General features: G+C 60.0%; 52 protein-coding genes, 1 tRNA gene and 1 pseudogene (2 of these 54 only partly in view). 24 read left to right on the forward strand and 30 right to left on the reverse strand.

The window, feature by feature from the left end; translation table 11 throughout:
• Positions 1-665: the 5' end (the start) of a DarT ssDNA thymidine ADP-ribosyltransferase family protein gene (locus LRS11_RS14665; protein ID WP_260493664.1), read on the reverse strand. The gene continues 679 nt to the left of window position 1, outside the view; the window shows 665 of its 1,344 coding nt (coding positions 1-665); the start codon lies at positions 663-665; the stop codon falls past the left edge of the window.
• 786 nt (positions 666-1,451) lie between these two features.
• On the opposite strand from LRS11_RS14665, the gene radC reads away from it, so the two are divergent.
• The gene (gene radC, locus LRS11_RS14670; protein ID WP_260493665.1) at positions 1,452-1,961 is read left to right on the forward strand and encodes a RadC family protein; all 510 of its coding nucleotides are present in this window, start codon (positions 1,452-1,454) and stop codon (positions 1,959-1,961) included.
• Between the two features lie 53 nt (positions 1,962-2,014).
• On the opposite strand, the gene LRS11_RS14675 is transcribed toward radC, so the two are convergent.
• Positions 2,015-2,824 carry a hypothetical protein gene (locus tag LRS11_RS14675; RefSeq protein WP_260493666.1) on the reverse strand — a complete coding sequence of 270 codons (810 nt, stop codon included), beginning with the start codon at positions 2,822-2,824 and terminating at the stop codon, positions 2,015-2,017.
• 427 nt (positions 2,825-3,251) lie between these two features.
• Between LRS11_RS14675 and LRS11_RS14680 the strand changes: the two genes are divergently transcribed.
• Entirely contained in the window at positions 3,252-3,542 is a 291-nt protein-coding gene (locus LRS11_RS14680) for a DUF736 domain-containing protein (RefSeq protein ID WP_192210364.1), read from the forward strand.
• 64 nt (positions 3,543-3,606) lie between these two features.
• Here the strand turns inward: LRS11_RS14680 and LRS11_RS14685 are convergent, their stop codons facing one another.
• The 9 genes and pseudogenes from LRS11_RS14685 to LRS11_RS14725 form a co-directional block, all read right to left on the reverse strand.
• On the reverse strand, positions 3,607-4,086 hold the full coding sequence (locus tag LRS11_RS14685; RefSeq protein WP_260493667.1) for a hypothetical protein: 480 nt from the start codon (positions 4,084-4,086) through the stop codon (positions 3,607-3,609).
• Positions 4,079-5,229, reverse strand: a protein-coding gene (locus tag LRS11_RS14690) for an IS3 family transposase (RefSeq protein ID WP_260493668.1) whose coding sequence is annotated in 2 segments (ribosomal slippage) — positions 4,079-4,986 and positions 4,986-5,229 — 1,152 coding nt in all. Because the reading frame shifts where the segments join, the coding sequence is not laid out codon by codon here. The genes LRS11_RS14685 and LRS11_RS14690 overlap by 8 nt, the downstream gene beginning before the upstream one ends.
• 48 nt (positions 5,230-5,277) lie before the next feature.
• Positions 5,278-5,703, reverse strand: a complete 426-nt coding sequence (locus LRS11_RS14695; RefSeq protein WP_260493669.1) for a helix-turn-helix domain-containing protein — start codon at positions 5,701-5,703, stop codon at positions 5,278-5,280.
• Complete coding sequence (locus LRS11_RS14700; protein ID WP_260493670.1) at positions 5,700-7,829, reverse strand: site-specific integrase; 2,130 nt, start codon at positions 7,827-7,829, stop codon at positions 5,700-5,702. The genes LRS11_RS14695 and LRS11_RS14700 overlap by 4 nt, the downstream gene beginning before the upstream one ends.
• Complete coding sequence (locus LRS11_RS14705; RefSeq protein WP_260493671.1) at positions 7,826-10,258, reverse strand: tyrosine-type recombinase/integrase; 2,433 nt, start codon at positions 10,256-10,258, stop codon at positions 7,826-7,828. Before LRS11_RS14705 ends, LRS11_RS14700 begins: the two co-directional genes overlap by 4 nt.
• Before the next feature lie 431 nt (positions 10,259-10,689).
• Positions 10,690-11,952, reverse strand: a complete 1,263-nt coding sequence (locus tag LRS11_RS14710; protein ID WP_260493672.1) for a tyrosine-type recombinase/integrase — start codon at positions 11,950-11,952, stop codon at positions 10,690-10,692.
• A 121-nt stretch (positions 11,953-12,073) separates the two neighbouring features.
• Positions 12,074-12,598: pseudogene (gene nadE, locus LRS11_RS14715) on the reverse strand (NAD(+) synthase); the annotation flags it as partial.
• A gap of 10 nt (positions 12,599-12,608) precedes the next feature.
• Positions 12,609-13,814, reverse strand: coding sequence for a nicotinate phosphoribosyltransferase (pncB, locus tag LRS11_RS14720; RefSeq protein WP_260493673.1), 1,206 nt, complete (start codon positions 13,812-13,814; stop codon positions 12,609-12,611).
• Between the two features lie 2 nt (positions 13,815-13,816).
• Positions 13,817-14,461, reverse strand: a complete 645-nt coding sequence (locus tag LRS11_RS14725; protein WP_260493674.1) for a nicotinamidase — start codon at positions 14,459-14,461, stop codon at positions 13,817-13,819.
• Between the two features lie 140 nt (positions 14,462-14,601).
• Between LRS11_RS14725 and LRS11_RS14730 the strand changes: the two genes are divergently transcribed.
• From LRS11_RS14730 to LRS11_RS14775, 10 genes are all read left to right on the forward strand, one after another.
• Positions 14,602-15,294, forward strand: a complete 693-nt coding sequence (locus LRS11_RS14730; protein ID WP_260493675.1) for an NUDIX hydrolase — start codon at positions 14,602-14,604, stop codon at positions 15,292-15,294.
• Between the two features lie 282 nt (positions 15,295-15,576).
• Positions 15,577-16,248 (forward strand): methylamine utilization protein, encoded by a 672-nt coding sequence (locus LRS11_RS14735; RefSeq protein ID WP_260493676.1) that lies wholly within the window; start codon positions 15,577-15,579, stop codon positions 16,246-16,248.
• Entirely contained in the window at positions 16,232-18,580 is a 2,349-nt protein-coding gene (locus LRS11_RS14740) for a putative bifunctional diguanylate cyclase/phosphodiesterase (protein ID WP_260493677.1), read from the forward strand. The genes LRS11_RS14735 and LRS11_RS14740 overlap by 17 nt, the downstream gene beginning before the upstream one ends.
• A 2-nt stretch (positions 18,581-18,582) precedes the next feature.
• On the forward strand, positions 18,583-19,440 hold the full coding sequence (locus LRS11_RS14745; protein ID WP_260493678.1) for a DUF3034 family protein: 858 nt from the start codon (positions 18,583-18,585) through the stop codon (positions 19,438-19,440).
• Positions 19,441-19,442: 2 nt separating this feature from the next.
• A complete protein-coding gene (locus tag LRS11_RS14750; protein ID WP_260493679.1) occupies positions 19,443-19,862 on the forward strand; it encodes a group 1 truncated hemoglobin in 420 nt (139 codons plus the stop codon).
• Between the two features lie 131 nt (positions 19,863-19,993).
• Positions 19,994-20,446: a hypothetical protein gene (locus LRS11_RS14755; RefSeq protein ID WP_260493680.1), complete on the forward strand. Its 453-nt coding sequence runs from the start codon at positions 19,994-19,996 to the stop codon at positions 20,444-20,446.
• A 585-nt stretch (positions 20,447-21,031) separates the two neighbouring features.
• Positions 21,032-22,522: a sodium/proline symporter PutP gene (gene putP / locus LRS11_RS14760; RefSeq protein WP_260493681.1), complete on the forward strand. Its 1,491-nt coding sequence runs from the start codon at positions 21,032-21,034 to the stop codon at positions 22,520-22,522.
• A gap of 606 nt (positions 22,523-23,128) precedes the next feature.
• On the forward strand, positions 23,129-24,538 hold the full coding sequence (locus LRS11_RS14765) for a circularly permuted type 2 ATP-grasp protein (protein ID WP_260493682.1): 1,410 nt from the start codon (positions 23,129-23,131) through the stop codon (positions 24,536-24,538).
• Between the two features lie 2 nt (positions 24,539-24,540).
• On the forward strand, positions 24,541-25,491 hold the full coding sequence (locus tag LRS11_RS14770) for an alpha-E domain-containing protein (protein WP_260493683.1): 951 nt from the start codon (positions 24,541-24,543) through the stop codon (positions 25,489-25,491).
• The gene (locus LRS11_RS14775; RefSeq protein WP_260493684.1) at positions 25,488-26,285 is read left to right on the forward strand and encodes a transglutaminase family protein; all 798 of its coding nucleotides are present in this window, start codon (positions 25,488-25,490) and stop codon (positions 26,283-26,285) included. Before LRS11_RS14770 ends, LRS11_RS14775 begins: the two co-directional genes overlap by 4 nt.
• Positions 26,286-26,475: 190 nt before the next feature.
• Here LRS11_RS14775 and LRS11_RS14780 read toward each other — a convergent pair whose 3' ends face one another.
• From LRS11_RS14780 to LRS11_RS14820, 9 genes are all read right to left on the reverse strand, one after another.
• The gene (locus tag LRS11_RS14780; protein ID WP_260493685.1) at positions 26,476-27,210 is read right to left on the reverse strand and encodes a substrate-binding periplasmic protein; all 735 of its coding nucleotides are present in this window, start codon (positions 27,208-27,210) and stop codon (positions 26,476-26,478) included.
• Positions 27,211-27,460: 250 nt separating this feature from the next.
• Positions 27,461-27,829, reverse strand: coding sequence for a hypothetical protein (locus LRS11_RS14785; RefSeq protein ID WP_260493686.1), 369 nt, complete (start codon positions 27,827-27,829; stop codon positions 27,461-27,463).
• A gap of 55 nt (positions 27,830-27,884) precedes the next feature.
• A complete protein-coding gene (locus LRS11_RS14790; protein ID WP_260493687.1) occupies positions 27,885-28,199 on the reverse strand; it encodes a DUF2834 domain-containing protein in 315 nt (104 codons plus the stop codon).
• A gap of 431 nt (positions 28,200-28,630) precedes the next feature.
• Positions 28,631-29,392, reverse strand: a complete 762-nt coding sequence (locus tag LRS11_RS14795; RefSeq protein ID WP_260493688.1) for a hypothetical protein — start codon at positions 29,390-29,392, stop codon at positions 28,631-28,633.
• Between the two features lie 897 nt (positions 29,393-30,289).
• Positions 30,290-30,805 carry a hypothetical protein gene (locus LRS11_RS14800; RefSeq protein WP_260493689.1) on the reverse strand — a complete coding sequence of 172 codons (516 nt, stop codon included), beginning with the start codon at positions 30,803-30,805 and terminating at the stop codon, positions 30,290-30,292.
• 77 nt (positions 30,806-30,882) lie between these two features.
• Positions 30,883-31,323: a hypothetical protein gene (locus LRS11_RS14805; protein ID WP_260493690.1), complete on the reverse strand. Its 441-nt coding sequence runs from the start codon at positions 31,321-31,323 to the stop codon at positions 30,883-30,885.
• A gap of 82 nt (positions 31,324-31,405) precedes the next feature.
• The gene (locus LRS11_RS14810) at positions 31,406-31,783 is read right to left on the reverse strand and encodes a hypothetical protein (protein WP_260493691.1); all 378 of its coding nucleotides are present in this window, start codon (positions 31,781-31,783) and stop codon (positions 31,406-31,408) included.
• A 327-nt stretch (positions 31,784-32,110) separates the two neighbouring features.
• A complete protein-coding gene (locus LRS11_RS14815) occupies positions 32,111-32,929 on the reverse strand; it encodes a cytochrome c (RefSeq protein ID WP_260493692.1) in 819 nt (272 codons plus the stop codon).
• Positions 32,914-33,294: a rhodanese-like domain-containing protein gene (locus LRS11_RS14820; RefSeq protein ID WP_260493693.1), complete on the reverse strand. Its 381-nt coding sequence runs from the start codon at positions 33,292-33,294 to the stop codon at positions 32,914-32,916. The genes LRS11_RS14815 and LRS11_RS14820 overlap by 16 nt, the downstream gene beginning before the upstream one ends.
• A 626-nt stretch (positions 33,295-33,920) precedes the next feature.
• On the opposite strand from LRS11_RS14820, the gene LRS11_RS14825 reads away from it, so the two are divergent.
• From LRS11_RS14825 to LRS11_RS14835, 3 genes are all read left to right on the forward strand, one after another.
• Positions 33,921-35,126 carry an acetyl-CoA C-acetyltransferase gene (locus tag LRS11_RS14825; protein ID WP_260493694.1) on the forward strand — a complete coding sequence of 402 codons (1,206 nt, stop codon included), beginning with the start codon at positions 33,921-33,923 and terminating at the stop codon, positions 35,124-35,126.
• Positions 35,127-35,217: 91 nt separating this feature from the next.
• Positions 35,218-37,362 carry a 3-hydroxyacyl-CoA dehydrogenase NAD-binding domain-containing protein gene (locus tag LRS11_RS14830; RefSeq protein WP_260493695.1) on the forward strand — a complete coding sequence of 715 codons (2,145 nt, stop codon included), beginning with the start codon at positions 35,218-35,220 and terminating at the stop codon, positions 37,360-37,362.
• A 366-nt stretch (positions 37,363-37,728) separates the two neighbouring features.
• The gene (locus LRS11_RS14835; RefSeq protein WP_260493696.1) at positions 37,729-38,226 is read left to right on the forward strand and encodes a hypothetical protein; all 498 of its coding nucleotides are present in this window, start codon (positions 37,729-37,731) and stop codon (positions 38,224-38,226) included.
• Positions 38,227-38,393: 167 nt separating this feature from the next.
• On the opposite strand, the gene ptrC is transcribed toward LRS11_RS14835, so the two are convergent.
• Positions 38,394-38,603: a type III secretion system co-regulatory protein PtrC gene (ptrC, locus tag LRS11_RS14840; protein WP_260493697.1), complete on the reverse strand. Its 210-nt coding sequence runs from the start codon at positions 38,601-38,603 to the stop codon at positions 38,394-38,396.
• A gap of 517 nt (positions 38,604-39,120) precedes the next feature.
• On the opposite strand from ptrC, the gene LRS11_RS14845 reads away from it, so the two are divergent.
• Positions 39,121-39,852 carry an amidotransferase gene (locus tag LRS11_RS14845; protein WP_260493698.1) on the forward strand — a complete coding sequence of 244 codons (732 nt, stop codon included), beginning with the start codon at positions 39,121-39,123 and terminating at the stop codon, positions 39,850-39,852.
• 213 nt (positions 39,853-40,065) lie between these two features.
• Here the strand turns inward: LRS11_RS14845 and LRS11_RS14850 are convergent, their stop codons facing one another.
• The 5 genes from LRS11_RS14850 to LRS11_RS14870 all read right to left on the reverse strand — a co-directional run bounded on the left by LRS11_RS14850 (position 40,066) and on the right by LRS11_RS14870 (position 45,290).
• Entirely contained in the window at positions 40,066-41,037 is a 972-nt protein-coding gene (locus LRS11_RS14850; protein WP_260493699.1) for a magnesium and cobalt transport protein CorA, read from the reverse strand.
• A 126-nt stretch (positions 41,038-41,163) separates the two neighbouring features.
• Positions 41,164-41,886 carry a 1-acylglycerol-3-phosphate O-acyltransferase gene (locus LRS11_RS14855; protein ID WP_260493700.1) on the reverse strand — a complete coding sequence of 241 codons (723 nt, stop codon included), beginning with the start codon at positions 41,884-41,886 and terminating at the stop codon, positions 41,164-41,166.
• Between the two features lie 108 nt (positions 41,887-41,994).
• Positions 41,995-43,335, reverse strand: a complete 1,341-nt coding sequence (locus LRS11_RS14860) for an SLC13 family permease (RefSeq protein WP_260493701.1) — start codon at positions 43,333-43,335, stop codon at positions 41,995-41,997.
• A 14-nt stretch (positions 43,336-43,349) separates the two neighbouring features.
• Positions 43,350-44,348 (reverse strand): amino acid ABC transporter substrate-binding protein, encoded by a 999-nt coding sequence (locus tag LRS11_RS14865; RefSeq protein ID WP_260493702.1) that lies wholly within the window; start codon positions 44,346-44,348, stop codon positions 43,350-43,352.
• 252 nt (positions 44,349-44,600) lie between these two features.
• Complete coding sequence (locus LRS11_RS14870; protein ID WP_260493703.1) at positions 44,601-45,290, reverse strand: crotonase/enoyl-CoA hydratase family protein; 690 nt, start codon at positions 45,288-45,290, stop codon at positions 44,601-44,603.
• A 196-nt stretch (positions 45,291-45,486) separates the two neighbouring features.
• Between LRS11_RS14870 and LRS11_RS14875 the strand changes: the two genes are divergently transcribed.
• Positions 45,487-45,705: a hypothetical protein gene (locus LRS11_RS14875; protein WP_260493704.1), complete on the forward strand. Its 219-nt coding sequence runs from the start codon at positions 45,487-45,489 to the stop codon at positions 45,703-45,705.
• Between the two features lie 92 nt (positions 45,706-45,797).
• A tRNA-Ser gene (locus tag LRS11_RS14880) sits at positions 45,798-45,887 on the forward strand.
• A gap of 76 nt (positions 45,888-45,963) precedes the next feature.
• Here the strand turns inward: LRS11_RS14880 and LRS11_RS14885 are convergent.
• From LRS11_RS14885 to trpD, 3 genes are all read right to left on the reverse strand, one after another.
• Complete coding sequence (locus LRS11_RS14885) at positions 45,964-46,227, reverse strand: Txe/YoeB family addiction module toxin (protein WP_260493705.1); 264 nt, start codon at positions 46,225-46,227, stop codon at positions 45,964-45,966.
• Positions 46,224-46,466, reverse strand: coding sequence for a type II toxin-antitoxin system Phd/YefM family antitoxin (locus tag LRS11_RS14890; protein ID WP_260493706.1), 243 nt, complete (start codon positions 46,464-46,466; stop codon positions 46,224-46,226). Before LRS11_RS14890 ends, LRS11_RS14885 begins: the two co-directional genes overlap by 4 nt.
• Positions 46,467-46,550: 84 nt before the next feature.
• Positions 46,551-49,640: an anthranilate phosphoribosyltransferase gene (gene trpD / locus LRS11_RS14895; protein ID WP_260493707.1), complete on the reverse strand. Its 3,090-nt coding sequence runs from the start codon at positions 49,638-49,640 to the stop codon at positions 46,551-46,553.
• Between the two features lie 713 nt (positions 49,641-50,353).
• Here trpD and LRS11_RS14900 point away from each other — a divergent pair.
• The 4 genes from LRS11_RS14900 to LRS11_RS14915 all read left to right on the forward strand — a co-directional run bounded on the left by LRS11_RS14900 (position 50,354) and on the right by LRS11_RS14915 (position 55,367).
• Positions 50,354-52,738, forward strand: a complete 2,385-nt coding sequence (locus LRS11_RS14900) for a PAS domain S-box protein (RefSeq protein ID WP_260493708.1) — start codon at positions 50,354-50,356, stop codon at positions 52,736-52,738.
• Positions 52,739-52,965: 227 nt separating this feature from the next.
• Positions 52,966-54,111, forward strand: coding sequence for an elongation factor P maturation arginine rhamnosyltransferase EarP (earP, locus tag LRS11_RS14905; RefSeq protein ID WP_260493709.1), 1,146 nt, complete (start codon positions 52,966-52,968; stop codon positions 54,109-54,111).
• Between the two features lie 34 nt (positions 54,112-54,145).
• Positions 54,146-54,721 carry an elongation factor P gene (locus LRS11_RS14910; protein WP_182833582.1) on the forward strand — a complete coding sequence of 192 codons (576 nt, stop codon included), beginning with the start codon at positions 54,146-54,148 and terminating at the stop codon, positions 54,719-54,721.
• A 130-nt stretch (positions 54,722-54,851) separates the two neighbouring features.
• The gene (locus LRS11_RS14915) at positions 54,852-55,367 is read left to right on the forward strand and encodes an RDD family protein (protein WP_260493710.1); all 516 of its coding nucleotides are present in this window, start codon (positions 54,852-54,854) and stop codon (positions 55,365-55,367) included.
• A 47-nt stretch (positions 55,368-55,414) separates the two neighbouring features.
• Here LRS11_RS14915 and LRS11_RS14920 read toward each other — a convergent pair whose 3' ends face one another.
• Positions 55,415-56,269, reverse strand: a complete 855-nt coding sequence (locus tag LRS11_RS14920; RefSeq protein ID WP_260493711.1) for a LysR substrate-binding domain-containing protein — start codon at positions 56,267-56,269, stop codon at positions 55,415-55,417.
• A gap of 96 nt (positions 56,270-56,365) precedes the next feature.
• Between LRS11_RS14920 and LRS11_RS14925 the strand changes: the two genes are divergently transcribed.
• Together LRS11_RS14925 and LRS11_RS14930 are read left to right on the forward strand one after the other, a co-directional pair.
• Complete coding sequence (locus tag LRS11_RS14925; protein WP_260493712.1) at positions 56,366-56,599, forward strand: DUF1127 domain-containing protein; 234 nt, start codon at positions 56,366-56,368, stop codon at positions 56,597-56,599.
• Between the two features lie 134 nt (positions 56,600-56,733).
• Positions 56,734-56,984, forward strand: the 5' portion of a protein-coding gene (locus LRS11_RS14930) for a DUF3291 domain-containing protein (protein ID WP_260493713.1). Its footprint extends 211 nt past the window's final position; 251 of the gene's 462 nt are visible here — the first part of the coding sequence; it begins with the start codon at positions 56,734-56,736; its stop codon lies off the right edge, out of view.

Raw genomic sequence — 56,984 nt, forward strand, 5'->3', positions numbered from 1 at the left:
GAAGCACTCCAATTTCCAGGCTCTAGATAATAATGCTCCCATCCCGCCTCAACCACGCTCGGCGGAGTAACCCCTTTGCTCTGAAAAATTTGCCTGACACAGTCAGACACGCTGCGATTAAACGTAACTATTTGATTAATTTCGCACAATGGAACATGATCGGGTAACAAAAGTTCCGCCATTTTACGGTGCTTCTGATCATCGTCGTCATATCCCCATCGGCCGTTATCAATAGTTGGCCAATCTAGTTGATCGAGCTGATCAGACTGATAATTTCCAGCAAAGAAAGTTGGGGGGATTTCCGTATTTGCGGACGCGCTTGTGTAATAGGCCCCAGGTCTTGTCTCCATCAGCAAAACCGAAACGGAAAGGTAGATAATAAATTGCTGATCTACGTTTTTTTTATGCAACACCGCCAGTTGCATAGGCGTTTTCTTTGCGAAATAGAATGGAACAAAATCATGAACACACCGACCGTTGGCTCCAGGCACTTGCATCAGCGCCCGACGCCTCTGTATGCCTTCCTCAGCAACGTTAACATGCAGGATACCGCGAGCAATTTTCTGATTGGTCGAAAAAATACCGTGATCAATTATTGACTCTAGATTCTCTATCGATGTGAAATGATATGCACTGCGACCCCTGTGGTGTGCAGGAACTGCCATGTTTCCTCCTTGGGTAAGCTATTGATAGAGCGACACTAAAATCATTGTTCTTTATATTTCTCTGACATCATTGCAATTTGTCGAGGCAGAGTTTAAGTCCCTCTTTGTTCGCCATCGCGAAAAATTTTCTCAGCAAGTTTTATTCCGCATTCTGGAATAGAGCCAAACACCTCCGCCATAACTTAATCGCCCCCGATCTTTACTGTTTTTTATTTGAGCCTTGGCAAGGCACGCCGAATCGCATTTTGGATTGTGTATCCCAAGCCTATACCAAATCAAATGATTTACTTCGACCTCCAGCACCAGGCAGTACAAAAGTGAACAGATTTATTTGCTGGCCTACTGACCGCAATTGGCTGTTTCTGCCAATCAACAGCGAACTGCAGTGTAGAGCTAGCAGGCTAATACTCATCCATCACCGATGAGTCTTGCTCATTTACTCTGCTTGGCCTAAGGCTGCGAGCTCGTATTTTGCCATTAGCTAGAGTACCCGGCGTTCCGCGTCGGGCTCGCAGGCTACGCCCCGTGCCTCGTGCCGAGTCATGACCTTGATCCCTGACGCCTCCGGCCCATGAGGGCCTGCGCGCTCCGCTTGCCAATCCGTGGCATGGGTGGAGTGGGGCGGTCTTGCTGTTCCCTTCACCGTATCACGGCGTTCTCGCCGTCAAGGGCTGCGCGTGCCTTGCACGCTGGCGTCCTGGCGTCCGTCGGTGACCCCTGACAGCTGTGCTGCGCCGTGCTGGCGCCGGTTCCGGGCAATTCCGCCCGAGCAACCGGAGCACGACCATGTCGCAACTTTCCTTTTCCTCGTTCGATGCCATGCTGCTGATGCGTGATGCACAGGGGCGCTACCTGCCTGCGTCTGCAGATCAGATCCTAAACATGGCGCGTCAGGTGATCGACCAGAAATACCAACGTGGAGCGTTGTTCACGTCGCCGGAGCTGGTCAAGGACTACCTGCGCACCAAACTGGCTGGTTTCGAGCACGAGGTGTTCGCGGCGCTATTCCTCGACAGCCAGCATCGGCTGCTTGAGTATGTGGAGTTGTTTCGCGGCACTATCGATGCGGCGGCGGTGTATCCACGGGAAGTGGTGAAGGAGGCATTGCGCGTCAACGCAGCGGCGGTGATTTTCTCGCACAACCATCCGAGCGGAAATCCAGAGCCAAGCCAGGCAGACAAGGTGCTGACCCAGCGCCTCAAGGAGGCTCTGGCACTGGTGGATGTGCGCACGCTGGATCACGTCATCGTGGGTGGCGAGGCGACTGCATCATTTGCCGAACAGGGGTTACTCTGACAGCAGGGGGCTTCGGCCCCCTTTTTTGCTGCGCCCTGCCTGCTGGCCGTGCATCACTTGTCGCTATTGCGTTCGCGTTGTCGCAGTCGCTTCACGTAGGCGCTGTCTTTCAGTTCGTCAGGGCTCAGATCCAATGCACAGTTCACCAGCGAGGCCAGCGTGGCATCGCTGAGCTTGATGCCTTCGGGTAGCGGCCCACCGTTCGGCTCGCTGTTCTCCTCGATGGCGGCGAAGAGTGCCTTGAAGAAGTCCGCAGGCGAGTGACGTGTGGCTGCGGTTGCGACTCGAGTCAGCGGGTCTGTGGCCTCCAGTTTGGCGCCGTTGGCATCTCTGCCCAGCGCTCGAACGAACTGTTCCACGGTGGGCCAGTACTTCCATTCGAACTGGTTGCGAACGGTGTTCAGGCGCTCTCTCACATAGGCGTTAAAAAGGTAGTGATCCTTCGCTGCATCCTCAATTACGTCGCAAATATGGTAGTGAGTGTCACTGCTGAAACCCGATGTGTTGTGCAGGTTGGAGCGGTGCTCCAGCAGTTGGGCCAGCTCCTCGGCTTTCTGTGCAATCTGCTGGTTGGTGTCGACAAGTTCGTCCCGTTGAGCACGAGCCCTGGCGATCTTCTCTGGGGCCCAGAATGCTGCGGTACTGAGCAAGAGGCTCAGGAATACCGAGAGTGCCCGAGGATGCAGGTGCAGTTTGTCGTACAGCTCACCGTAGGCTTCATTCAGTTCGAGGCGTCGCGCGAGCAGGCGATCGATGATGGCGTTTTCGCTGGACAGGATGTTGTGCTCGACGTTGTAGGTTTTATCGTCGATCAGGATGTTCTCGCAGGTTTGCTGCGGGGATAGGGTTGGTGCGGTACGCATGGGTCGTCTCTGAGTGGTGAGGATGCTTGGCAGCGTAATGAGCCGAGTTGCGCTTGTCGGTACCCCAGGGCCTGTTGTTCGGCCTGCCCTCAGGTACCTGTGTTTTTGGGCATCCCGGTCAATGGCCCGTCGCGCTGTCGTGCTGTGCATCGAGCCACGCTGCGCGAGTCTCGCCCCATTCGGGCTTCCATCGTTCCCTTACTGCGTTCGGCTGATGCCTTCGGCCCGGCTACGCAGGGCCTGCGCGCTGCGCTTGCGTGGCGTCTGCGCCAACGCTGCGGCCGTGGCCTGTCGATCCGCCTTTCCCTGACTTCATCACCTTGTCGCGACTGTAGCCCGCGGCCTTGAGCCGTCAAGGCGCGCCGGGCCGTGTCCTCGGCTGCGCCCACCCAGCGCTTGCCTCCTTGACGGCCCCGTCCGCGCGCTCCTGACCGTCGCGGGCGATGAACTCAGGGCTCAGAACGACGGCTTCACCGGCACAATCCGCACCCTGACGCTCAACGTCAAGGTCAAGTTCGTCCCGAACGACAGGAACAGCGAGAACGCCCCCGACTACCGCATCCAGGCGGCCGGCGGCTACGACATTGGCGCGGCCTGGAAGAAAGTCAGCCATGCCGAACGGCCCTACCTGTCCGTGACCCTAGACGCCCCTTCGTTCCCGGCGACCATCTACGCCCGGCTGATCGAGGAGGAGGACGGTACGCACAATCTGATCTGATCGCGCAGCAAGCCGGCTGCCTGACGGCCACCTCGGCGCCCCGCCCGTTGCGGCGGGGAGACTGCTACCAGGACATCTTGTTCATGTAGCGCTTGAAACTCTCGATGGAGAGCTCCAAGAAACGGCGGCTGTTCCGCGCAAAGCCTGCGTCCAGCAAAGCTGTGATAGTCGCTTCCGATTGAAGCTCCAGAATCAGTGCATTGGCTGAGGAGTCATGCCATCCAACACGCCCTACGGGCATACGGGCGAATAGTCCGTGAGGCGTATCGGCAAAGGCTTGTTCCAAACTCGCTTCGCTGTTTTCCTCCAGATAGGCAAGAGCAGCGAGCAGTTCAAATCGTTCAAACATCAGTTCAAACTCAGCCGATACACCGGCAAAGCTGGATCGCCAGTTCGTCATCACTTCGAGCAGATGATCGCTCAGGGGAGTCTTGCGGCGATCAAGTCCTTCCAACTCTTTCCAGAGCTCATTCTTCGCTCCCTTCCACTCATCCAAGAACAGCGTGGAAACCACTCGTTGAATCGCCCCTGGTTTTCTAGACACTCTCCAGTCTCTGGAAATAGCGCTTTTCAAACTCTACCGGCGACAGCTGGTTGTTGAAACCGTGCCGGCGTTTTGGGTTGTAGAACATCTCGATGTAATCGAACACATCGGCTCTGGCATCCTGCCTGGTGCTATAGATCTTTCGCCTGATCCGCTCCCGCTTCAGCAGCTGGAAAAAGCTTTCCGCTACCGCATTGTCATGGCAGTTGCCACGCCGACTCATGCTGCCAAGCAAGTTGTTGGCTTTCAGAAAGCTCTGCCAGTCGCCGCTGCTGAACTGGCTACCTTGGTCGGAATGAATCATCACTTCCTGCTTTGGCTTACGCCGCCAAACCGCCATCAGCAATGCATCAATAGCCAGATCGCTAGTCATCTGCGGCTTCATTGACCAACCGATTACCTGCCGCGAAAACAGATCGAGCACCACCGCCAAAAATAACCAACCCTCATAGGTGCGGATGTAGGTTATGTCCGTAACCCAGACCTTGTTCGGTTCAGTGACATTGAATCGACGCTCAAGATGATTCGGTGAGGCCACTGGAGGCTTGCCACCATAACGTCCTGGACGTCGCCGATACCCCGTCTGCGAACGCAGGCCTTCCTGGCGCATTAATCGAGCAACGCGATGCCTGCCGCACTGTTCTCCCAGCTCACGCAGGTCGTCATGGATTTTGCGGTAACCATAGACGCCACCGCTCTCTAACCAGGAGTGCTTGATCAAACCCAGCAGCCGCTGATCATCCTTTGCTCGTGCCGACTTCGGCTCAGCCAGCCAGGCGTAGTAGCCACTGGCATGAACTTTCAGGGTCAGGCACAGGCGGCGAACCGAATAGTCTGCGGATAGCTGACTAATGAAGGCGTACTTCAGCCGCACTCCTTGGCAAAGTACGCGGCGGCCTTTTTTAGGATGTCTCGCTCTTCGGTCACGCGCTTGAGTTCCGCACGCAGACGACGTAGCTCAGCGTGTTGATCGTCCTCTTGCGCCCGCTGTTCTTGGGGCTTGCTGTAGCGCTTCACCCAGGCATACAGGCTGTGTGTCGACATGCCCAAACGAGCAGCTACCTCAGCCACCGGCAGACCTCGCTCGGTCACCTGTTTGACTGCTTCGATTTTGAATTCTTCGGGATAACGCGGGTTGCTCATGGCACCTCCTAATGGGCCGTATTATGAGGCTCGGAGGTGTCTACGAAACTAGGGGCGATTCACTCCCAGGGCTTTCTGGTGATCCTCCATGTACATGTCGCGAGCCTCTTCCGTCTTTCTAAGATTGGCGAGCAGTACGGTGTTGGTCGCTCGCGCGTCTTGGATCTGGGTGAACCAGTAGACAATTTCGAGCCTACTCAGCTCAAGCAGCTCCTCGGGAGAGCGAATCTCTGCATTCGCCGCTGCTAGGTCTTTCTTCTGCTTGGCACGCTGCGCCTTGATCTCCTTCAGTCGCTCCAAGGGCCACTCGCGGTGGTAGATGGTGTTCCTATGCACACCTGCTAACTTGGCCAGCTGGGAGACGTTGGCCGAAATGGACGGATTCTTTTGTATTTTGTTCAACGCCTCATCGAGCGCCCGAGTGCCAGCTTCAAAACTCTCCTCATTTTTGGAGTCGTAGGCTGCCCGGCTCACACTTGCACCTCAATGCCAAGTTGCTTGAGCACACCCTCTGCCTCGATGATCGCAAGCTTCATTTGCTCGATAGACAATGCAACGTCACTCTGGCCCCGTAGCTCTTCGAAGGCCGCAGCGGGATCTGCTTCGTATCTCCTGAGCGCCAGAGTGTTTTGGACGTAGATCTCTTGCCACTTAGGCGAATTTGCCTCCGTTACCACAGCGTTCTTGCACCGGTTAGGGTTACAGCGCAGCGAGCCGATGCAAGGTATTGTGGGGTCAGTTAGATCATTCGCGTTGCCGTAGCAGTATCCGTGACCAACGTTGATGACTGCGAAATTGAGCTCAACCATTCGTTCGAAAATTTCATCGCTCGAATAGCCCGCTTCGAGATAGCCCTTGAAGTATTCCTTGAGTCGAGCACGGTGCGCGTGGGCGTTGTCGCCGGCATAGCTCCCGTTAGGGTTCATGGAGTTCATGATGAACTCCTTCTCTGCGAACCTTCGAGCGGGAGCATCGGGCCCGCCACCTGTGCTTAGGGCCTCACCGATACCGCCGTAGTCAATCGTAACGATGCCGACCCGGTTGTGACGCTTATCTTGACCGATGGTGCTGGCATGGTGCCCAAAGTGCTTAAGCTGGTAGGAAATGAAGGGCAGCCCCACGGCAGCTCTGAGCATTTGGTTGGCCAGTGAGTGCCTGAGCGTGTAGGGCGATACATCCAGCTCTTCAAGCTCCTCGAGGGTCAAGGTTTTGGCCAAAAACATACAGAGCTGATGGGTTAACCCAGAGCCGCTCAGCGAGTTGGCCTCATGCCGCATGCCAGGCTTCACGGTATTCATGTTGGCGAATAGGTATGGGTTCTGCTTGAACCGGTTCAGGATCCGCAGCACCTTAACTGCATCTTTGACGATTGGAATTGCAACCCAATGGTCGTCGAAGAGTTTTCTGATGACTTCTTGATGTTTGATGACGCTACTGATGATGAGGTCGTGTCCAAATTCATCGACTGTTAGGCAGTCATCAACTAAGCAACCTGAAAGCTCAGATGGCCTCATGCCGGTATACTGAGCAATGATGTAGCAGGCACTGTTACTGATGTGGGTCAGGTACTCATACAAGCTGTTGTCCATTTGGGTCTGTGTCAACTTGCACAGTGCCTCTTTGTCCTTCAGCATCCCCGGAGTTCGGGGAGACCAGTATTCAGGCTCCAGCTTGTAGAGGAATGGTTCGATTTCGCGCCCTGTATATCCCCTTGATGTCAAACGGTACGCGACGTAGATATCGTAGTTTCTCCTCGTCACTTCGGCATGCCAGGCTTTCTGGTAGTCAATCAGATCGAGTCGACTTAATGTGTCCTGATCCGAGATCTCTTCATTCAGTGCTCTGAGAAAATCAACAACTGCAAATGAGCCCTCACGGGAGCACTTTTCGAAAATATGGTTGCTGAACCATTTCTTTTTGGAACGGAATTTTTTGTTGGTGATGCTGTTTTGCTTCCAACTCAAGGCTTCCAGATCGACATAAGCCAAAGGTTTAGCGAAGAGATTCTCGACTAGGAAGTGCGACTTCAAGACCCGAAATCCTTGAAGAGTTGGCTCCCTGAAGGCTCGGTCAAAGCTTTCAGCCACAACCCGATAGTCTTCCTCTGTAAAGTCAGCCAAGCTGAAGTGCGACCTCTCAAAAAAGTGATCCCCATGCTCCGCTCGCTTACGGGTACACATCTGATTGATAAAGGGGATTACAGATTTGAAGATATCCAAGACCGTGTGAGGTTTGTAACTCAGAGGTGTTCTTCTGACGCGAAGAGCCCCAGGAATTTCGAGCATGCACAAAATGACCATCTTCAGCTCGAAAAGAATCGTCCAGTTGAGGCTCTCATAAGTCGCAAAGTCGATTCGGGATTTGGCTCCTTGGATGTTTCTCGCCAGAGCGTGAGGCTCTCCGTTGAAGTCCCAGAGCATATCCTTCACGAGACTCATTTTGCTTGCCGGGAGGTTCATTAGTGCTGCGAGCAACTCGAGTGCGTTCGCCCCATCGCAAGAGTGGGAGGTGACTGCAATGAGATCGTTGTCCAGGTAGCCCAAGAACCTCTCGCGCACTGCTTTGATCTTGTAAATGAGGCTATCAAACCCGAGGTTCATAGGGACACTGCCTCAATCAGAGGGCTAGGGCTGATGTGCTCTGCCAAGCGACAAGCCTCATCAAGTTGCTCCGCCGTGAAGCCATGGTCAGAAGGAGTGAGGATGCTGTTCAGTACCTCAAGGTTCTCTCGAATTACAGCGCCGTAGGGCGTTTCGGCCACGTTACTCGTGGACATTGTCGAGATGTAGTCCCACTGCATAACAAAAAGATCGGGAAGGTTCGATACGGTAATGATGGAGTTGCTACAGGAAATGCACTTGTTCAGTAACGAGCACTTAGTGCCTTTTTTGTAGCTAGACAACCTTTTTATTTCATCTGGAGGATTAAGCGCGTCCTTACAACTGACTAGGCCTGTCCTAATAATTATTGGCGACGAGTTAGTGACTGGGGGAGTTGGCTTGACTGGTTGGCTATCGTGAACAATCGTGCCTTTGTGGATTTGGGTGAGCGCCTTACTGTTGACCTCTCGAGCCGTCTTGGTGAACTCGAGTTTGTCGAGATAAATCACAGTGCTATGCAGGGACTTATGGCCTAGAATCGCCTGGATCTCCCTAATTGAAACGCCTTGCGAAACGAGGTCAGCCACGAGGCTAGGGCGAAGTCGAGAAGCTGAGAGGTTCAGGGTTTTGCCGTCTTCAGCTTCGAGGTCGTGATCCCTGGAAAATTGGTTCATTACGTTATTGATGACGGTAGAGTTCTCGAACGACTTTACCTTCCGGTATTCAGTTTTCTTTTGCGATTCGTAGATGAAAAGTCTTTCTTTGATAGGCCCCTCTGCACGCTCGCGAATGTGGCGAGTTAGGTAGATGACTTCGTCGAAGATCTTCTTGATCTCGATGCCTTGTGCCCGCGAGCACCATGTCAAATCCGCATGCATGAGGTCGAGATGAAGAACCTTTCCTCCTCCTGAACGCACTTTCCAGTACCGTAGGCAAGGGCGGTGGGTCAGCTCGTGGCGCTCTACGAAGTCATCAACATCTAGTCTTTTGAGAGAGTCGGCATTCAGCCCCGTTATTTGTGCTAGGCGAGTGATGTAAGGGGCCAGCATTCTAGAACTCACATGGTAGATCATTCCCCAACTGGTATATGTCTCAGCGACTCCTAGCCCGCCGATTTTTATCAACCGACCAAAGGCTCGCTCATAATTGTCATCGGCATCAGCCGACGACAGGCTAAGCATCCTGCCGTAGAGTTTGTTCTCAAAAATCCACCGAGCGTTTTCCAGGGTGGCCATACCTTTAACAAGGTATCCATCCTCACCTACCGGGTCGCTGCCGCCATGGAAGGGGATATAGTCCTTGGCCAAATCGTTGGTCTGTTGCCGCTCAATGTCACAAGCTTCCTGGATGGCACTTCGTACAATCTTAGGGTAGGGACGATACTGATCCGTCTCCCGAGCTGTATCGAACCCCTCTACATCAATAAACGTTGTGAGGCCCAAACCCCGAATCTTCACCGCTCGCTTGAGCATTGAACGGACTGCTGACAAGACCCCTTGTGAGTAATGTGACGTCAGGAGGTCGGCCTCCATTTGATCGGTGAGGTGCTTCCTGAATCGCGTCAGGTAATGGGCTGTGACGTACTCACGAGGATCCTCACTTCCCCTAAAGCCAACCTCGGTCAAATGCAGGGTCATCTGCCGGAAACCGTCGCTGTAATTCTGCTGGCCTGATGTGGATTTAGACTTCATCGACGCAGCGGCAAACATATGCAGGAGCTTGTTGAAGGGCCTATCGGGGTTATGTACCAGGTCTTCATACTTCGAGAGCCCGACCAGCCTGAGTTCTGAGAGCGCCTTAGTCAGGGAGTCCTCTGGCGAGGCCGCTTCCTTTTTTAGCTCGGCTTCGACTTCCCGTTCCTTGCAGTTTTTGTAATCAGCACCGATGACGCCACGTCGCGTGAGGTCAGAGAGGATGTCTTGGAAGGTCTGTTCGACGATGGCGAAGTTCGCGCGGGCCCACTTTAGATTTTTCATCCTGTCGACTTGGAACAAGCTGGCCTTTGAGCAGATGGTATTGCCGAACACTGGGATGCTTTGCTTCTCTGCCTCCGTCAGACCTTCGTACCAGCATAGAAGCTTCCGGCGCCACTCATTCGCGATTGAGGGTTGGTCGGGGATTACGATCTCCTCTTCAATCATCCGCTGGATGATCGAGTCGAGGATGTATTTCCTCGTGTTAAACGTGTTGCCGCTAGTACCCAGCTCCTTCAGGAGGTACGTGTAGGCCGGGCTCAGCTTCCCCCTTTGCGAAAGCTGCACGCTCAGCAGAGATTGGCGACTGCTCTTGGTCTTGGTGGCCCAATCCTGGATTGCTTCAGTGACTTCAAATTCCAACCGCTTGGGGCGCCTAGCCTGGCTGGGTGTCTGGGCTTCGCTGCGAAGCTGAGCGCTTGTTTGATCCTCGGGCGGCTGATGAGTAGCGCTCATTTTTGGCCTACTCGCGGATGCAGTTGGGCGCAGAAAGACATGGTGATTCCTCACGGTTAGTAACCAGGAATGAACACCATTGCGATGCGTCGGTCAAGTCGTTAAGTTAAGAAAAAACCTTATTAATCAATTAGATAAGAGTATGCTTGCGGTTTACTCTTGACGCTAAGCGTTTGTCCAATCAGTAATTTTCTCTGACTGGCATGGCGAAATGTGTCAGGTGCCGCTGTGAAAAAATTTATGAATTTAATGCTGGGTACGAGGGGCGGCGCCCTCCTTTTTGAAGCCGATGACGGCTTGCTCATCGATGTCGTGCTGTCGCGTCGCGTTGGCTGTGATGTATGAGTGGGGCTGAGCTTCTGCTTCGTCATTGACTTGAATTTCAGGTGGCAGCCTGGGCTGAAGCTATTGAGGCGTATCCCCGAGGCGCATTATTTCTTATCCCCTGACCTGATTCGTTTGGTCGTCCTCTCGCGTAGAACTTGCATTTCCCCGCATTTGGTCTTGAGGAGCGAGTCCGGCTTACAGAGCTTTTGGTAGATGTCATGGGGGATCTGAGCGTACCCCTCAGTCGTGGTGGTATGCGAATGGCCATGCCCTATCGAAAGCATCCCAAGGCGCTCGAAATAATCCTTCCCAAGATCAGGGCTTGTGAGCAGGAGGTACGCAGAGCCATGCCGGAACTTGTGTGCTGAGATTTTCCGCTTGATCTTGCCTGACGTTCGCGCCCGCTTGGAAACGCGTTCAAACAGCTTTTCAACGCTCTTGGTGGTAAAGGCCTTCCCGTGTGAATTGAAGAACGCAGGCGTCTTCTCCGGGTCTCTGATGCGCTGGCTATATCGACGGTACAGCGGTGTCCTGTGATAGTTCTCGATACGCTCCAGGGTTGTCCTGCTGACAAGGGTTACCCTGGGGACGATCTGATTCCTTCTGCCCTTACTGCCCTGGATATGCAAGGGGCTGTAATCCGCATTCACCGGGATGTTGCAATCAGCGGATACGTATTGGAGCTTTTGGTACTCAAGTGCATCTCGGATGTGCCGAAGCGTTATGCGGGGAAGCTCAGATTCCCGAATTCCGGAGTCATAGATCAGCTGCAGCATGCACCTCTCGCGCTCTGAGTCTGTGTGCAGGATCAGCTGTTCAAGTTCGAGCATGCTGCATGGCTGGACGATTGCTCTCGTGTTTGCCTTGCCTGGTCGTATCGGCCCGTGTTCATAGGGATTGTCAGACCGAAGTGGAGGTTTTCCACTGAGGCTGACGCAGAGGTGGGAACTGAAGAAATGGTGGTAGGCGGCATCGCGACCCTGCACGGTCTTGGGAGCGAGGCCCGCACCATCCAGTCGACCCAAATACACCTCAAGATTACCTAACCCGATGCTCAGCAGAAGATCGTCTCTACGGGAGTGCTCGTACTCTGGTTTGGTCTTCTGGTCTTGAAGCAGGTACGAGATACGCCTGGCATAGGACAGAACGGTTTTGTCCGCCTTTGAGACGTTTCTGTAGTTCCGGCAGAGGTAGGAGGACACTAGGGGGAGAAGCTGTTCATCGCCATCAATCAACCCGCACCCAGTCACCTTCACGAGTGGCTCGCTGCTTTCTGGCTGAGCTAGGAACTGCTCACGGTATTTGCCGTTGGCGAGGATGGAACGGCTTAGATCGAGTTCTCTGTCTCGCTCTGCAATCACTTTCATGCTCTGACGCCCTACGCATCGACTCAGGAAGGTCGGTGTGGAGTATGACTCATGGCTCAGATTCTGGAGGGGGGTGAAGCTAAGGGCTATCGGATTGTGCACTTCAGTGTAGGGGGGTAGAAATCACCGCTTCGGCGGCATGGTCGGTGCCGATCACCAGGCCGTTGTTGGCGTTGGCAATGGCGAACTGCGCGACCATGCGGATGCGTGCCTTGATATTGCCGGTGACGAAGTCACGGCGGGCGTCGCTGAGCTTCTGCAGGTGAGTGACCTGTTCGCCGAGGCCGCTGACGCTGTCGGCAATATTCACCGTGTCTTCCTCGTCGGCGCGGATGAATTTCAGCGAATCCTGGGCGTCCTGTTCGTCGTGCTGGGTGCCGTGGGGCAGGCGCACGGCGATAAAGCGATAGCTCTGGTCACCGGTTTCGGCACGCAGCTCCTCGACTGTCAGTTGCGCCAGGCGCCCGGCGGTCAGCGAGTCGACGCCGCCGCTGATGCCCAGTACCAGCACCTTGAGACCGGAGTTGCGCAGGCACTGTTTGATAAAGGCCTTGCGCTTGTCGATCTGCGCCACCAGCGCGGCGCTATCGGCGAAAGACGGCACAACATCGAGGGCGGCGGCGATTTCGGCTTGGCGATTGCTCATTTCAAAGTCCTCACTGGGCGTCGCGGACGCGAAAAACATGTTTCAGGTAGCTGACGAAGTTGTCGTCGCGGCATTGGGTCTTGCCCGGCGCATCGGAGATCTTGGCGACCGGCTGGCCATTGCAGGCGGTCATCTTGATCACGATGTTCATCGGTTCGACCCCGGGAATGTCGCAGGTCAGGTTGGTACCGATGCCGAAGCTTACGTTGATCCGCCCGCAAAGTGCACGGTAGAGCCGCAGCGACTTCTCCAGGGTGAGCCCGTCGGAGAACACCAGGGTCTTGCTCAGCGGGTCGATGCCGAGCTTCTCGTAGTGGGCGATGGCCTTCTCCGCCCACTGCAGCGGGTCGCCGGAGTCGTGGCGCAGGCCGTCGAACAGCTTGGCGAAGTACAGGTCGAAGTCGGCCAGGAAGGCATCCATGCTGATGCAGTCGGTCAGTGCAATGCCCAGCAGGCCGCGGTACTCGCGCACCCAGCAGTCCAGCGCGGCGCTCTGACTGTCGATCAGCCGTGGGCCGAGCTGCTGGTGGGCCATCAGCCATTCGTGGGCCATGGTGCCGATCGGCTTGAGGTCGAACTCGCGGGCCAGGTGCACGTTGCTGGTGCCGACGAAGCGCCCGGGGAAGTCGCGCTTGAGGATGTGCACCATCTGTTCCTGCACCCGGTAGGAGAAGCGCCGGCGGGTGCCGAAATCGGCGATCTGGAAACCTTCCAGCTCGGTGGCCGAGGCCTCGCCCTTGAGCCAGTCGAGTTTCTGGTACAGGCGCTCGCTGGCCTGCTCCAGCACCACCTCGCGGTAGCGATAGCGGTTGCGCACCTCGCTGACGATGGCCAGCAGCGGGATCTCGTAGAGGATCACATGCAACCAGGGCCCGCGCAGGCGGATACACAGCTGGCCGTCTTCGATGCTGGTGTGCACGTAGCGCAGGTTGAAGCGGAACAGGCTGAGGAAGCGGATGAAGTCGGCCTTGATGAACGGAATGCGTTCGAGGAAGGCCAACTGGTCGGCGCTCATGCTCAGCTCGGCCAGGCGCTCGATCTGATAGCGGATCTCCGCCAGGTAGGGCGTCAGGTCTTCGGCATTGCGGCAGCGGAACTCCCACTCCACCTCGGCATTGGGGTAGTTGTGCAGCACCGCCTGCATCATGGTCAGCTTGTAGAAGTCGGTATCCAGCAGGTTCTGCACGATACGCTCGGCAAATACGCTTTCACCCATGATCAGATCCTCTTGTCCGTGTTGAGGGCCGCGTCCAGCTCATCCAGGCTGGCGTACAGCTCGATGCCCGCTGCACGCATCTCGCTGCAGGCGGTTTGCGCGGTTGTTTCGGCAATGGCGCGGCAGGCCGGCAGGTAAACACCGACCTCGAAACCGGCACGGCGCAGTTGCAGGGCGGTGGTCTTCACGCAGTAGTCGAGGGCCAGGCCGCCGACCAGCACGCGCTGCACGCCATTGTGCCGGAGAAACTCGATGGCGCCCGTGCTGCGCTTCTCGGCCAGGTCGTGGTAGCAGGCGCCGTAGGGGTGCAGATCCGGCTCCACGCCTTTCCACACGAAGTAGTCGTAGTCCAGCGGCTGTGGCAGTTCATCCAGCAGTTCGAAACCGGGCGTGCCCGGCACGCAGTGGCTGACCCAGCTGAGATCGGCGTTGGCCAGCGGCAGCGGCTTGAGCATTTCCGCATGGCTCGGTGCGATCCAGGCGGCTTGCGGGCTGTGCGCGTCCTTGCTGCCCAGGCGCAGGTGGGCGCGGCTGGCCAGCTCATTCAGGGCTGGCGCGATCTGCTCGCCACCGGCCACCGGCAGCTCATTCGGACACAGCGGGGTAAAGCCCTTTTGTGCATCGACGTCGAAGCTGGCGATTTTCATGGGTAGCGCTCCTTGTTGCGCGTTTGCATGACTACATATTTCATCTGATGTAATATGTAGTCAAGCGCTTTTCATCGAAACAAGTGAAATTCACCGGGTTATTGGTCAAGATGAAATAAGTCGAAGGGATTGGAGGGGTGATGGGTGCTGCAGAAGTGCTGGCCAGCGTGGATATCGTCGCGCTGCGCCTGAGCGAGGCGGGCGAGCTGGAGCTGCTGCTGATTCGTCGTGCGCAGGCGCCATTCGCCGGGCAGTGGGCGTTGCCCGGCGTGCTGGTCAACGGCCGCTGCGCCGACCTCAGCCTGGATGCCGCGGCGACCCGTGCATTGCAGGAAAAAGCACGGGTGCAGCCGCAGCACCTGGAGCAGGTGGCGACGGTGGGCAATGCGGTGCGTGACCCGCGCGGCTGGTCGTTGAGCACCTTCTACCTGGCCCTGTTGCCCGCCGATACCGAGTTGCCGGGCGAGGACCTGTGCTTCGCCAGCCTGGCGCAGGTGCTCGATGAGCGCTTTCCGCTGCCATTCGACCATGTGCAGTTGGTGGCGCAAGCGCTGGAACGGCTGGCCGGCAAGTCGGTGTACACCTCGCTGCCGCTCTATCTGCTGGCGCCGCGCTTTACCGTGACCGAGGCGCTGGCCGCGTTTCAGGCCTGCCTGGGCCAGGCGGTACAGCACACCACCCTGCGCGGACGCCTGGAAAAGATGAAGCAGCAGGGCTGGATCAGTGATACCGGCGAGAAGAACTACCCGAAGATGGGCCGGCCGCAAAGCCTGCTGGCGCATCGGCCGCAGGGCAGTGGGGCTTTTATCTTCGATCGCAGCGTGCTGTCCTGAGAACCTGTTTACGATCTCCTGGCCGTCGGCCATACGGCGTTAAAAACAGCCTCGGAATGCTCATTTACAGCTCGTAAACTCCGCTTCCTCGGCTGTTTTTGCCTTGTCTGGCTCTAGTCCAAAAGATCGTAAACAGGTTCTGAGGCTGCACATATGTCGAAGCACTGCATTGCGTGCTCTTCATAGCGGCCTCAGCTAATCTGCAGACGAGCCTAATAAGAGTTGCCAGGACGGCCTGTATTCACACGTGCTCCCGAGTCTGCTTGGGTACTGGAACGCCGCATGATCAAGTCTTGCTGTCTTGCCCTCGGGGTTGCCCTGGGCACTGTGTTCCCGGCCAACGCCGCGAGTCTGCTGGCCGACCTGGTGGATGGCCAGGGCCAGCCGCTGGCTAATGCCGTGCTCACGCTGCGCGGTGTGCCGGGTGCCGCGCCGGGCGAGGGCATCATGGATCAGCGCGACAAGCAGTTTGCCCCCAGCGTGTTGGCCGTGCGCAGCGGCACCTCGGTGAAATTCCCCAACAGCGACAACATCCGCCACCAGGTCTATTCCTTCTCGCCGGCCAAGCGTTTCGAGTTGCGCCTGTACCAGGGCACGCCCAGCGAGCCGGTGCTGTTCGACAAGCCGGGGGTGGTGGTGCTCGGCTGCAACATCCATGACTGGATGCTCGGCTACGTGTATGTCACCGACGACCCCTGGTTCGCCGTCAGTGACGAGCAGGGGCGGTTGAAGATCGACGGTCTGCCGCCCGGTAGCTACCAGGCCAGCCTGTGGCATCCGCAGAGCCCGAACATGCTGCCGGTTGCTGCGGGTGAGCTGAAGGTTGTCGAACCCAGCCTGCAACAGCGTTTTGCCCTGCAGCTCTCGGGGCCGGTGCAGGCAGTGCCTGCGGCGCCGGCGCCGAGCTCCTTTGGTGATGCATTCAAGAAGGCCACGCGTGAAGTTCAGCCATAGCTTCCAGGCGCGCATCGCCAGCGTCTTGATCCTGCTGTTGCTGGTGGTGATCGGCGCTCTGTATTTCTCGGTCAAGGCAGCCACCGGCGTGGCCGTGCAGAACCAGCTGCGCGAGGAACTGGGCGTCGGTGGCCGGGTGTTCGAGCAATTGCTCGAAGTGCGCGGCCGCCAGTTGCACGATGCGGTGCGCGTGCTGGCGGCGGATTTCGGCTTCAAGGATGCGGTGGCCAGTGGCGACGCCGCCACCATCCGCTCGGCGCTGGCCAACCATGGCGCACGGATCAATGCCGGGGTGGTGATGCTGCTCGGGCTGGATGGCAGCCTGCAGGTCAGCACCGCCGAGCAGATCGGCAGCGACTCGATGAGCCGCCTGGCCGGGCAGATGCAGGACCCGGCCGGCAGCGGCCCGCAGGTATTCCTGCTGCCCATCGATGGTGAAGTATTCCTGCTGGTCGAGGCCATGGTCAGTGCGCCATTGCCCATCGCCCGGGTGGTGATGGGCTTTCATGTCGACGAGGCCTTCGCCAACGAATTGCGCGAGCTGACTCACCTGGAACTGACCCTGGTGTCGATCGAACAGGGCAAGCCGGCGGGCTGGGTCAGCACCTTGCCGGCCGCCCTGCACGGTGGTCTGCGCGCGGAGATCATGCAGCAGAACCTCGACAGCGGCAGCCGTTTGCTGGAACAGGATGGCCAGCGCTATCTCGGTGAGTGGCGGACCCTGGCCAGCGGCTCGAACTACAAGGTCCTGGCGCTGTTGCACAAGTCGCTGGACCAGGCCGAGGCGGCCTTTGCGCCACTCGATCAGGACATTCTGCTGATCGCCCTGGCGGCCCTGTTCGCCTCGCTGCTGGGCGCTCTGCTGCTGGCGCGCAACCTGTCGCAACCGGTACGCCAGCTGGCCCGGGTGGCCGAGCGCATCGGCCAGGGCGACTACCAGACGCCCATCACCCTGCAGCGCCGTGATGAACTGGGCAGCCTGGCGCAGACCTTCAAGAGCATGCAGGAGGGCATCGCCGAGCGTGAGCGGCAACTGGCGCACAACGCCCTGCACGATGCCCTGACCGGGCTGCCCAACCGCACCCTGGCCATTGAACGCCTGGGCAGCGCGATTACCGCGGGGCGACCGACCGCCTTGCTCTACCTGAGCGTGAGCAACTTCCGCAGCATTCTGGAAAGCAGCGGTGCGGACGGCGTCGATCTGGCCTTGCAGCAGCTCGCTCGGCGCCTGCAGGCAACCCTGCGTCCCGGCGACAGCCTGGCACGCCTGGTGGCAGATGAAATGCTGCTGTTGCTGGAGCACTGCGACAGCGACAGTGCCATCGCCGCCGCCGACAAACTGCAGCAGTTGCTGGCCAAGCCCATGACTATCGGTAGCCTGGTCATCAGCCTGGATTGCTGCATTGGCATCGCCGTCTACCCAGTCGATGGCGCGACGCCGGATGAACTGCTGCGCCGCGCCGCCATTGCCATGCAGGATGCCGCGCACCTGCCGGGCCATCTGCAGGTTTACCAGCAGGGCCGCGATGATGCCCACCAACGGCAGATCAGCCTGATCCGTGACCTGCGCCATGCCGCAAGCAATGCGGAATTGCTGCTCTATTACCAGCCCAAGCTGGATATCCGTGCCGGCCGGGTGCACGAGGCCGAGGCCCTGCTGCGCTGGAACCATCCGCAGTACGGCATGGTTTCACCGGGCGAATTCATCCCGCTGGCCGAGCGCACCGGCAGCATCCAGATCCTCACCGCCTGGGTGATCGAAGAAGTGGTGCGCCAGCTGCATGAGTGGAACAGCCGCGGCCTGCACATGCAGGTGTCGCTGAATATCTCCGCCGAAGACCTGGGCAGTCTGGAACTGGCCGAGCGCGTCGCGGCGCTGCTGGCCCGCCAGGCGGTGGCGGCCGAGCAACTGGTGTTCGAGATTACCGAGAGTGCGGTGATGCAGGACCCGGAGCGCGCCCTGGAGGTGCTGCACAGCTTGCGCAACTGCGGCATTCACCTGTCGGTGGATGACTTCGGCACCGGCTATTCCTCGCTGGCCCAGCTCAAGCGCATGCCGGTGCACGAGCTGAAGATCGACCAGTCGTTCATCCGCGAGCTGGATGAGCAGAGTGATGACGCGGTGATCGTCCGTTCGACCATCGACATGAGCCACAGCCTCGGCCTCAAGGTGGTGGCCGAGGGGGTCGAGTTCCAGCGCAACCTCGATCTGCTGCGCCTGTGGAACTGCGACACCGCCCAGGGCTACCTGATCAGCCGGCCGTTGCCGGCCCAGGCGTTCGAGCAGTGGATGCAGCAGTGGCAACCATCCGTTCTGGCCGGAGCACATTGACCATGGGCAAGACCCTCGCGCTGATTTTTCTCGGGCTGCTATGCCCGGGCCTGGTGCTGGCCGAGCAGGGCCGGCTGTTGGCCACCGGCGGCGCGAGCAGCATCGAAGGCGCGGCCGGTGGCGGTATCACGCCCTGGGCGGTGCTGTCCGGTTATGGCGAGCAGGGCGAGTGGGGCGCCAGCGCCTTCGCCACCCGCGTCGAGACCGGTGACTACCGCCTGGATGTGGCGGGTATGGCCGCGTCCTACGGCAACCGCGTGGAGCTGTCCTACGCGCGCCAGCGTTTCGACCTCGGCACCCTGGCCCGTGACCTCAGCCTGCCGGACAACAGCCTCAGCCAGGACATCCTCGGCCTCAAGGTGCGCCTATTCGGCGACCTGATCTACGACCAGCTGCCGCAGGTCTCCCTGGGCATCCAGCACAAGCGGCAGAAGGACTTTCTGGTGCCGAGCCTGATCGGCGCCCAGCGTGACGAAGACACCGAAGGCTACATCGCCGCCAGTCGCCTGCTGCTCGGTGGCGCGTTCGGCTACAACCTGCTGCTCAATGGCAACCTGCGCTACAGCCGGGCCAACGAGCTGGGCCTGCTGGGCTTCGGTGGCGACCGCCGCGACGAGCATTCTGTACTCAAGGAAGGCTCCGTGGCGGTGCTGTTCAACCCGCGCTGGGCACTGGGCGTGGAGTACCGCGAGAAGCCGGACAACCTGTCCTTCGCCGGCGAAAACGACTGGTCCGATGTGTTCATCGGCTACTTCCCCAACAAGCACCTGGCCGTGGTGCTGGCCTATGCGCGCCTGGGTGAAATTGCCGGGCTGGATAATCAGGACGGCGCCTACCTGTCCATCCAGGGGAGCTTCTGAGCATGCGCGTTCTTCTCGCTGGGCTGTGCCTGACCCTGGTCGCCTGCACCAGCCAGCCACCCAGGGATGACAGTCTCTACCGCAGCCTCGGCGAGCAAGCCGGGATCACCCGTATCGTCGAAGGCATGCTGCTCAACTCGGCACGCAACCCGCGTATCGCCCATTACTTCCGCGACATCGACATCGAGCGCCTGCGCGACAAGCTGGTCGAACAGGTCTGCGTCGAGGCCGGCGGCCCCTGCGAATACACCGGCGACAGCATGGAAGAGAGCCACAAGGGCTTGAATATCGACCGGGGTGACTTCAATGCCCTGGTCGAAGACCTGATCGACGCGATGGACGCCGAGGGCATCCCGGTCGCCGCGCAAAACCGCTTGCTGGCGCGCCTGGCACCGCTGCGCGGGCAGATCATCGAGCGTTAGCTCGCCAACTCCTTCACATCCACGCATTGCACGAGCGCGACCGGGGCTGGCTTTGGCGTATTCTGCGCAGCTGCGAGCGGCACGCTGCGGCTGCTCGCCTTTGCAGAATCCATTGATTCAGGGAGTGAAAAATGAAGTGTAAAAGCCTGCTGGTAGGTCTTTTCAGTGCTGTGGTTCTCGTCGGCTGCGGCGATAGCGAGCAGAGCCTCTCGGAGAAAGCCGGCAAAGCGGTGGGCGAGGGCGTCACCGGTTTTCTCTCCGGTGTAGGCAGTGGTGTCGATCAGAGCATGGTGGTCGAGACCGAGCTGGGCGCAGGCGCAAGCAAGGCCGGCCTGGTCAAGACCACCGCCAAGTCCAACGGTATGGCCGACGCGGAAAAGAGCTTCAGCGTCTATCTGGTGGCCAACGAGCCGTTCAAGGGCACTCTGCTGGCCAAGGCGTATAACAAGGACGGTCAGGAAATAGGCCGCGCGAAGAGCGAAGTCGATCTGCAGAAGGACGACGCCGACTACATCATCTTTGCCTTCAACGAGCGCATGGATAGCCAATTGGTACACAAGTACCTGGTTGACACCGTGCAGTAAGCCTTGCTCCACCCTCCACGCGCCGGCACCTTTGCCGGCGCGCTGGTTTCAAACGGCTGTATGGATAAAGTTCCCTGCCTCGGAGTTTTCCGCAAAAACTCCAGAGTTTCCTGCAAGAAGCTGTCACCCCCCTGTCACTAGAGTCCTGCATCCCAGCAAACCGCTGGCGCAACCCGGTTGTTCGCGGCGTGTTTTGCTCTCCCGGCCAGGTTGCACTCTGTTTTCGCCGGCGCGAGCTAAAGTTGAGTAGAGACGTAGGTTGATTGGCTCTCACCCGGATGACCGAGAGCAGCATGGCAGCGCGGATGGCGCCACCCCATTCATGACCCGTTCCTGCAGCAGGAGCGGGTTCTAAGAGCCTGTTCAAAGTCTCGCGGGCTAGAGCCAGGCAAGGAGAAATCGGGCGAAGAAGCGGAGTTTACGAGCTGTAAATGAGCATTCTGAGCCCGATTTCAACGCAGCATGGCCGACGCGCAGCAGACATTGAACAGGTTCTAAGCGGCCCGCCACAAGCGGGCGTAATGCCAACCAGGCTGCGGATCACCCACCGCAGCGCCATAACAACAAACGAGAGGGCATCCTCCCATGACCGCTAGCACCCCCATGCTGATCACTTTCGTGGTGTACATCGCCGCGATGGTACTGATCGGGCTATTCGCCTACATGCGTACCAAGAACCTGTCCGACTACATTCTTGGCGGTCGCAGCCTCGGTAGTTTTGTTACCGCGCTGTCCGCTGGTGCCTCCGACATGAGCGGCTGGCTGCTGATGGGCCTGCCGGGCGCCGTGTACATGTCCGGCCTGTCCGAAGGCTGGATCGCCATCGGCCTGATCGTCGGTGCCTACCTCAACTGGCTGCTCGTCGCCGGCCGTCTGCGTGTGCAGACCGAGCACAACGGCAACGCGCTGACCCTGCCGGACTACTTCACCAATCGCTTCGAAGACAACAGCCGCATCCTGCGCATCTTCTCCGCCCTGGTGATCCTGGTGTTCTTCACCATCTACTGCGCCTCGGGCGTGGTGGCCGGTGCCCGCCTATTCGAAAGCACCTTCGGCATGAGCTACGAAACCGCCCTGTGGGCCGGTGCTGCAGCGACCATCGCCTACACCTTCATCGGCGGCTTCCTGGCGGTGAGCTGGACGGACACCGTGCAGGCCACCCTGATGATCTTCGCCCTGATCCTCGCTCCGGTCATGGTGCTGGTGGCCACCGGTGGTATGGACAGCACCTTCGCTGCCATCGAGCTGAAGGACGCCACCAACTTCGACATGCTCAAAGGCACGACCTTTGTCGGCGTGATCTCGCTGATGGCCTGGGGCCTGGGCTACTTCGGTCAGCCGCACATCCTGGCGCGCTTCATGGCGGCCGACTCGGTCAAATCGATCCCGGCTGCCCGTCGCATCTCCATGACCTGGATGATCCTCTGCCTCGGTGGTGCCGTGGCGGTAGGCTTCTTCGGTATCGCCTACTTCTCGGCTAACCCGGACCTGGCTGGCCCGGTTACCGAGAACCCGGAGCGCGTGTTCATCGAGCTGTCCAAGCTGCTGTTCAACCCGTGGATCGCTGGTGTGCTGCTGTCGGCCATCCTCGCCGCCGTGATGTCCACCCTGAGCTGCCAGCTGCTGGTGTGCTCCAGCGCCCTGACCGAGGACTTCTACAAGGCCTTCCTGCGCAAAGGCGCCAGCCAGAACGAACTGGTCTGGGTCGGCCGTGCCATGGTGCTGCTGGTTGCGGTGATCGCCATTGCCCTGGCCTCCAACCCGGACAACCGTGTGCTGGGCCTGGTCTCCTACGCCTGGGCTGGCTTCGGTGCCGCCTTCGGTCCGGTGGTGATCCTCTCCGTGATGTGGAAAGGCATGACCCGCAACGGCGCGCTGGCCGGCATGATCGTCGGTGCGGTGACCGTGGTGGTGTGGAAGAACTGGATCGGTCTGGGCCTGTACGAAATCATTCCGGGCTTCATCCTCGCCACCCTGGCCATTCTGGTCTTCAGCCGCATCGGCAACGGCGCTTCGAAAACCATGCAACAGCGCTTCGACATGGCCGAGAAGGAATACCAGGACGCCCATATCTGATACCCCCAGGCGCGGCTGGCCGGTCGTCCAGTCGCGTCTTCGCTTCGCCCCAGGTCCAGTACCTGACGGCGGGGCACCACGCACGACCCGATAGTGCTTTGCGGCCCACGTCTCCCGGCGTTGGGCCGTTTTTTTGCCTGCGATAAAGCCCCCAGCCCTGCTGTTCGCTCAAGAAAAACACTGCAACGTCCCAACGGGGTCGCGGCGTTTTTTCTGCTGTGGGCAACCTGTAGGAGCGAGCTCTGCTCGCGAACTGGGCATCCCATAGAGCTTCGCGAGCAGAGCTCGCTCCTACGGTCTGGGCGTTTTACCTGCCTACCTCAGCCCCGCCTTTCTGTAGGAGCGGGCTTAGCCTCGATGCCTCGCCGCAACGTCGATCCCCCATTCCAGCCAAAGTCGCTCACGGAGAAGGGCGCCAACGCTTGGGCAATCTGCGTTGCCGCGCCTGCCTCCGATTGGGGCGTGACCTGTTTTGGGGCTTGGATTAACGCGCCGACATGGTGCGTGACTGTTTGGTCGTATATTTAACTAATTGAAATTAAACAATAAATTCCTATGGCACGGCCCTTGCGATGCTTGTTACGACCAGGTGGCAAGGAGTACGGCATGGTCCGCACCTTTTTTGATGAGATGTATGAAGCGAGCAGCATCGTTCGCCCGCACTACCGGGAGTTCGCTCGCTGGTTGGCCGCTACGCCGGAAGAACTGCTGGCCCAGCGCCGCCGCGAAGCCGACCTGTTGTTCCACCGCGCCGGTATCACTTTCACCCTCTACGGCGATGAGCAGGGCACCGAGCGCCTGATCCCCTTCGACATCATCCCGCGCAGCATCCCCGCCAGTGAATGGCGCATTGTCGAGGCCGGCTGCATCCAGCGCGTGCAGGCGCTGAACATGTTCCTCGCCGACCTCTACCACGACCAGCGCATCATCAAGGCCGGCATCATCCCCGCCGAACAGGTGCTGGCCAACGAGGGCTATCAACTGGCCATGCAGGGCCTCGACCTGCACCGCGACATCTACGCGCATATCGCCGGGGTCGACCTGGTACGCGATGGCGACGGCACCTACTACGTGCTGGAAGACAACCTGCGCACCCCCAGCGGCGTGAGCTACATGCTCGAAGACCGCAAGATGATGATGCGCCTGTTCCCCGAACTGTTCGCCATGCAGCGCGTGGCGCCCATCGACCACTACCCGAGCCTGCTGCTGGAAACCCTGAAAAGCTCCAGTCCGCTGGACAACCCCAATGTGGTGGTGCTGACCCCGGGCCGTTTCAACAGCGCCTATTTCGAGCACGCCTTCCTCGCCCGCGAGATGGGCGTGGAGCTGGTGGAAGGTGCCGACCTGTTCGTCCGTGACGACAAGGTGTTCATGCGTACCACCTCCGGCCCGCAGGCGGTGGATGTGATCTACCGTCGCCTGGACGACGCCTTCCTCGACCCGCTGGCCTTCAACCCGGATTCCATGCTCGGCGTGCCCGGCCTGCTCTCGTCTTATCGCAGCGGCAATGTGGTACTGGCCAACGCGGTGGGTACCGGGGTGGCGGATGACAAATCGATCTACCCCTATGTCACCGACATGATCCGCTTCTACCTGGACGAAGAACCGATCCTGAAGAACGTGCCGACCTGGCAGTGCCGCAAGCCCGAGGACCTGTCCCACGTGCTGGCCCATCTGCCCGAGCTGGTGGTCAAGGAAACCCAGGGCTCCGGTGGCTACGGCATGCTGGTCGGCCCGGCCGCGAGCAAGGCCGAGATCGAGGCCTTCCGCGCCCGGCTCAAGGCCAACCCGGCGGCCTATATCGCCCAGCCCACGCTGTGCCTGTCGACCTGCCCGACTTTCGTCGAAAGCGGCATCGCGCCGCGCCATATCGATCTGCGCCCGTTCGTCCTGTCCGGCCGCGAAACCCGCCTGGTGCCGGGCGGCCTGACCCGCGTGGCACTGCGCGAAGGCTCGCTGGTGGTCAACTCGTCGCAAGGCGGCGGAACCAAGGACACCTGGGTGGTCGAGGACTAATCATGCTGAGCAGAACTGCCTCCGATCTGTACTGGATGTCGCGCTACCTGGAGCGCGCCGAGAACCTCGCGCGCATGCTCGACGTCAGCTATTCGCTATCGCTGATGCCGCAGGACGGCCGTGGCGACGGCCTCGACGAACTGGCCATGCCGTTGTTGATCACCGGCACCCTGGACGATTACCTGGAACGCCACGGCGAAATGCACGCCGAGCGCATGCTGCACTTCTTCGCCCTCGATGCGGACAACCCGGCGAGCATCTACTGCTGCCTGCAGGCGGCGCGCAGCAACGCCCATGCCGTGCGCGGGCGGATCACCGCCGATATGTGGGAGAACATCAACGCCACCTGGCTGGAGATGCGCGGCATCGCCGCCCAGGGCCTGGGGCGCTACGGCATCAGCCGTTTCTGCGAGTGGGTCAAGGAGCGCTCGCACCTGTTCCGCGGCGCCACCTTCGGCACCATCATGCGCGGCGAGGCGTACCGCTTCATCCGCCTGGGTACCTTCCTCGAGCGCGCCGACAACACCTTGCGTCTGCTCGATGCACGTTACGAAATGCTCGGCGAGGAGGCCGATGCGGTCAGCGACACCTCGGCGCGCGGTTACTACCAGTGGAGTGCGCTGCTGCGTGCGCTGTCCTCTTTCGAGGCCTTCACCGAGATATACCGCGGCTCACCGCGCACCCGCAAGATCGCCGAACTGCTGCTGCTGCGCCCGGACGTACCGCGCTCGCTGCGCTCGTGCATGGAAGAACTTAACCTGATGCTCTCCGGCCTGCCCGGCGAGAACGGCCGCCCGGCCCAGCGCATGGCCGCCGAACTCGACGCCCGGCTGCGCTACACCAGCATCGACGAGGTCCTCGACGAGGGCCTGCATGTCTGGCTCACCGATTTCATCCTGCTCGTCCGGCAGTTGGGCAGCTCCATCCACACGTCCTATCTGGAGGTCGTATGAGACTCTCGATCCGTCACGACACCACCTACAACTACGATGACCAGGTGCGTTCCAGCATCCAGTACCTGCGCCTGACCCCGCAGGAGAGCGTGCGCCAGCATGTGCTCAGCTGGCAGCTCGACCTGCCGCGCGCGGTGCGTGCCCAGCGCGACCCGCACGGCAACATCCTGCATGTACTGACCCTCGATGAACCCCACGAAGCACTGGTGATCGGTGCCCGCGGCCAGGTCGAAATCGACGAACACTGCGAGTCTGAAGGCGACAGCCACTCGGCCCTGCCGTACCTGCGCTTCACCAGCCTGACCCAGCCGGACGACGCCCTGTACGACTTCGCCCAGGCCAGCAGCGCCGGTCGCCGGGATCGCGATAGCCTGATCAGCCTGATGCATGGCCTGCACGAGCAGATGCCCTATACCCCCGGCGCCACCAAGGTCGAGAGCACTGCCGCCGAGGCTTTCGCCGGCCGTGCCGGAGTCTGCCAGGACCACACCCACGCGTTCCTCGCTTGCGCCCGCAGCCTGGGCGTGCCGGCGCGTTACGTGTCGGGTTACCTGTTCACCGAAGACAGCGGCCACCTGGCCAGCCACGCCTGGGCCGAAGCCTGGCTGGACGATGGCTGGTACAGCTTCGACGTGACCAACCAGCTAGCCCGCCCGGAGCGCCACCTCAAACTGGCCGTCGGCCTGGACTACCTCGACGCCTGCCCGGTACGCGGCATGCGCCGTGGCGGTGGCGGCGAGCAGATGCATGCGCGGGTCAAGGTTTCGCCGTTGCTGCAGGTGCAGCAGCAGTAGCCACTCAGCTAGCGCCAAGCGCCGAGGTCGATACCCCGGCGCAGCGGACAAGCCTCGTCGTAGGAGCAGCTTCAGCCGCGAAGGGGCACTGCTGCGCAGCAGCCGCCAGGCCAAAGGCCGACGAAAAGCACATGCCTCCCGCAGCATCGGCGGCAGCTGGAAACAGCCAGGAAAGCAGGGCTATTGCGGGCTAAAGATGGACACCGTATTTGGCATATATCTTTTCTATAACACCCTGCTGCTTGAGTTCTAAAATCGCCGCATCCAGTTTTTCCAGCCAGGCCTCATGCTTGGGATGAACGCGCATGCTGACATCGAAAGAACTCATGACATCGCCGATTTCAAGATGTCGATATTTGGCCATCTTGACCATGCTGTATTGGACGATGGCCTTATTGGCCACGACTTGATCGAAGCGCGATTTCGTCAGCATCTCCAACAACTGCTCTTCATTCAAACCATTGCGGCGGTCGATCAGCCCTGCGTTGATCAGTGCCGCTAAATCAGGATAAGCATATCCACGCACCAGGCCCACCGACTTGCCGCGCAAGTCTTCAGGTTGTTTCACCGGGAAAGACTTGCCCGGAGCAAACACCATGACATCGACAACCTTGCCAAATGGCACGGTGAATACCCCGGGAACCGACTGATTGTGCACCCAGCCGGGGTAAACACCGGGTTCTATATCGAGTTGTCCCGCATTAAACAGCAAGCTAATGCGTGGGTAGGGGTAATACTGCACATCGAAAGTATCCCCCGTCAGTTTGCCCAGTTCATCGAATATATCCTGATAGATGCCCGTCTTGCCGTCTTCAATCATCATCGGCGGATAGTTATAGAAACCCACCGAAAACGTGGCGGCATAGGCACCAGGCAAGGAATAAGCGAGGAACAGTAGGGCGAACGTCTTGATTAGCCACTTCATCACAGTCCCCTCAGCACTTGAATGTTCAGAGTAGCCCACAGCCAATCATCGAGGCGGCCTGGCCAGCCCCGCGACCGATGCTCGGCTTTAACTCGTCACTCAGGCACGGCGCTGTAGCAACCCGCGGTAACAGGTAAACCCCGTCGTACAAGCGCTTCAGCCGCGAAGCGAAGCACTGCGTTCTTGCGCAAGCCAACCCGTTTCACTGCCTGCGCTACAAACCCCAATTGCTCCTCGCCAGCGCGCATCCTCAGGCCTTGCTCGACTCCGCGGTGAACAGTGCCTTGCTCCTGATATAGGTCACCACCGCGAAAACAATAAAACCGATCCCCAGCATAAAGGGCAGGTCGGTCACGCCGCCGGAGCGGTAGCCGTAAAAGGAAAACGCGCCGCCCATGAACAAATAGAAAAGCGATGTGATCAGGATGTTCTGCGGCGCGGCCGAGTAGATTTCCGAGTTCTTGTCGATGATGAACTGATAGGCCTCGACCATGGCCTCATGCTTGTCCTTGCAGGCCAGGCCGTGGTCCATATCCGTCGTGCATTCTGCGCACAGGCCTTTGCAGCAAGCCTTGCAGGTGCCGAGGGCAGGGGTGTCGGGGTGGTTGAAGCAATGCATGGATGTCCTCCCTGGACAGGATGAGCAAGGTTGAAACGCGAACGCTTCTAGGATTCTACGGTTTCGGTTTGGGAGAAAAACCGCGCACTACCAGATAAAGCAAAGGCCCTACCGAAACGAACACGGCGGTCAGCACCATATACGGCAATACGGCCCGCAGCGGCAGTTTGCGTGATTGGTTGTCCCGGTACATCCACACGCAGGCCAGCGCGGCGAGAATATAAAGATCGATCACCACCTGCGCCGTATCCAGGCGAGACAGCAACTGCAACCCGAACTGGATAAGTGATTGCTCAGCATGCGCCATGACGAACAGCGTGTAGGCCGAAAAGGCGATCAGCGTGAGCAGGGGCAGTGCGATTTTCTTCATGATCCGTCCTTGGCTTTGCCGCTATTGGCGAGTCCGGCCATTGGAATGGATCTAGCAACCAGTTAGCAAGGCCTTATTGTCGGTGATCGGTTAACCGAATTGCGCCATGCCCGCACAGTGTTCAAAACTTGCCTCGTAGATCCGCGTGACAAATGTGCCGGAGATATTCTGGTTGGTTGCAGTGCTCTGCTGTTGCGTGCTCACCGCTACAAGCGGGTGCAGCATTGCAGTGGAAGAACACGGGTGCGGTGGGTGGGGGCTAAGAAGCTGCAGATTGGATGCCAGCCGGTCGCGCAATGCGTCGGAAGTAAGTTTGAAGTTGTGACTAGCTGACGCAATCCCCATGTTGGCACCGATATCGATAGTGACTGGCGCCTAACGTCTTGCTCTAGGGCTTACCGAAGCGTAGGTAAGTCCCTAGCAGCACATGGTTAAGCATAGTTTTTCTCGGAGTGAGCTCTATCTGCTTGGTCGAGGCAGTACTTGTGAGCTCTGTACAGCGCATCTTGCCGATGTTGTGCGTCTGTATCTTCTGGGGCTATTTTTATTCCATGTTTCTTTGCCTGTTCGAGCAATGACTCATATCTTTTTAGCAAGGCCTCATGGGTTCTTAGAGTTTCTCGTCCCGGAGCAGTTGCCCTACTATAGTTCTCCACCTCGCTGAGCTTATTTTGCGAACAGTAAGCCTGCCGTCCGCGGAGTAAGCGTGCGACATGAGTCACTGCTTCTTGATATATCGCACGGGGATCACTCTCGTCCGCCTTTGTAATGGTTGGTAATGGCACATTTTCCTCATGCGTTCGAGGGATAGGTATATGGCTGGGCATCAACATTTCTCGAGGAATCGAAAGGTTCAGAGATCTTTGTCTTATGCTCTCATCACTAAATGACGCACCAGCAAGCTTGTGAGCAAATTCGTTTCTAACTCCTCGAATGCCGTGTAGCATCTTCCTCTCATTCTCCGAGATTATTCCAAATCTATACGATAAGTTTATTCTGGAGCTAAAAGTGCTTAAAGGGCCGTTCCCAGAAAAAAGCTCTTTGTTATTCTTTGTGGTGTCTTCGACCAAATACTCAAGAATAATTTCTCTAAGAAGTTCGTCAAGATAGGACGCGCCAACTATGGCGGCAGCCCTGTCAGAGTCGCCTTTGAATTCTTCTTCTAAGATTTTCTGATCTTCGAGCATATTCATCTTTAATGCTTAACGTTTGGTTGAGGGGCCGCTTTAGCCGGTCCCGAGTGAGCGAAGTGAACGACTTTGAACCAATTTTTAGAGCTTTTGCACATTGTAAAGCCCTGTCTCATTGATAATTGGAAAGAAGTAACTTGCAATGAAGAGTGCTGCTAGCACTGAGATCAGGATGGTTGCATTGATGCAGCAGTCAGTAAAAGGTGTCGATCCGGAATTCAGGATTTGCCCGATTAGATATGCGACAGTCACAACTCCTGGAGCAACTGCAAAGCTGGCTTCAAGGAAATATGATACGAGTGCGCTAAGTATTAAGAATACTGCGAGGCTCAGGGTTGGTATTCTCATGGTTTGATTGCTCTAGCGCCCGGCTAAGCCGCCGAAATGGAGTTTATTGTTTTGTGCGGGCGTAGCGAAAAAGCACAAAATGAGCAACGCAGTGGGGGTCGGTTTGAGTCGTTTGTTAGGTGTGACTAATTGCATGTTAAGTCATCGTATATAACGGGGCTTATGGTGTTTTTATGAGTGCCATTAATGATGGCTATGTTGCTTGAAAAATTAGCTTTAAACCCACTGCCAGTTACAAGCTTGTCAGGAAGATACGTTGCGGGCGCAGACGTCCAATTAGTCGTGGAAGAAAAATAATTAGATAATATTTTATATTGTTTGGAGTTGAGTGCTATTGTGCAGGAGCTAACTGTGATTCCTTTTTTTGTAATCGTAAGAGTCAAATCTTCAGCTGGAAGCTCAAAGTCATACGAGCAAGCTGCACACAGAAGAAGAGTTGAAGTAAGGAGGATATTTTTCATATAGCACCTAGCGATTAAGCTAAGGGGCCGGCTTCGCCGGTCCCAGCGAACGAAGTGAGCGCTTTGAGCGCATTGTTAGAAGGCACTAGCATCATTGCTTGAGCTCCTTTGATGTGCAGCTAATATTTTGAAAGCCTGTGTCCCAGCCCCAAGACTTTGCCGAGCAGGACTCTACGTGAACTTTGGTGCCTTGCTGGGTAATACGCAGCCCTACAAGTATTTGCTCGCCAGGACAATCCCAGTTGAAGGCTGTGGGATGCTTAATTATTAAGTTTGGGCCAACGCTAAGGCTATCAATCGACACGTAACCAGCTCCCATGCATGCGCCGCTATCTGAACTGTAAACGCGAATAGACGCTTTGACTAAATGCTGGCCCACGTGACAATAAAGCTCGTTCCTGTTCTTGTTTAGACGCCTAAATCCTTGCTTCAGCTTGACCTCGCCTGCAGCGGGAGAGGACAGCTCCACGATAGGCGATAGCTCAAAGAGTTCTCCAGAGTCTAAGCACTCTGCGGCGATACCGTTAATACCCCAATCTGCTTGTACGTGTAGTGAGTACAGGAAAAGTAAACTTCCAATGATTTTGTAGGGCGCAATCTTGGCCAATCGTGACTCCTAACGATTAAGCTAAGGGGCCGGCTTCGCCGGTCCCAGCGAACGGAGTGAGCGCTTTGAGCGCATTGTTATGAGTCGTCCCCATCTGACTTTCTAGCAGATTGTTTATAGAAGAAATATGCAGAAAGAGCGAGGGCTGACAGTGCTATAGCAATTAGACCATTGCCTCGATCGGCCATCGAACGCAAGGAGGCAGTGGCTTGTGGTCGCATACTTGAAAAGTAAACCTTGTCGTATGGAATCGTCTCAGTTTCAAGCCTGACTAACTCTGACCAGCCGATATAGATTTTTCCCTCATAAGTAAATCTAAATTTGTAATTAGTACAAATTCGTTTGGCTGAACGAAATGCACTGTTTTTTGTGTAGCAATTTCTTGTGTCAATTATTTCCGAGCTTGCAGAAACTTCTGTGGAAGTGACAAGCGCTGTGTAAGCGAAGATTGAAATACAGACAAAAACTAAAAACACACCAAGTTCAAAGTGAATGTTGAATGATTTTTTGCTTGGCATGATTTCTAGTCAGACTTATAACGTTTGGTTAAGGGGCCGGCTTTAGCCGGTCCCGAGTGAGCGAAGCGAGCGACTTGAACCACTAGTTAGAGGGCGTTGACCTCTTTCGCGATTTGTACATTGCTAGAGCTGAGATGGAAACAATAATTCCTGCCTCTAGCATGCGCCCGGTCTTTGAGAAAGGCTCGTAGCTAACACTAAGTGAACTCATATAAAGAAGTTCGCCGATAGCACCTGCAATTACACCATAAGCTAGAGGCTGGCGCTTGGTAAGCCAGCCCAGCAGAAATCCTGGTAGAATCTTGGATAAAACAATTATTGAAGGTCCTGCCAGGCTGTTTATTTGTTCTGCGTTTGAAAATGCGGCTGGAATATATTGGATTGTGTTTGATGCAATATGCAGGCTGCCGAAAAGAGCTAGTGCAGTAGTGATGGTAAGCGCTATTGGATGCAGCCACATAATTTCCAGAAGCCTTCTAACTACAATTAGGCGACATCGTTGTCGCATAACATCCGGCAGGGCGTCGGGTAAAGTTCTTGTCTATTTTGTAGCGCTCTGATTTTTCTTTCCCAACTAGACCCAATACGACAGGGTGGCGGGTAATGAGCGACAGTGGCTTTCTGCTGTAAACCGCAGGACAGCTGTAGGCCCGATCTTTCAGATGGATAAGGCGAGTTGTGGCGGGTTTGGGCATTCCTGGCCTCTGTCGATTCCCGTTGTTGCTTTTGTCACGCTAGCGCCTGTCGTGTGGCGGGTAAAGCCTGAGCAGGTGTTGGGCTGCTCTTCCTAGTGTTCGGTTTTTCGCGTGGACATGTGGCGCAGGTAGCCAATCAGTTGCTCGAGCTGGCTGTCGCTGATAACGCTTTCGCTGAATGCCGGCATCCGCCCTTGGGGCCAGCGCCGCAGGCTTTGCGGGTTGCGGATGTACTGCCGCAGAAAGTCGCCGCTGAAGTATTCGATCGGGTTGTGCGGGAGGTTCAGGTCGGGGCCGAACTGCGAGTCGCCGGCGTCGTTGAGGCGGTGGCAGGCCAGGCAGTTTTTCTGGAACTGGGCGAAACCGGCCTGCACGTCGGCACCGGCATCCGCTGCGGGGAGCAGGGTCGGGAAGCGTTTGGCGACTGCTGCCAGCAGGCGGATGCGGGAAACCTGGAACGGCCACTGTTCCGGCCCGATCTGCGCGGCCTCGGGGTTCTGCCAGACCAGGTAGAACGGGCCTGCGCTGGGTTTGCCTTTGGCCAGTGCAGGCCAAGGTTGTTGTGGGTCTTCGATGGCCAGCCAGGCGCGCGCGCCTTGGATCGCCAGCACTGGCGCGGCTGGCAGTTCGGCAGCAAAACCGTCTAGGGCGACGGCTTGCAAGTGGTCGCCAGGGGCTACGCCCTCCAGCAGTACCGCCAGGGGGATGGCGCGGTACTGCATATCGCGCTTGTAGGCCACGTCGGCGGTGATGCTGATGGTTTCGGTCTGGGGGTGGCTGAGCAGGCTGCTGCTATCCCAGGTGCGCGTTCCGCTAGGCAGTTCTATGTGCAGTTCGGCTGCATGCGCAGTTGTAACGTGCAGGGCGGCCAGTAATGCCAGGCTGGAGAGTGCGTTCAGCAGTCGATGCATGCCGCTTCCTTATCCCGAGGAGTGGTTGCCAGTTTGAATTGTTCATAGCCGCCGGCATTCATCACTTGCGTGTAACCCAGTGCGCGCAGTTCGTCCTGGGCCTGCGATGAGCGTCGGCCGCTTCGGCAATACAGCACGACGGGGGTGTTCTTGTCCGGCACCACCGCCGCGATGCGAGTGCCAATCTGGTCGTGGGGGATCAGCTGAGCACCGGGCAGAGAGCCGCTGGCGAACTCATCGGCACTGCGTACATCGATCAGTATCGTGTCCGGCAGGATAAGGGTGCGCAAGGCGGCGCTCTGGTCGACTTCTCCGGCCTGGGCAATCGGCAGGATCAGGGCAAGGCTCAGCAATAGGTGGCGCATGAGGTTCACCTCGCAGGTGCAATGAAGTACCACGCTAGCACAGTCGCTGGCGCAGACGCAGGCTGGAAAGTAGAGGTGTGCCGGGCCTGAGCAGCTACGGCATCAGGCCACGGCAGGGAAGAATAATCAGCTGACCAGACGAGTCACGTTGGGCAGGATCAGGATAACGGTGGTGGCCAGGACGATCAGCGTCGCCTGCCGGTACTTGGCTTGTTTGAACATGTTGCTACTGCCTTTCTTCTTGTTGGTGTATCGGCTTTTGTCAGCAACCAGTGGCTGGTAGACACGGGCACAACACCTTGGCTCAGACCATAAACCACCCCGGCAAAACCCGGCGGCGGCACCTTGCCTTGGTAACTCTAGGGCCCGCGTCACGTGGAGCTTAGACGACTTGGCTCCTAGCACGGCATAGGCAAAACCCTGTAGTTATTGCATCGGCTAAACAATCGATGCGCAGGCCAGGCGCCAGAGCGCTTGCTGCAGCGCGGGTGGTTTGGCCGGTTTTGCTGACCGCCCGTCTGAGCCGAACGGTCAATGGCCCTGAGCTCATCGGTCATTGAGTCCGGCCCGCGTGGGGCTATGGTTAGGCAACCCGGCTTTTGCCGCTGCCAGTTACCGAGGACGTCATGACTGAAGCACTGATTTTCGACGCCGTGCGCACCCCGCGCGGCAAGGGCAAGAAGGACGGCGCGCTGTACAGCGTCAAGCCGGTCAGCCTGGTGGCGGGCCTGCTGCGCGCGTTGCAGGCGCGCAATGGTCTGGATACCCGCCAGGTCGATGATGTGGTGCTGGGCTGCGTGACCCCGGTGGGCGATCAGGGCGCCGACATCGCCAAGACCGCCGCGATGGTCGCCGACTGGGACGTCAGCGTCTCCGGCGTGCAGCTCAACCGTTTCTGCGCCTCGGGCCTGGAAGCGGTGAACATGGGCGCGATGAAGGTGCGCTCGGGCTTCGAGGACCTGGTGGTGGTCGGCGGCGTGGAGTCCATGTCGCGCGTGCCGATGGGCTCCGACGGCGGCGCCTGGGTGATGGACCCGGAAACCAACATGCAGACCCACTTCACCCCGCAGGGCATTGGCGCCGACCTGATCGCCACCCTGGAAGGCTTTAGCCGCAGCGATGTCGACAGTTTCGCCCTGCGCTCGCAGCAAAAAGCCGCGCGCGCCAGCAAGGACGGCTCGTTCGCCAAGTCGCTGATTCCGGTGTCTGACCAGAACGGCATCGTCATCCTCGACCACGACGAATTCATTCGCGGCGACAGCACGCTGGAAGGCCTGGGCAAGCTCAAGCCGAGCTTCGAGATGATGGGCCAGATGGGCTTCGACGCCACCGCGCTGCGCGTCTACAGCCATGTCGAGCAGATCACCCACGTGCATACGCCGGGCAACAGCTCAGGGATAGTCGACGGCGCCGCGCTGATGCTGATCGGCAGCCCGGCCAAGGGCAAGGAGCTGGGCCTCAAGCCGCGTGCGCGCATCGTCGCCACGGCGGTGACCAGTACCGACCCGACCATCATGCTCACCGGCCCGGCGCCGGCTACGCGCAAGGCTCTGGCCAAGGCTGGATTGTCCGTCGAGGACATCGACCTGTTCGAGGTCAACGAAGCCTTCGCCTCGGTGGTGATGAAGTTCATGAAGGACATGGGTGTGAGTGAGGACAAGGTCAACGTCAACGGCGGCTCCATCGCCATGGGCCACCCGCTGGGTGCCACCGGCTGCGCCATCCTCGGCACCCTGCTCGACGAGCTGGAGAAGCGCGACCTGCGCTACGGCCTGGCCACGCTGTGTGTCGGCGGCGGCATGGGTATCGCCACCATCATTGAGCGCATTTGAGCCGGCTTTTTGTAGGAGCCAGCTCGCTGGCGATCGCGAGCAAGCTCGCTCCTACAGGGTTTGCGGCCAACCGAATTCGAGAGAGAAAGCCATGACTGACGCCATCCGTTACGAAAAAGGCCAGGACAATATCGTCGTCCTGACCATCGACATGCCCGGCCAGAGCGCCAACACCATGAATGCGGTGTACCGCGAGGCCATGGGCCAGACCGTCGCGCGCCTGGAGGCCGAGAAGGACTCCATCGCCGGGGTGATCGTTACTTCGGCGAAGAAGACCTTCTTCGCTGGCGGCGACCTGGGCGAGCTGATCCAGGTCACCAAGGCCGACGCCCCTGCCTTCTACCAGATGGTGCTGGGCATCAAGGGCCAGCTGCGCCGCCTGGAGACCCTGGGCAAGCCGGTGGTGGCCGCGATCAACGGCGCCGCGCTGGGCGGCGGCTGGGAAATCTGCCTGGCTTGCCACCACCGCATCGCCCTGGACAACTCCAGCGTGCAGCTGGGCCTGCCGGAAGTGACCCTCGGCCTGTTGCCGGGCGGTGGCGGCGTGGTGCGCATGGTGCGCCTGCTCGGCCTGGAAAAAGCGCTGCCGTATCTGGCCGAAGGCAAGAAGGTGCGCCCGGACGCCGCGCTCAAGGCCGGCCTGATCCACGATATCGCCGCCACTGCGGACGAGATGCTGGCCAAGGCCCGTGCCTGGATCGCCGCCAACCCGAGCGCCGTGCAGCCGTGGGACGTCAAGGGCTACAAGATCCCCGGTGGTACGCCGAGCACCCCGGCCGTGGCGCAGATGCTGGCCATCGCGCCGAGCGTGCTGCGTGACAAGACCAAGGGCTGCTTCCCGGCACCGGAGAAAATCATGTGCGCCGCCGTCGAGGGCGCCCAGGTCGACTTCGACACCGCGCAGATCATCGAGGCGCGCTACTTCACCGAGCTGACCACCGGCCAGGTGGCGAAAAACATGATTGGCACCTTCTGGTTCCAGCTCAACGAGATCAACGCCGGCAGCTCGCGCCCGCAGGGTATCCCGCAGTACGTGACCAAGAAAGTCGGCGTGCTCGGCGCCGGCATGATGGGCGCCGGCATCGCCTATGTGTCGGCGGCCGCCGGCATCGACGTGGTGTTGAAAGACGTGTCCATCGAGGCGGCGGAGAAGGGCAAGGCCTACTCGGCCAAACTGCTGGACAAGAAGGTCAGCCGCGGCCAGATGACGGCCGACAAGCGCGACGCCTTCCTGGCGCGGATCAAGCCGACCGTCAGCGACGCCGACTTCGACGGCTGCGACCTGATCATCGAGGCGGTGTTCGAGGATCGCAATCTGAAGGCCAAGGTCACCGCCGCCGCCGAGAGTGCCGCGCTGAGCGATGCGGTGATCGCCTCCAACACTTCGACCCTGCCGATCACCGGCCTGGCCACGGCGGTGCAGAAGCAGGACAAGTTCATCGGCCTGCACTTCTTCAGTCCGGTCGACAAGATGCCGCTGGTGGAGATCATCCGTGGCGCCAAGACCAGCGACGAGACCCTGGCCCGTGGCTTCGACTACGTGCTGCAGATCAAGAAGACCCCGATCGTGGTCGAGGACAGCCGCGGCTTCTTCACCTCGCGGGTGTTCGGCACCTTCACCAACGAAGGCATCGCCATGCTCGGCGAGGGCGTGAGCGCGGCGATGATCGAGAACGAGGCGCGCAAGGCCGGCATGCCGGTGGGCCCGCTGGCGATCAGCGACGAAGTGTCGATGAGCCTGATGGAGCACATCCGCCAGCAGACCGTCGCCGACCTGGTCGCCGAGGGCAAGCAGATCCCGCAGCACCCGGCGTTCAACGTCATCGAGCTGATGCTCAAGGAGTACAAACGCCCGGGCAAAGCGGCCGGTGGCGGTTTCTACGACTACCCGGAGGGCGGCAAGAAGCACCTGTGGCCACAGCTCAAGGCGCGCTTCGAGAAGGCCGACGCGCAGATATCCCAGGAAGATGTGCGTGATCGCATCCTGTTTATCCAGGCCATCGAGACCGTGCGTTGTGTGGAGGAGGGTGTACTGAAGTCGGTGGCCGACGCCAACATCGGCTCGATCTTCGGCATCGGCTTCGCCGCCTGGACCGGCGGGGCGCTGCAGTTCATCAACCAGTACGGCATCAAGGACTTCGTCGCTCGCGCCCAGTACCTGGCCGAACAGTATGGCGAGCGCTTCCTGCCGCCGGCGCTGCTGCTGGAGAAGGCGGCCACGGGCGAGCAGTTCTGAGTTTGCCCGACGAGTTGGCAATGCCCTGAGAAACCGGCCCCTGCGGGTAATGCTGTTCACTGAACGCCGCCTTCCTCCTTCTGGAAAGCGGCGTTTTTTCTTGCGAATAATGCAGCGGCCAGGCAACGGGATAATGACTTTCTGGCAACACGGACAGTCCCCTCTCCCGCTTGTGGGAGAGGGTTAGGGAGAGGGGCGGAGTGGCCTGCCCAACCCAAGCTGCGGGAAGCCTTCGCGGCTACAGCCACGAGGCTATTTGCTCATACCACTTGCCTAAGGCTGCGCCAGCTCCGGCTTTCCCTGTAGGCTGGGCGACAAATGCATTGAACCGGCTTGCGAGCTGTGGGGGTAGGTATGGAGCACGCCATGAAGCGCCGTTGCAGGCGAGCAGGGATGCTGGGCGTGGCCTGGCTGGCCGGGTTGGCGTTTTCGGCAGCCCATGCCGAGGGCAAGATCAACGACCAGGACGACCCGCAGAGCGGTGCCCGGGTGGTGAGCTTCGTCCAGGAGGCTGTCGCGCAGCGCGTTACCCTGAATTTCTTCGGTATGAGCGATCCGCAAAGCCGCGAAGTGCAGCTGACCCTGGTGCTGATGCGTGGCGACGATAAGCCGCGTTACCTGGGCTGTGATCAGATCGATGTGCGCGTTGGTGGCATGCGCATTGGTCACCAGGAGAAGATCGAGCGCAGCACCCTCAAGGTCGGCGTCGTCGAGTACATCTACGTGCCCTTGCGCTCGCGCGATCTGCAGCCACTGTCGCTGGCTCAGCGTCTGGACTACAGCGTCTGCGGTGACAGCGGCAATGCGACGGCGGAAGAAATGACCGGCGTGCGTGAAGTGCTCAAGCGCCTGAAACTGCTCTGAGAACCTGTTTACGATCTCCTGACTCGCGGCCATGCCGCGTTAAAAACGGCCTCGGAATGCTCATTTACAGCTCGTAAACTGCGCTTCCTCGGTCGTTTTTGCCTTGCCTGGCTCTAATTCAGAAGATCGTAAACAGGTTCTGAGTCCGTGCAGGGCGCTCAGGCGCTTCAGGCGGCCTGGCACCAACCGTTTTGCATGCACACCACTTCGTGGATATCCAGCTTCTCGTCCTGGCGGGTAGGCATGCGCAGGGTCAACAGGCTGCCGTCGTCCAGGTGCACGGTGGCTTCCGACTCGAAGCGCAGGCCGGAGTCGTCGAGGCTGGCATAGGTGACGCCGTAGGTGCGGGTGCTGGAGAAGGCTTCGTTGATGGTCATCGTCACGTCCTCGTTAGCCGGGGCCGGGTAGCGGCCCCTTTGGCTTACTTGCGGTTGGCGGCCTGTTGGGCCTGGTGGTTGTGCGCGGCGGCGGGGCTGTGGAAGGCGGAAGCCGCGATCAGGCTGGCGATGGCTGCGAAACTGCTCATGGGGTATCTCCTGTACGGGTGATGGGTTGAATCCGACGCCTGCATCATTGACGAGACGCCCCATCGACAGAAGTGAATGGCGAGCATGGTAACTATCAAGGCCGGTGATGGTTGCCGGATGTCGGCTGATGCGCCTGACAGCCCCGTGGATATTGCGTTGCAGAGCACTTCGATGCAGGCTTAGAACCTGTTTACGATCTCCTGGTCGTCGGCCATACGGCGTTAAAAACAGCCTCGGAATGCTCATTTACAGCTCGTAAACTCCGCTTCCTCGGCTGTTTTTGCCTTGTCTGGCTCTAGTCCAAAAGATCGTAAACAGGTTCTTAGCGCCTTCTTCCAACCCTCCGTCGAGTCAGGTAATCCGCTTAATGTCACTGCGCATCTGCATTCTGGAAACCGATGTCCTTCGCCCCGAGTTGATCGAGCAATACCAGGGCTACGGCCGTATGTTCGAGCGCCTGTTCGAGCGTCAGCCGATACCGGCGCAGTTCAGCGTGTACAACGTCATGCAGGGCGACTACCCGAGCGATGCCGAGCAATACGATGCGTACCTGATTACCGGCAGCAAGGCCGACTCCTTTGGCAGCGATCCTTGGATCCAGACGCTCAAGGTTTACCTGCAAGAGCGCTACCAGCGTGGCGACAAGCTGCTCGGCGTGTGTTTCGGCCACCAGTTGCTGGCCCTGATGTTCGGCGGCCACACCGAGCGTGCGCAGCAGGGCTGGGGCGTGGGTATCCATCGTTACGAGGTCAAGCAGCAACCCGCCTGGATGAGCCCGGCGCTGGAGCAGCTGACCTTGCTGATCAGCCACCAGGACCAGGTCACCGCGCTGCCGGAAAAGGCCACGCTGCTTGCTTCCAGCCCGTTCTGCCCGATTGCAGCCTACTGCATCGATGATCAGGTGCTGTGCTTCCAGGGCCACCCTGAGTTCATCCATGACTACTCGCGGGCGCTGCTGGATATCCGCCAGAAGTGCATCGGCGAGCCGACCTACCAGCAGGCAGTCGCCAGCCTGGAGCAGGATCACCAGGGGCACATGGTTGCCGAATGGATGATGCGTTTTGTCGCCCACGGCAAGCGTGGTCTGCAGGACGCCTGAGGTTCGGGGTGTCGCACGGCGCACCCTGGGGTGGATGATGCTCTGCTCATCCACCAATGATCGCCATCTGTGGATCGGTGAAGCGTGATCCACGTTGTCTGTCTGCAAGGTTGCGCGGGTTTCACCCGCCCTACGTCAGGCCTGCGCGCACGGCATGTAGGAGCCAGCTTGCTGGCGATCAGCCTGTAGCCCGGCTGCAGTCCGGGCTACGTTTTACAGCCAGTCCATGCGCTTGAAGTTGGCGAACAGGCCGACGCAGCCCACGCCGATGATGCCAAGCACGCCGAAGTAGCCGTAGTGCCAGGTCAGCTCCGGCATGTTCTGGAAGTTCATCCCGTAGATCCCCGCCACCGCCGTGGGGAATGCCAGGATCGCCGCCCAGGCGGCGAACTTGCGCTGGGTCACGCTCTGCCGTGAAGACTCCAGCAGCAGGCCGATCTCGATCGCATGGTCGGCCATCTCGCGCAGCCCGGTCAGGTCCTCCAGCAGGCGCGTGACATGGATCGCGATGTCGCGGAAATACGGGCGCATGTGCTTGTCGATGAAGGGGAAGTCGAGCTGTTGCAGCTCCTGGCAGATCTCCACCATCGGCGCGATCTGCCGGCGCAGGCGCAGCAGGTCGCGGCGCAGGCCGTGGATGCGCTCCACGTCGGCTTGGGTCAGGGGGCGGCTCAGCACGGTCTGTTCGATGTTTTCCAGCTCGCCGTGGATGCAGTCCATCAGTGGCCGGTAGTTCTCCATGACGAAGCTGAGCAAGGCGTAGAGCACGAAGTCTTCGCCGTGTTCGAGCAGCAGCGGCTTGGCTTCGCAGCGCTGGCGCACTGTGGAGTAGGGCGCCGAGTTACCGTAGCGGGCGCTGATCACATAGCCCTTGCCGGCGAACAGTTGGGTTTCCACGAACTGCAGGCGGCCCTCATCGCGGATCGGCGAGTAGAGCACCATGAACAGCGCGTCGCCGAAGGTTTCCAGCTTGGGCCGGGTGTGCTGGGCGATGGCGTCTTCCATGGCCAGCTCGTGCAGGTTGAACTGCTGTTGCAGGCTGTGCAGTTCCGCGTTGTCAGGGTCGCGCAGGCCGATCCAGACGAAATGCTCGGGGCGGGTGGCCCACTGCTTGCCTTCATCAAGATTGAAGTCGGCGACTTTCCGACCTTTGCTATAGGCAGCGGCGGCAACGATCTGGCCCATGGGTGTTCCTCTGCGGTGCGATGGCGCAGCTTAACCGATGGTCGGGGCGGGTGCAGCGTGGGTGTGGGGCTTCAGCCGCGAAGCTCCTGATGGCGAAGCCCGGCGCTATGCCGGGCCCCGCTGGCCTCAGGCCTTGGCGAGCTGCTGGTCGAGCTGCTCGATGCACTCGCGCATCAGCGTCTGGCAGCGTTCCATCAGCTGCGGCAGGTCGTCCAGGGTCAGGCCCAGGGTGGGGATGGCAGGCAGCGAGCGGATCATGATGCGGCCGCTGTCCCAGCTGTTGAGCTTGATGCGCTTGGCGTAGCTGCTGACACACACCGGAATGATCGGTACGCCGGCGGCAATGGCCATCTGGAACGCGCCTTTCTTGAAGGGCAGCAGGCCGTTGCCGAGGTTGCGGGTGCCTTCCGGGAAGACCCAGATCGAGGTATCGCGATGCTGCAGGGTCTCGGTGGTGGTGAGCATGGCTTCCTTGGCCTTGCGCGCATTGCCGCGGTCGATCAGCACATTGCCGGCCAGCCAGTAGAGTTGGCCGAAGAACGGCACCCACTTCAGGCTCTTCTTGCCGATGCTCACGGTGCGCGGCGGCACCACGCGGCCGAGCACGTAGAGGTCGTAGTTGGACTGGTGGTTGGCAATGATCACGCAGGATTGCTTCTGGCTGAACAGGCTCTGCACCTCGGTTTTAACCCGCAGACGCAGCATGCACAGGGCCGGCAGCGAATACAGGCGCGCGCACAGGCGGCTGTTGTCCGGGTTGAACGGGCGGCACAGGCCGAGCAGCAGGCCCAGGGTTCCGGCAATGATGAAGTGCAGACCCATCAGCAGCATGCGGGGGAGAAAAAGCATCGAGTAGGCCTGTAAGCAGACAAAAAGGCGCGCAGTGTACGGGCGTGCACTGCTTTCGGCAAACAGTCGGGATGGAAGGTATTGCGGGTGTATGGATGCCAAGCCCGGTCAACTCATCAGCCGGAACAGCAGGCCCACGTAGAGCGCCGACATCAACAGCTGCACCAGGGTGATGGGCACGCCGTAGCGGCTGAAACGGGCGAAGCTGACCTTCTCGCCTTCGCTGGCGCAGATGCCGACCGCCACTATGTTGGCCGAGGCGCCGATCAGGGTGGCGTTACCGCCCAGGGTGGCGCCGAACATCATGGCGATGAACACCGGCAGGGTGGCTGCGGGCCAGTCGGTGAAGCCGGCGGCCAGGGCGATTTCCGGCACGACCTCGGCGGCTACCAGGTAGCCCTTGGTCATCACCAGGGAGGCGGCGACCACCGGGATGTTGGCCAGCAGACTGGACAGCAGGCCGATGCCGCCCAGCAGGCAGAGCGCGACGAGGAACAGCTGGGTGCCGAACCAGGCGTGGAGCTTGAGCGACAACCCTTGCAGCAGGCCGGTTTCGCTGAAGGCCTGGACCAGGCAGAAGATGGCGCCGAGGAAGATCAGGGTCTTCCAGTCGATGGCCTGCAGCAGGGTGTCCACCGGTTCGATATGGATCGAATAGACCACCAGCAGCGCCAGGCTGGCGGCGATGATGGCCACCGCCGGCGGCACTATGGGATGGGGCAGCAGCTCGCCAAACAGGAACAACCCGACCATCAGGGCCAGGATGCCCAGGGCCAGCGCCACGAAGCCCGGCCGCGCAATCGGCGGCAGGGGCGCAGCCTCGGGCAGCTGCACTTGAGCACGCCAGATCTGTGGCATCAGCCAGGGCAGCGGCGGAATGATCACCAGCACCGCCAGCAGGCCGGCGAGGCTGACCTTCTGCAGGTAGGTGGCGAAGCTCATGCCGATCGAGCTGCCGACCAGAAAGGTGGCCGGATCGCCAACCAGGGTGAGCATGCCGGCCGAGTTGCTGACGATGGCCGTGAGGATCAGTGGCGGCACGATGTCCACCTTGAGCGCCCGCGCCACGCGCACGATCACCGGGGCGAGCAGGATCACGGTGGTGGCATTGGGCAGGAAGGCGCATACCGGCGCCACCAGAAGGATCAGCAGCAACAGGAAGCGCTTGCCGCTGCCGGCGGTGGCACGCAGGAACAGCGCGCCGAGGCGCTCGAACAGGCCGGTCTTGCCCAGCACGTGGGCCACCACCATGCCGCCGAACAGCAGGGCCAGCGGCCCCGACGCGGTGCGCATGGCGGCGACCAGGGCACTGTCGCCGAGAATGCCCAACGCCAGCAGGGCGCCCACGCCCAGCATGGCGGCGACCGCCATGTCGATCAGGTCGAAGGCAATGGCCAGCACGACGCCCGCGAACACGGCCAGGGTGAGGTAGATCTGCAGGTCGCTCATGCGGCTCTCCGGGGTCAGTCGAGCGGTGGCGCGTACATCAGCCCACCGGCGTTCCACAGGCGGTTGAGGCCACGCTCGATGGCCAGCGGGCTGTGTTCGCCGAGGTTGCGCGCGTACAGCTCGCCGTAGTGGCCACCGGCACGCACGGCGCGCAGCGCCCAGTCCGGCTGCACGCCCAGCGCGCGGGCCAGACGCAGGTCTTCGCCACGCAACAACGCGCCCAACGGTCCTCCCTGGTGCTGGATGCGGCCCTCGATACTGGCCTGGGTCATGCCGTGTTCTTCGGCCAGGATCAGGGCGTAAAGCACCCAGCGCACCACCGAGGCCCACTGTTCGTCACCCTGGGATACCACCGGCCCCAGCGGTTCCTTGGAGATGCGCTCGCTAAGAATGACGAAGTTCGCCGGGCTGTCTGGCGCCTGCAGGCGGGCGGCGGCCAGTTGCGACGCGTCCGAGCTGTAGGCCCGGCAGCGCCCGGCGAAGAAGGCTGCCGCTGCCTCGGCGGCGGAGTCGATCACCAGCGGCTGCAGATTCAGCCCATGCTCGCGGGAGTGGTCGGCCAGGTTCTGCTCGTGGGTGGTGCCTTTCTCCACACACACGCTGCCCTCGCGCAGCTCGGCGAGGCGGGTGATGCCCGAGGTCTTGGCCACCATGAAAGCCTGGCCGTCATAGAACAGCACGGCAGGGAACTGAAGCTTGAGCAGCGCCTCGCGGGTCAGGGTCCAACTGGTGTTGCGCGCCAGCAGATCAATGCGCCGCGCTTGCAGGGCGGGGAAGCGGGTGGAGGCCTTGAGCGGCACGAACTCGACCTTCTGCGCGTCACCCAGGGTGGCGGCGGCCACGGCGCGGCAGAAATCAGCATCCAGGCCTTGCCAGCGGCCTTCTGCGTCCTGCGTGGAAAAACCGGCAATGCCCTCGCTCACGCCGCAGCGCAGCTGATCGCGCGCCTTGATGCCGGCGAGTATCTCTCCGGCCGACAGAGAGGGGCTCAGAACGGCGGCGAAGGCGAGCACGAGCAGTGTCGGAAGCCACTCTGTCCATGAACCAAACCGTCGTGAGCCATGCATCGCCGGCGCTCCCGATCACACCGAATTGTCTGTTCACTCTAGTTGAGCGGGCAGCGATTCACTTGCGCAGTGCTGCGCGAAAAGTTGCTGTGGCAATACTGTGGCCATCGCCGCTTCCTGCCGGGTACAGCCAGACTGGCTGGGGCGCGGACAATAAAAAGCCCGGCGCAGGGCCGGGCTGTTGGACTGGCGCAGGGCTTAGCCCAGGTGCTGTTGATCCAGCTCGATGGCCTTGTCCAGGGTTTCCAGGAAGGCCTTGCGCACTTTCAGCTTGGTGTTCTTGTGCGCGGTCATGTTGATCTTCTTCAGCTGCTGGGCGACGGCGACGGCGGTGGCCATCAGCTCTTCGGTCGGCACCACCTTATCGAGGAAGCCGGCATCCACGGCGCCTTGCGGGTTGAAGATCTCGCCATTGATCACCGAGCGGTGGAAGGCCGACTTGCGCAGGCGGTCACGGGCCAGCTCGATGCCGGCGTGGTGCATGGTCATACCGATCTGCACTTCGTTCAGGCCGATGTTGAACGGGCCTTCCACGCCGATGCGGTAGTCGGCCGAGAGCAGGATGAAGGCGCCCTTGGCGATGGCGTGGCCCGGGCAGGCGACGATGATCGGGAAGGGGTGCGACAGCATCCGGCGCGCCAGGGTGGAGCCAGCGGTGACCAGGGCCACGGCGTTCTGCGGGCCGGAAGTCATCACCTTGAGGTCGTAACCGCCGGACAGGATGCCCGGCTGACCGGTGATGATCACCACGGCGCGATCCTGCACGGCCTGATCCAGGGCGGCATTGAAGGCGGCAATCACGTCCGGGGAGATGGCGTTCACCTTGCCGTTGTTCAGGGTCAGGGTGGCAATGCCGTCTTCGAGTTGGTAGCTGATCAGGTCGCTCATGGCGGGGTTCCTAGTCCTGGTGTGGGCTGAAGTGGCGCTGACGTTACCCAGCGAGGCGCCGCGGGTAAAGCGCTTTGGCTGACCGCTTGGTCATGGCCATTGGTCTGCCGCCTCCTATCGAGGCCATCGGTTCAGCCAATTGGCTGCTATACCCATGACTGACTTAGGTTAGCCAGCAACCTGAGGAGTGCCGAACATGTATCGAATGATCCCCCTGATTTTGCGGATTAGCGCAGCACTTCTGCTGCTGGGGCTGATCCTGTGGGCCGGCAGCAGCCACAGTCACACACCTTATGGTGTGCTGCAGGTGTTTGCCCTGAGCCTGTTCTTTTCCCTGGGTTTTCTTCTATTCGGTGGCCAGCGCTTCACCGAGGTCAGGCAGGAACGCCGCCAGCGCGTTCGGCATTCTGCATAAGCGCATGAATCGACTGAAAAAAACTTTTGCCTTAAAGAGGCTGTTCGGCTACATTAGCGCGCCTCGACGGACTGACCAGTTCGACGAGACCCGGTGAAGTGTCCGAGCGGTTGAAGGAGCACGCCTGGAAAGTGTGTATACGGGAAACCGTATCGTGGGTTCGAATCCCACCTTCACCGCCAGACAAATAAAACCCCTGAAAGAGCAATCTTTCAGGGGTTTTTTGTTTCCAGCGCTCTTCAGTGTCGAAAAGCCCGCTTATTCATAGTGCGACCAGAGCCGCAGCACCTTTACCGTCTGTTCCTCCTGCAGCACCTGATAAACCAGCCGATGCTGGATATTTATGCGGCGGGAATAGGCGCCGGAGAGGTCACCGACCAGCTTTTCGTACGGGGGCGGGTTCTGAAACGGGTTTTCCCGCACCACCTCAAGCAATGCCTTGGCCTTTTCCTTCAAGCCCGCCGCAGCGAGCTTCTGTGCATCTTTCTGAGCTTGTTTTGTGTAGACGAGCTGCCAAGTCACCAGTCCAGTTCCTTAGCGCATTCGTCTACAGGTTCGGCCATGCCTTCCTTGATGGATTCACGCATGCCCGGAATGGACAGGAGGTAGAGCGTTTCCTGGATAGCTTCCCAATCTTCAGCCGATACCAGGACGGAGTTAGTCCGCTTGCCCGAAATCAGAATGGGCTGATGAGACTCGGCAGACTGATCCATAAGCCGATACAGGTTGGTGCGTGCTTCGCTGGCGGTAAGTGTTTTCATGAGAGCCGCTCTCCTAGTGATTGGCCTATCGTACGCTAAAGCGTACGTCATGTTGATACCCTTCATCGGTTACAGATGATCAAACTAGGCAAGGCTTTCGGGTGAGAACCAGAGGTTGAACTTCTCTACCGACATGGCCGGTGCGTACAGCCAACCTTGGGCTAGCGTCACCCCTTGGCCTCTCAGAAACTCCGCTTGTTCTTCAGTCTCGACGCCTTCGGCTACGACGGAGAGCTGCAGCTCTTTGGCCATGCCAATCATGGATTTCAGGATCGCCTGGCCATTGCCGGTTTTGCCGATTTCGTGGACGAAGACTCTGTCCAGCTTGATCTTCGTCAGCGGTAGTCTGGCAAGGACGGAGAGGGACGAGTAGCCGGTGCCAAAGTCGTCGAGGTGCACCCCGAAGCCCAGCTCGCGACACTGCTGGATCAGCTCCAGCATGGCGTCTTGATGGCTCATCAGGCAGCTTTCGGTCAGCTCGATATCGAGCAGGCCACTGGCATGGGCCTGTGCCTCGCGCAGCTTGTTCAGTAGTTCGCTGTCAGCCAGCTGTTTGACACTGACGTTGATGGCGATGCGCACCGGGCGCCCTTGAGCGCGCCACTCGGCTGCCTGATGGGCTGCCGTATCGATAATCCAGCGGCCCAGGGGAATGATCAGGCCATTGGATTCACAGCGGCCAATGAATTCGTCCGGTCGTATATTGCCCCTTTCGGGATGAATCCAGCGGATCAGCGCTTCAACACTGCTGGTGGTGCGGTCTGCCAGGTCTACTTTGGGTTGGTAATGCAGCTCGAACTGACCTTGTTCCAGCGCCAGGCGCAGGTTGTGGTCAAGCCACTGCAGGTGCTGGACGCTTTCGAGCATGGTGGGGGTGAACAGGCGGAAAGCCATGCCATCGATCTGCTCGGCCTCGTTGAGTGCGGCAATGGTGTTGCGAATCAGCTGATCGGTATTGGGGCCGTGGATGGGGTACGAGGCCATGCCAATCGAGACATTGACGAAAATCGATGCGTCGCCGATATGCAGCGGGCGGCTCATGTGCTCAATGATGCGGTTGGCGAGGGAGGCGAGCATGGCGGGGTCGATGACATTGACAGCAATCATGGAGAAGCGGATATCCGCCGAGCGATACAGCTCGTAATGGCCAGGAATGGCTTCGCCCAGCGCTGTCGCCGTGGCGGCAATCACCGCATCGCTCATCGACGAGCCAAAGTTGCTGAAGATGCGCGAGAAGTTATTCAGGGAGATGCTGATGATGGAGAAGCTTGAGCCTCCGGCTGCCAGCGCCTGAATCCGCTCGATCTGCGCTTGCCGGCTGGGCAGGCCGGTGAGGTCATCGGTGTAGAGCATCTTGCGCAGTGCCGTTTTTTGTCGGCGCAGTTCATCTTCCTTGTGCTGGAACGCCGTGACATCCCGGGCAACGCCCATCACCCCCTTAATAACGCCCTGCTGATCAATAAAGGGTGTCTGGATGATTTCGACATATTCCTGGTGGTTGTCGTCGGCGAACACCAGCCATTGGCGCGACAGCGCGGGGATGTTGTTGGACAGCACTTGAGCCGCGCCGTGCTTGAGCGTGTCGGCTAGCTCGCGTGGGAGGAAGTCCCGCAGCGCACGTCCTTTTATCTGACTTTCCGTGACGCCGATAAGGCGCTCGAACTTGTGGTTGCAGTTGAGCAGGTTACCGTTGGCGTCACTGAGCCAGATCAGGTCGGGCAGGGTCTCGATCAGGGTCTTCAGGCGGGCGCGCTTGTCCTGCTCGGAGGCCGCTGCACGCACTTGTTCGCTCAGATCGCGGCAGATCAGTACGAGGCCGCTGCCATCGTCGACCGGAATGGCCGTCAGGCCATAGTGAAAGGCGCCTGATGAGTCCTCCCAGCGCAACGCTTGCCCGCTGGAGAAGGCCTCGGCAATCTTCTGCAGGCGCGGTTGTGCGGTCGCGGCATCGAGCAACTGGGCGTAGCTGTGGTCCACGATCTGTTCAGCAGCGAGTCCCAGTTGCACGCAGGCCTGTGCATTGGCTTGCTCGACCATGCCCTCTCTGCCCAGCAGCACAATGCCGTCCGGCGACGCCGCCAGGATGCCGTGCCAGATGCGCTCGGCGGTATGCAGCCGCCGCGATTCGTCGACCTGTACCCGCGCCAGTCGGTCGCCAAAGGCATGTGAGGCCTCGACCATTTCGCCCAGTTTGCGCGCTACCGCACCACTGTCGATCAGCTCCGCGGCCAGGGCGATGCCCTCGGCAAAATCTGCCGCCCGCCCACTGATGATCAAGGCGCCAGCGCTGTTGAGGGTGATGGCATCGCGCGGGGCGCCACGCTCCTGGCCAGAAAATACCTGGCGCAGCAACTCGGCGTTGCCCTGCGGCCCCCGCGCGCCGATGTCTTCAAGCCGACAGCGCGCCAGGCCGAAGTCCTCGGGGGCAATCTCGTACACCGAGGTTCCGCCTGGGCCAAGGTCGTGGATCCGGGTCGGGCCCAGCAGGGAAATTTCATCCAGGCCGTCGAGCCCGTGAACCACCATCGCCCGTGCCATGCCCAGATTGCGTAGCACTTCGGCGGTCATCGCCTGCCAGTCTTCGCGGAATACGCCGAGCAGATGGCGCTGCGCCCTTGCCGGGCTAATCAGCGGGCCGATCAGGGTATAGAAGATGGTTTTGATGCCTAATGCCGCCTCGACCGGCAGCAGCCGGCGCATGACGGGGTGAAAGTTGGGGGCGTGAATGAAGGCAATGCCAATCTCTTCGATCATCCGCTCGATGGCGGGCACCGGCAGGTCGATCACCACCCCCAGCGCTTCCAGTACATCGGCGCTGCCCGAGGGGCTGTGCAGCGAGCGGCTGCCATGCTTGGCTACGGGAATGCCGGCGGCGGCGCAGACAATGGCGGTAGCCGTTGAGATGTTGAAAGTGCTCAGGCCGCCGCCTGTGCCACAGGTGTCGAGCAGATCCTCCGTGACCCGAGGGCGGACTGGCAGGTAGTGGGCCATCATCGCCCGCGCGATCGCCTCGGTCTCGCGCGCACTGATTCCCTTGGACAGAAAACCCATCAGAAAGGCAGCGATGCTGGTCTCACCGACTTCGTCGCGGCTAACCGCGCAGATAAAGGCTTCGATCTCGCCTGGCAACAAATCCTGCCTTGCCGCCAACTTCCGCAGTATCTCGCGCACCATCCGCCTGTACCCCTGTGACGAGCATGAAATTGAGCTCAACTTCTTCTGACTATTGCACCCTTTCGCCGCCTCATCGCGCCGGCCTTTCGCGGCAGGCCTTGTGGCTGGTGCATTGATCGGCGTTGCTGGCGGTGGGCTGTGGGGGCCGTTTCGCTAGGTATCAGGGCCTTAGCGACCCCGGATCGGCTACCCCATTGATAATAGACTGTCGAATAGCGGCAGACTTGAGGCAGAGGGCAAGTACAGCGCACGGCTCGAGTAGTGCCGGTGCCGTGCAAGGCCTGTAAGCGGTTGGTTACGACCTTTTTTACATCACCCTAACGGTGTGCGGGGTGAGATGGGGGCTTGTCTCCTCTACCACAGGAGGGAGAGGGGCGTTTTCCAGATCGCATGCAGGCTCTAAGAGCCCGTTCACGATCTTTTGGACTAGAGCCAGGCAAGGCGCTACGTCAGTAACAGCCTCCGGCTGGTCAAAACAGGCGAGGAAGCGGAGTTTACGAGCTGTAAATGAGCATGACTCGTTGCACACGCCCTTCGGGTCGCGCTGAAGCACGTTAGCGGCAAGCCGCTTGCCGAGCCTGTTTTTAACGCGGTATGGCCGACGGACAGGAGATCGTGAACAGGTTCTAAGCCAGATCTGCTGGGCTACTGTTATGGATAGCCAGCAGGATTCTCCTGTCTTGACCCGGCCCCCGAGCAGGTGCAGAAGCACGATGAGCGAAACTGACTCCGCTACTCCCCCGGCCGCTATGCCCGTTGAGTTCGCTCAGGCGCTGCATGGCGTGGAGGGCGAGCGCTGGTTTCGCCAGATGGCCGATGGTTTGCCGCTGATCGTCTGGACTGCGCGCGCGGACGGTGTTGTCGACTATTTCAACCAGCGCTGGTGGGACTTCATAGGCGCCAGGCCGGGCATGCCGGATGAGAGTGGCTGGCAGGACGTTCTCCACCCAGATGATCTGCCCCCTACGCTTGCCCGCTGGCAGCAGGCGCTGGCCACTGGCGAAGCCTATGAAATGGAGTACCGCTTCCTGCGGGCTGCTGACCAGACCTACCGCTGGCATCTGGGGCGCGCCGAGCCACTGCGCGAGGCTGACGGGCAGATTCTCAAGTGGCTGGGCACCTGTACCGATATCGATGACCAGAAACGCGCTGCCGAGTCGCTGGCAGGTGTTCAGCAGCGTCTGCAGGAACAGGTGCTCGAGCGCACGATGCTGATCGAGCGGGTCAACACGCACCTGCTGGCTGAAGTGCAGAAGGGCGAGTATCTGCTGCGCCAACTGCAGTCGCACACCGATAACCTGGCGCGGATTATCGCGACCCAGACTCGTCTGGCCGAGGCCGAGCTGGATCTCGATCTGTTCCTCAACCTAGTGGTGCAGCAGATGCAGGAGCTGACTCCAGCTTCGGGGGCGGCAGTCGAGTTGGTCGAAGGTGAAGAGATGGTCTATCGCGCGGCCTCTGGCAGCGTGGCGCCATTCGTGGGCGTGCGCCTGGGCATTGGCAGCAGCCTGTCCGGGCTCTGTGTGCGCTCGGCCACGGTGCTGATGTCGGCCGATACCGAGCAGGATCCGCGGGTCGATCTGGCCGCGTGCCGCAAGATCGGCGTGGCGTCGATGGTGGTGGCGCCGCTACTGCTGGCTGGCCAAGCCGTGGGTGTACTGAAGATCATGGCGGCGCAGCCGAACGCCTTTAGCGCCGCCGATGTGCAGACCCTGCAGCTGATGGCCGGTTTGCTGGGCTCGGAGCTGGGTCATCAGGTCGATTACGAGAACAACCAGCGCCTGCTCGCCGAGCGTACCGAGGAAGTGGCCAAGCGCATGGCGTCCGAGGCGGTACTGCGTGCCAACATGGAGCGTACCCAGCGCATCATCGAGAGTTCTCACGAGGCCTTCGTCTGCGTCAACGAACAGAGCGAGATTACCGACTGGAACTCCGAGGCCAGCCGGATATTTGGCTGGGAGCGGGGCGAGGTGATAGGGCGCCCGCTGACCTCGGTGATCATCCCGGAGCGCCTACGCAGCGCACATCATGAGGGCATGACGCGCTTTATCAGAACCGGCCAGGGGCCGGTGATCAATCGTCGGGTCGAGTTGCCGGCCCTGCGCAAGGATGGCAGCGAGCTGATCGTGGAAATCACCATCAGTACCAGTGGCAGCGGCGCAGAGCGTGAGTTCAGCGCCTTCATGCGCGATGTCACCGAGCGCAAACGCACCGAGCAGGAGGTGCTGCTCAATCAGCAGTTGCTGCGTTCGGTCACCGATGCCATTCCCGCCGTGGTGGCTTTTGTCGACACGCGCGAAGTGCTGCGTTACTGCAACAAGCCGTTCCTGCAGACGTTCGGCAAGATCGAGGCGCAGTGTCTGGGGCATTCCTTGCTCGAATTGTTGGGCAGCGATGAGTACGCCTTCATCCAGCCCCATGTGGCGCAGGCCCTGGCGGGGCAGCAGACCTCCTTCGAACGGGCGCTCAAGGTGCATGGCAACGAGCGCTATCTGGAGGCGCGTTACGTGCCCGAGCGGGATATTGGCGGTGAGGTGCGCGGCTTCTATCTGATTCTCTGGGACATTACCGAGCGCTGGGCGCTGGAGCAGCAGTTCCGCTTGCGGGCCCTGCGCGACAGCCTGACCGGTCTGCTCAACCGTGCCGCGATCATGGAGGCGCTCGAGCGTGCGCTCGCCGAGCACGGGCCTGGTAGTCGCGATCTAGCCTTGCTCTATCTGGATGTCGACCACTTCAAGGAGATCAACGACAACCTCGGTCATGCCGTGGGGGACGAGGTGCTGAAAATCTTCGCCGCACGCCTGGAGCGCAGCGTGCGCACCAGCGATGTGGTGGCGCGTTTGGGGGGCGATGAGTTCGTCATCCTGCTGCAGCACCTGTCGTCGGCCGAGCACGCCTGTGAGGTGGCCGCCAAGGTTATCGACGCCATGGTCGAGCCGTTGCAGATTCGTCAGCACAGCCTGGCGGTCTCCACCAGCATCGGCGTGGCCATGCTCGATGCGCAGACGCCTTGCCCGGAAACCTTGCTGGAAAAAGCCGACCAGGCGCTCTACCAGGCCAAGCAGGCGGGGAGGAATCGCTTTTCCCTGTCGTCCTGAACGGCTAGTACGGGCCGCCCTAACCGTCTCCCGCCAGTGGGAGAGGGGCTGTTCGTGTTGCCAGTCGTAGCCCGGATGCAATCCGGGAGCGGCGCTGTCTGTTTCCCGGATTGCATCTGGGCTACGGACTGAGCGGTTTATCGCGCGACGGGGTTAACCGACCCTGGGACTTTCTCTCTTTCTGACAAGCGCTTAAGGTGCGTCGATTCTTTGCAGGGGAGCTGCCTATGCGCGCCCGTTGGGATATTTTCTGCGCGGTAGTGGATAACTACGGCGACATCGGCGTGACTTGGCGCCTGGCCCGCCAGCTGGTGGCCGAGCACGAAGTGGCTGTGCGCCTGTGGGTGGACGAGCTGGCGGCGCTGCAGCGCCTGTGCCCGCAGGCCGACACCCAGGCTGCCAGCCAATGGCTGGACGGCGTCGAGGTCTGCCATTGGTCTGCCGATTGGCCGGGTGCGCAGCCGGGCGAGGTGGTGATTGAGGCCTTTGCCTGCCATCTGCCGGCGGCGTTCGTCAGCGCGATGGGCGCGCAGGCGCGTAAACCGCTGTGGCTGAACCTGGAATACCTGAGTGCCGAAGATTGGGTCGGCGGCTGTCATGGACTGCCATCGCCGCAGCCGGATGGTTTGCAGAAATTCTTCTTCTTTCCTGGCTTTACCGCGCAGACCGGCGGCCTGTTGCGCGAAGGCGACTTGCTCGCCCGGCGCCGGGCATTTCAGGCCGATCCGGCGGCGCGGGTGGCGTTTCTTGCCGGGTTGGGCGTGCCGTTGCTCAAGGGCGCACGGCTGATATCCCTATTCGCCTACGAGAACTCCGGGCTGGCGAGCTGGCTGGAGGCGCTGGCCGCAGATGCCCGGCCGACCCAGTTGCTGGTGCCGCAAGGGCGCATCCTTGGCGATCTGCAGGCCTGGCTGGGCGAGGCCGAGTTGCCGCCTGCTGGCAGCTGGCAACGCGGCAACCTGCAGGTCCACCTGTTGCCGTTCGTCCGTCAGGACGATTACGACCTGCTGCTGTGGAGCTGCGACTTCAACGCGGTGCGCGGCGAGGACTCCTTCGTCCGCGCGCAGTGGGCCGGGCGGCCGCTGCTCTGGCACATCTATGTGCAGGACGAGCAGGCACATCTGGAAAAGCTCGAGGCGTTCCTGCAGCTGTACCTGCAGGCGCTTTCTGCCGAGGCTGCGACGGCGCTGGGTGAATTGTGGCGGGCGTGGAATAGCGGGCAGGCCATGGACGAAAGCTGGCTGGCGTTGCAGAAAGCCTGGCCCGAGCTGAGCGAACACGCCGAGCACTGGTGTCTGCAACAGGCCTCTCGTCCTGATCTTGCTGCAGCGCTGGCAGAGTTTTACCGAAATTGGCTATCATGCGCGGCTTAGAAATTCGTACCTCCATCAAAATCCGGATATTCGTATGAAAACCGCACAAGAAATGAAACCCAACAGTGTGGCCCTGATCGACGGTCAACCTTGGCTGATCCAGAAAGCCGAGTTCACCAAGTCCGGTCGTAACAGCGCCATCGTCAAAATGAAGCTGAAGAACCTGATCAACGGCTCCAAGACCGAGACCGTTTACAAGGCCGACGACAAGATGGAGCCGGTAATCCTTGAGCGCAAGGAAGTGACCCTGTCCTACATCAGCGGCACCGATTACGTGTTCATGGACCCGGAGTTCAACTCCTACGAACTGCGCGAAGAAGACCTGGAAAGCGTTCTGCCGTTCATCGAAGAAGGCATGACCGACATCTGCGAAGCCGTGTTCTTCGAAGGCAAAGTGATCTCCGTTGACCTGCCGACCACCATCGTGCGCCAGATCAGCTACACCGAAGGTTCCGCCCGTGGCGACACTTCCGGCAAGGTCATGAAACCGGCCAAGCTGAGCAACGGTACCGAAGTTAAGGTTGCAGACTTCTGCAACATCGACGACTGGATCGAGATCGACACCCGCGACGGTTCCTACAAAGGCCGTACCCAGGCGCCGCAGGCTTAAGCCTTCCGTCTGTACCGCGTGTGACAAAGAGCCCGGCCACTGTGCCGGGCTTTTTTATGCGCGGGATGTTGCCCGGACAGTCGGGCGCGGGGCAGGATTGCAGCTTCTCACTGGAACAAGGAATGTTTGCATGGAACAGAGTCAGAACCCCTACCAGGCTCCTCAGGCTGATCTGCAGGCACAAGCCCCGGGTCAGCCCCTGCTGGCTTCGCGCGGGGCCAGGCTGGGCGCCGTGTTGATCGATACCTTGCTGCTGGCCGTGGTCAGCGTGCCGGTCGCTTTTCTCAGCGGTACCTTCGATGCGGTCAAGCAGGGGCTCGAACCGAGCCTGGGGCAGCAACTGACGGGGCTGCTGGTTGGCATGCTGGCCTTCGTGCTGATCCATGGCTACCTGCTGAAGAACTACGGGCAGACGGTTGGCAAGTACCTGCTCGGCATCGCCATCGTCGATCTGCAGGGCAATGTGCCGGACTTTCTGCCCATGGTCGCCAAGCGCTACCTGCTGCTCTGGGTCATTACCGCCATTCCGCTACTGGGCGGGCTGATAGGTCTGGCCGATTGCCTGAGCATCTTCCGTGGCGATCGTCGCTGCCTGCATGACCTGGTGGCCAGTACCCGTGTCGTCCTGGCACCCGCCAAAGGCTGACTCGCCCAGATCGCCAGCCAGGCGCGGGCGTGGCAAGCGTCCGCGCCTCAGAGGCGAAAACCCTCGACGATATGCTCGGCCAGGGTTTCCGTGACCTGGGATTGGCTGTGCTGGTTGCGCAGCAGCACGATGCTGGTCTGCGGCAGCGTTGGCAGGCCTTCGGCCTCGCCGATGATGCGCATATCCGGGGTGATCAGGCTCTGCAGCTGGGCGGTGACCGCCAGGCCGGCGCTGACCACGGCGAAGATCGCCGACAGGCTGGGGCTGGTGTAGGCGATACGGTACTCGCGCTCCATGGCGTCCAGCGCGTTGCAGGCCCAGGCGCGGCAGAAGCAATCGGCATTGAACATGGCCAGTGGCATGGGCGTCTGCTCGTGGGGGCTGAAGCCGATGGCCTCGGCCCAGACGAAACGCTCCTGACGCAACAGCTGGCCGATCTCCTTGCCCGGCTCGCGGGTGACGATGGTCAGGTCGAGGTCCTGGCGCTGCAGCAGCTGGAAGGACGGCTCGCAGTGCAGCTCCACCTGCACCAGCGGATAGGCCTGGGCGAAACGGGCGAGGATGCCCGGCATGAAGCGCATCACGTAGTCGTCCGGTGTGCCGATGCGCACCGAGCCAACCATATGCGGTTCGCGCAGGGTATTGAACACCTCGCCATGCAGCTTGAGGATGCGCCGGGCATAGCCCAGCAACACCTGGCCTTCGGCGGTGAGGCGCACCTGACGGCCATCACGCTGGAACAGCGAGCGCTGCAGCACATCTTCTTCCAGACGCTTCATCTGCATGCTGATGGCCGACTGGGTGCGGTTGACCGCCTCGGCCGCGCGGGTGAAGCCACCCAGGTCGGCGATGGCGACGAAGCTGCGCAGCAGCTCGGTGTCGATGCTTGGGTAATTGGCCATTGATCAATCTCCAAGATGTCTCGCATAAGAAACATTCGTTGGATTGATCTTAATCCCAGCGCGAGACTGGCGCCAACCCCACAGGAGGGCGTCGAGATGAAAGGTCAAAAAGGTTATGCCGTAGCACAGTCGATCAGCATCGAACGGATGCGTCCCCTCATTCTACTGAAGGCCGCCTGGCGTCAAGTCGTACGCTGGTGGCAACTGGCCGAGCAGCGTCGCCGGCTGGCTATGCTGGATGAACATGCGCTGAAGGACATGGGCCTGAGCCGCGCCGATGTCTTGCAGGAAAGCGAGCGGCCGTTCTGGGACGACCCGCTCAAACGCTGAGTCGTTGTGCACCGAGGCGTGGTAAGGCGTCCGTTGCCGTCAGGCCGACCGGCCACCAGGCCTGGGCGCAAGCGGCTGCTGGCAGCATGCCGGTTGGCTGAATGAGAGACAAGGTATTGAAGCAAGGAGCCAGTATGTCCCCTTACCACCTCGCGCAACTGAATATCGCCAGCATGAAGGAGCCCCTGGAGTCGCCGGGCATGGCCGACTTCGTCGCCAACCTGGAGCGCATCAATGCCCTGGCCGAGAGTTCGCCAGGCTACGTCTGGCGTCTGCAGGACGAGGCGGGCGATGCCACCGCCCTCCGCCCATTCGGCGCACAGATGCTGGTCAATCTTTCGCTATGGCAGGATGTCGAGTCGCTCAGCGACTACGTCTACAAGTC

Source organism: Pseudomonas sp. J452, from assembly GCF_024666525.1.
Taxonomy (GTDB): domain Bacteria; phylum Pseudomonadota; class Gammaproteobacteria; order Pseudomonadales; family Pseudomonadaceae; genus Aquipseudomonas.

Excerpts from the sequence above, each read along its gene's own strand:
- LRS11_RS14770 (WP_260493683.1), top strand. The coding sequence starts at position 24,541 with ATGCTGAGCAGAACTGCCTCCGATCTGTACTGGATGTCGCGCTACCTG.
- LRS11_RS14765 (WP_260493682.1), top strand. The coding sequence starts at position 23,129 with ATGGTCCGCACCTTTTTTGATGAGATGTATGAAGCGAGCAGCATCGTT.
- LRS11_RS14700 (WP_260493670.1), bottom strand. The coding sequence starts at position 7,829 with ATGAACCTCGGGTTTGATAGCCTCATTTACAAGATCAAAGCAGTGCGC.
- LRS11_RS14835 (WP_260493696.1), top strand. The coding sequence starts at position 37,729 with ATGAAGCGCCGTTGCAGGCGAGCAGGGATGCTGGGCGTGGCCTGGCTG.
- LRS11_RS14745 (WP_260493678.1), top strand. The coding sequence starts at position 18,583 with ATGGGCAAGACCCTCGCGCTGATTTTTCTCGGGCTGCTATGCCCGGGC.
- LRS11_RS14705 (WP_260493671.1), bottom strand. The coding sequence starts at position 10,258 with ATGAGCGCTACTCATCAGCCGCCCGAGGATCAAACAAGCGCTCAGCTT.
- putP (WP_260493681.1), top strand. The coding sequence starts at position 21,032 with ATGACCGCTAGCACCCCCATGCTGATCACTTTCGTGGTGTACATCGCC.
- LRS11_RS14830 (WP_260493695.1), top strand. The coding sequence starts at position 35,218 with ATGACTGACGCCATCCGTTACGAAAAAGGCCAGGACAATATCGTCGTC.
- LRS11_RS14725 (WP_260493674.1), bottom strand. The coding sequence starts at position 14,461 with ATGAAAATCGCCAGCTTCGACGTCGATGCACAAAAGGGCTTTACCCCG.
- LRS11_RS14815 (WP_260493692.1), bottom strand. The coding sequence starts at position 32,929 with ATGCATCGACTGCTGAACGCACTCTCCAGCCTGGCATTACTGGCCGCC.
- LRS11_RS14775 (WP_260493684.1), top strand. The coding sequence starts at position 25,488 with ATGAGACTCTCGATCCGTCACGACACCACCTACAACTACGATGACCAG.
- LRS11_RS14920 (WP_260493711.1), bottom strand. The coding sequence starts at position 56,269 with ATGGCCAATTACCCAAGCATCGACACCGAGCTGCTGCGCAGCTTCGTC.
- LRS11_RS14710 (WP_260493672.1), bottom strand. The coding sequence starts at position 11,952 with ATGAAAGTGATTGCAGAGCGAGACAGAGAACTCGATCTAAGCCGTTCC.
- LRS11_RS14805 (WP_260493690.1), bottom strand. The coding sequence starts at position 31,323 with ATGCCAAGCAAAAAATCATTCAACATTCACTTTGAACTTGGTGTGTTT.
- LRS11_RS14925 (WP_260493712.1), top strand. The coding sequence starts at position 56,366 with ATGAAAGGTCAAAAAGGTTATGCCGTAGCACAGTCGATCAGCATCGAA.
- pncB (WP_260493673.1), bottom strand. The coding sequence starts at position 13,814 with ATGGGTGAAAGCGTATTTGCCGAGCGTATCGTGCAGAACCTGCTGGAT.
- trpD (WP_260493707.1), bottom strand. The coding sequence starts at position 49,640 with ATGGTGCGCGAGATACTGCGGAAGTTGGCGGCAAGGCAGGATTTGTTG.
- LRS11_RS14870 (WP_260493703.1), bottom strand. The coding sequence starts at position 45,290 with ATGAGCGACCTGATCAGCTACCAACTCGAAGACGGCATTGCCACCCTG.
- radC (WP_260493665.1), top strand. The coding sequence starts at position 1,452 with ATGTCGCAACTTTCCTTTTCCTCGTTCGATGCCATGCTGCTGATGCGT.
- LRS11_RS14915 (WP_260493710.1), top strand. The coding sequence starts at position 54,852 with ATGGAACAGAGTCAGAACCCCTACCAGGCTCCTCAGGCTGATCTGCAG.
- LRS11_RS14675 (WP_260493666.1), bottom strand. The coding sequence starts at position 2,824 with ATGCGTACCGCACCAACCCTATCCCCGCAGCAAACCTGCGAGAACATC.
- earP (WP_260493709.1), top strand. The coding sequence starts at position 52,966 with ATGCGCGCCCGTTGGGATATTTTCTGCGCGGTAGTGGATAACTACGGC.
- ptrC (WP_260493697.1), bottom strand. The coding sequence starts at position 38,603 with ATGACCATCAACGAAGCCTTCTCCAGCACCCGCACCTACGGCGTCACC.
- LRS11_RS14850 (WP_260493699.1), bottom strand. The coding sequence starts at position 41,037 with ATGGGCCAGATCGTTGCCGCCGCTGCCTATAGCAAAGGTCGGAAAGTC.
- LRS11_RS14730 (WP_260493675.1), top strand. The coding sequence starts at position 14,602 with ATGGGTGCTGCAGAAGTGCTGGCCAGCGTGGATATCGTCGCGCTGCGC.
- LRS11_RS14825 (WP_260493694.1), top strand. The coding sequence starts at position 33,921 with ATGACTGAAGCACTGATTTTCGACGCCGTGCGCACCCCGCGCGGCAAG.
- LRS11_RS14780 (WP_260493685.1), bottom strand. The coding sequence starts at position 27,210 with ATGAAGTGGCTAATCAAGACGTTCGCCCTACTGTTCCTCGCTTATTCC.
- LRS11_RS14750 (WP_260493679.1), top strand. The coding sequence starts at position 19,443 with ATGCGCGTTCTTCTCGCTGGGCTGTGCCTGACCCTGGTCGCCTGCACC.
- LRS11_RS14900 (WP_260493708.1), top strand. The coding sequence starts at position 50,354 with ATGAGCGAAACTGACTCCGCTACTCCCCCGGCCGCTATGCCCGTTGAG.
- LRS11_RS14790 (WP_260493687.1), bottom strand. The coding sequence starts at position 28,199 with ATGAAGAAAATCGCACTGCCCCTGCTCACGCTGATCGCCTTTTCGGCC.
- LRS11_RS14810 (WP_260493691.1), bottom strand. The coding sequence starts at position 31,783 with ATGTGGCTGCATCCAATAGCGCTTACCATCACTACTGCACTAGCTCTT.
- LRS11_RS14735 (WP_260493676.1), top strand. The coding sequence starts at position 15,577 with ATGATCAAGTCTTGCTGTCTTGCCCTCGGGGTTGCCCTGGGCACTGTG.
- LRS11_RS14755 (WP_260493680.1), top strand. The coding sequence starts at position 19,994 with ATGAAGTGTAAAAGCCTGCTGGTAGGTCTTTTCAGTGCTGTGGTTCTC.
- LRS11_RS14785 (WP_260493686.1), bottom strand. The coding sequence starts at position 27,829 with ATGCATTGCTTCAACCACCCCGACACCCCTGCCCTCGGCACCTGCAAG.
- LRS11_RS14855 (WP_260493700.1), bottom strand. The coding sequence starts at position 41,886 with ATGCTTTTTCTCCCCCGCATGCTGCTGATGGGTCTGCACTTCATCATT.
- LRS11_RS14860 (WP_260493701.1), bottom strand. The coding sequence starts at position 43,335 with ATGAGCGACCTGCAGATCTACCTCACCCTGGCCGTGTTCGCGGGCGTC.
- LRS11_RS14890 (WP_260493706.1), bottom strand. The coding sequence starts at position 46,466 with ATGAAAACACTTACCGCCAGCGAAGCACGCACCAACCTGTATCGGCTT.
- LRS11_RS14910 (WP_182833582.1), top strand. The coding sequence starts at position 54,146 with ATGAAAACCGCACAAGAAATGAAACCCAACAGTGTGGCCCTGATCGAC.
- LRS11_RS14795 (WP_260493688.1), bottom strand. The coding sequence starts at position 29,392 with ATGAATATGCTCGAAGATCAGAAAATCTTAGAAGAAGAATTCAAAGGC.
- LRS11_RS14845 (WP_260493698.1), top strand. The coding sequence starts at position 39,121 with ATGTCACTGCGCATCTGCATTCTGGAAACCGATGTCCTTCGCCCCGAG.
- LRS11_RS14875 (WP_260493704.1), top strand. The coding sequence starts at position 45,487 with ATGTATCGAATGATCCCCCTGATTTTGCGGATTAGCGCAGCACTTCTG.
- LRS11_RS14820 (WP_260493693.1), bottom strand. The coding sequence starts at position 33,294 with ATGCGCCACCTATTGCTGAGCCTTGCCCTGATCCTGCCGATTGCCCAG.